The organism is Flavobacterium silvisoli (genome assembly GCF_004329815.1).
GTDB lineage: Bacteria > Bacteroidota > Bacteroidia > Flavobacteriales > Flavobacteriaceae > Flavobacterium > Flavobacterium silvisoli.
The window spans coordinates 1-57,671 of the sequence record NZ_SJPE01000014.1; the positions used below are offsets into that span (position 1 = coordinate 1).

42 protein-coding genes (1 of these 42 running past the window's edge) are annotated in these 57,671 nt (G+C 38.4%); 38 read left to right on the plus strand and 4 right to left on the minus strand.

All coding sequences use genetic code 11. From position 1 onward, the window contains the following. The first annotated feature begins 38 nt into the window (after positions 1–38). The 4 genes from EZL74_RS10800 (at position 39) to pafA (ending at position 10,380) form a co-directional block, all read left to right on the plus strand. Positions 39–5,780 (plus strand): gliding motility-associated C-terminal domain-containing protein, encoded by a 5,742-nt coding sequence (locus tag EZL74_RS10800; RefSeq protein ID WP_204745136.1) that lies wholly within the window; start codon positions 39–41, stop codon positions 5,778–5,780. 11 nt (positions 5,781–5,791) lie between these two features. Next, positions 5,792–6,751 carry a PorP/SprF family type IX secretion system membrane protein gene (locus tag EZL74_RS10805; protein ID WP_131476628.1) on the plus strand — a complete coding sequence of 320 codons (960 nt, stop codon included), beginning with the start codon at positions 5,792–5,794 and terminating at the stop codon, positions 6,749–6,751. 11 nt (positions 6,752–6,762) lie between these two features. Further along, positions 6,763–8,643 (plus strand): OmpA family protein, encoded by a 1,881-nt coding sequence (locus EZL74_RS10810; RefSeq protein ID WP_161971730.1) that lies wholly within the window; start codon positions 6,763–6,765, stop codon positions 8,641–8,643. Between the two features lie 123 nt (positions 8,644–8,766). Continuing rightward, on the plus strand, positions 8,767–10,380 hold the full coding sequence (gene pafA, locus EZL74_RS10815) for an alkaline phosphatase PafA (protein WP_131476630.1): 1,614 nt from the start codon (positions 8,767–8,769) through the stop codon (positions 10,378–10,380). Between the two features lie 53 nt (positions 10,381–10,433). On the opposite strand, the gene lysA is transcribed toward pafA, so the two are convergent. Together lysA and EZL74_RS10825 are read right to left on the minus strand one after the other, a co-directional pair. Further along, the gene (gene lysA / locus EZL74_RS10820; RefSeq protein ID WP_131476631.1) at positions 10,434–11,639 is read right to left on the minus strand and encodes a diaminopimelate decarboxylase; all 1,206 of its coding nucleotides are present in this window, start codon (positions 11,637–11,639) and stop codon (positions 10,434–10,436) included. Positions 11,640–11,707: 68 nt separating this feature from the next. After that, positions 11,708–12,118 carry a hypothetical protein gene (locus EZL74_RS10825; RefSeq protein ID WP_131476632.1) on the minus strand — a complete coding sequence of 137 codons (411 nt, stop codon included), beginning with the start codon at positions 12,116–12,118 and terminating at the stop codon, positions 11,708–11,710. A gap of 185 nt (positions 12,119–12,303) precedes the next feature. Between EZL74_RS10825 and sucC the strand changes: the two genes are divergently transcribed. From sucC to ctlX, 7 genes are all read left to right on the plus strand, one after another. Further along, entirely contained in the window at positions 12,304–13,497 is a 1,194-nt protein-coding gene (sucC, locus tag EZL74_RS10830; protein WP_131476633.1) for an ADP-forming succinate--CoA ligase subunit beta, read from the plus strand. A 153-nt stretch (positions 13,498–13,650) separates the two neighbouring features. Then, a complete protein-coding gene (locus EZL74_RS10835; protein ID WP_131476634.1) occupies positions 13,651–15,633 on the plus strand; it encodes a tetratricopeptide repeat-containing sensor histidine kinase in 1,983 nt (660 codons plus the stop codon). 37 nt (positions 15,634–15,670) lie between these two features. Further along, positions 15,671–16,438, plus strand: coding sequence for a LytR/AlgR family response regulator transcription factor (locus tag EZL74_RS10840; protein WP_131476635.1), 768 nt, complete (start codon positions 15,671–15,673; stop codon positions 16,436–16,438). A gap of 105 nt (positions 16,439–16,543) precedes the next feature. After that, positions 16,544–18,931, plus strand: a complete 2,388-nt coding sequence (locus tag EZL74_RS10845; RefSeq protein WP_131476636.1) for a DUF7619 domain-containing protein — start codon at positions 16,544–16,546, stop codon at positions 18,929–18,931. A 179-nt stretch (positions 18,932–19,110) separates the two neighbouring features. Beyond that, the gene (locus EZL74_RS10850; protein WP_131476637.1) at positions 19,111–20,394 is read left to right on the plus strand and encodes a citrate synthase; all 1,284 of its coding nucleotides are present in this window, start codon (positions 19,111–19,113) and stop codon (positions 20,392–20,394) included. Between the two features lie 114 nt (positions 20,395–20,508). After that, complete coding sequence (locus tag EZL74_RS10855; RefSeq protein ID WP_131476638.1) at positions 20,509–21,462, plus strand: arginase; 954 nt, start codon at positions 20,509–20,511, stop codon at positions 21,460–21,462. Between the two features lie 2 nt (positions 21,463–21,464). Continuing rightward, on the plus strand, positions 21,465–22,400 hold the full coding sequence (ctlX, locus tag EZL74_RS10860) for a citrulline utilization hydrolase CtlX (RefSeq protein WP_131476639.1): 936 nt from the start codon (positions 21,465–21,467) through the stop codon (positions 22,398–22,400). 72 nt (positions 22,401–22,472) lie between these two features. Here the strand turns inward: ctlX and EZL74_RS10865 are convergent, their stop codons facing one another. Next, positions 22,473–23,096: a MarC family NAAT transporter gene (locus tag EZL74_RS10865; protein ID WP_131476640.1), complete on the minus strand. Its 624-nt coding sequence runs from the start codon at positions 23,094–23,096 to the stop codon at positions 22,473–22,475. Between the two features lie 113 nt (positions 23,097–23,209). On the opposite strand from EZL74_RS10865, the gene EZL74_RS10870 reads away from it, so the two are divergent. Continuing rightward, complete coding sequence (locus EZL74_RS10870) at positions 23,210–23,575, plus strand: CoA-binding protein (protein WP_131476641.1); 366 nt, start codon at positions 23,210–23,212, stop codon at positions 23,573–23,575. On the opposite strand, the gene EZL74_RS10875 is transcribed toward EZL74_RS10870, so the two are convergent. Next, the gene (locus tag EZL74_RS10875) at positions 23,572–25,068 is read right to left on the minus strand and encodes a sodium:solute symporter (RefSeq protein ID WP_131476642.1); all 1,497 of its coding nucleotides are present in this window, start codon (positions 25,066–25,068) and stop codon (positions 23,572–23,574) included. The two genes, EZL74_RS10870 and EZL74_RS10875, sit on opposite strands and share 4 nt — an antisense overlap. 142 nt (positions 25,069–25,210) lie before the next feature. Between EZL74_RS10875 and recR the strand changes: the two genes are divergently transcribed. The 26 genes from recR to EZL74_RS11005 form a co-directional block, all read left to right on the plus strand. Then, entirely contained in the window at positions 25,211–25,831 is a 621-nt protein-coding gene (gene recR, locus EZL74_RS10880) for a recombination mediator RecR (protein ID WP_131476643.1), read from the plus strand. Positions 25,832–25,907: 76 nt separating this feature from the next. After that, positions 25,908–26,696 (plus strand): polysaccharide biosynthesis/export family protein, encoded by a 789-nt coding sequence (locus EZL74_RS10885; protein WP_131476644.1) that lies wholly within the window; start codon positions 25,908–25,910, stop codon positions 26,694–26,696. 12 nt (positions 26,697–26,708) lie between these two features. Then, positions 26,709–29,177: an exopolysaccharide transport family protein gene (locus EZL74_RS10890; protein WP_131476645.1), complete on the plus strand. Its 2,469-nt coding sequence runs from the start codon at positions 26,709–26,711 to the stop codon at positions 29,175–29,177. Further along, positions 29,177–30,157 carry an SDR family oxidoreductase gene (locus tag EZL74_RS10895; protein WP_131476646.1) on the plus strand — a complete coding sequence of 327 codons (981 nt, stop codon included), beginning with the start codon at positions 29,177–29,179 and terminating at the stop codon, positions 30,155–30,157. Before EZL74_RS10890 ends, EZL74_RS10895 begins: the two co-directional genes overlap by 1 nt. A 10-nt stretch (positions 30,158–30,167) precedes the next feature. Continuing rightward, positions 30,168–31,562 (plus strand): UDP-glucose 6-dehydrogenase, encoded by a 1,395-nt coding sequence (locus EZL74_RS10900; protein ID WP_131476647.1) that lies wholly within the window; start codon positions 30,168–30,170, stop codon positions 31,560–31,562. Positions 31,563–31,601: 39 nt separating this feature from the next. Beyond that, positions 31,602–32,879: a nucleotide sugar dehydrogenase gene (locus EZL74_RS10905; RefSeq protein ID WP_131476648.1), complete on the plus strand. Its 1,278-nt coding sequence runs from the start codon at positions 31,602–31,604 to the stop codon at positions 32,877–32,879. A 59-nt stretch (positions 32,880–32,938) separates the two neighbouring features. Beyond that, positions 32,939–33,997, plus strand: a complete 1,059-nt coding sequence (rfbB, locus tag EZL74_RS10910) for a dTDP-glucose 4,6-dehydratase (protein ID WP_131476649.1) — start codon at positions 32,939–32,941, stop codon at positions 33,995–33,997. Positions 33,998–34,019: 22 nt separating this feature from the next. Then, a complete protein-coding gene (locus tag EZL74_RS10915; protein WP_131476650.1) occupies positions 34,020–35,027 on the plus strand; it encodes an NAD-dependent epimerase/dehydratase family protein in 1,008 nt (335 codons plus the stop codon). Positions 35,028–35,089: 62 nt separating this feature from the next. Continuing rightward, a complete protein-coding gene (gene pseB, locus EZL74_RS10920) occupies positions 35,090–36,097 on the plus strand; it encodes a UDP-N-acetylglucosamine 4,6-dehydratase (inverting) (protein WP_131476651.1) in 1,008 nt (335 codons plus the stop codon). Positions 36,098–36,104: 7 nt separating this feature from the next. Further along, entirely contained in the window at positions 36,105–36,998 is an 894-nt protein-coding gene (locus tag EZL74_RS10925) for an SDR family oxidoreductase (protein WP_131476652.1), read from the plus strand. 5 nt (positions 36,999–37,003) lie between these two features. Further along, on the plus strand, positions 37,004–38,071 hold the full coding sequence (locus EZL74_RS10930; protein ID WP_131476653.1) for an N-acetylneuraminate synthase family protein: 1,068 nt from the start codon (positions 37,004–37,006) through the stop codon (positions 38,069–38,071). A 4-nt stretch (positions 38,072–38,075) separates the two neighbouring features. Then, a complete protein-coding gene (locus tag EZL74_RS10935; protein WP_131476654.1) occupies positions 38,076–38,609 on the plus strand; it encodes a GNAT family N-acetyltransferase in 534 nt (177 codons plus the stop codon). 9 nt (positions 38,610–38,618) lie between these two features. Next, complete coding sequence (gene pseF, locus EZL74_RS10940) at positions 38,619–39,314, plus strand: pseudaminic acid cytidylyltransferase (RefSeq protein ID WP_131476655.1); 696 nt, start codon at positions 38,619–38,621, stop codon at positions 39,312–39,314. Positions 39,315–39,337: 23 nt separating this feature from the next. Then, complete coding sequence (locus tag EZL74_RS10945; RefSeq protein WP_131476656.1) at positions 39,338–40,792, plus strand: lipopolysaccharide biosynthesis protein; 1,455 nt, start codon at positions 39,338–39,340, stop codon at positions 40,790–40,792. Between the two features lie 96 nt (positions 40,793–40,888). Continuing rightward, positions 40,889–42,256, plus strand: coding sequence for a surface carbohydrate biosynthesis protein (locus EZL74_RS10950; RefSeq protein WP_131476657.1), 1,368 nt, complete (start codon positions 40,889–40,891; stop codon positions 42,254–42,256). Continuing rightward, the gene (locus EZL74_RS10955) at positions 42,253–43,164 is read left to right on the plus strand and encodes a glycosyltransferase family 2 protein (RefSeq protein ID WP_131476658.1); all 912 of its coding nucleotides are present in this window, start codon (positions 42,253–42,255) and stop codon (positions 43,162–43,164) included. Before EZL74_RS10950 ends, EZL74_RS10955 begins: the two co-directional genes overlap by 4 nt. Further along, positions 43,154–44,305: a glycosyltransferase family 4 protein gene (locus EZL74_RS10960; protein ID WP_131476659.1), complete on the plus strand. Its 1,152-nt coding sequence runs from the start codon at positions 43,154–43,156 to the stop codon at positions 44,303–44,305. The genes EZL74_RS10955 and EZL74_RS10960 overlap by 11 nt, the downstream gene beginning before the upstream one ends. Before the next feature lie 70 nt (positions 44,306–44,375). Beyond that, positions 44,376–45,068: a class I SAM-dependent methyltransferase gene (locus tag EZL74_RS10965; protein WP_131476660.1), complete on the plus strand. Its 693-nt coding sequence runs from the start codon at positions 44,376–44,378 to the stop codon at positions 45,066–45,068. A 28-nt stretch (positions 45,069–45,096) separates the two neighbouring features. Then, positions 45,097–46,854, plus strand: a complete 1,758-nt coding sequence (locus EZL74_RS10970; RefSeq protein WP_131476661.1) for a hypothetical protein — start codon at positions 45,097–45,099, stop codon at positions 46,852–46,854. Next, positions 46,851–47,945 carry a glycosyltransferase gene (locus EZL74_RS10975; protein WP_131476662.1) on the plus strand — a complete coding sequence of 365 codons (1,095 nt, stop codon included), beginning with the start codon at positions 46,851–46,853 and terminating at the stop codon, positions 47,943–47,945. Before EZL74_RS10970 ends, EZL74_RS10975 begins: the two co-directional genes overlap by 4 nt. Positions 47,946–47,994: 49 nt before the next feature. After that, the gene (locus EZL74_RS10980; RefSeq protein ID WP_131476663.1) at positions 47,995–49,044 is read left to right on the plus strand and encodes a glycosyltransferase family 4 protein; all 1,050 of its coding nucleotides are present in this window, start codon (positions 47,995–47,997) and stop codon (positions 49,042–49,044) included. Next, positions 49,041–50,090: an acyltransferase family protein gene (locus EZL74_RS10985; protein WP_131476664.1), complete on the plus strand. Its 1,050-nt coding sequence runs from the start codon at positions 49,041–49,043 to the stop codon at positions 50,088–50,090. The genes EZL74_RS10980 and EZL74_RS10985 overlap by 4 nt, the downstream gene beginning before the upstream one ends. A gap of 4 nt (positions 50,091–50,094) precedes the next feature. Continuing rightward, a complete protein-coding gene (locus EZL74_RS10990) occupies positions 50,095–51,258 on the plus strand; it encodes a hypothetical protein (RefSeq protein WP_131476665.1) in 1,164 nt (387 codons plus the stop codon). 2 nt (positions 51,259–51,260) lie between these two features. After that, positions 51,261–52,331, plus strand: a complete 1,071-nt coding sequence (locus tag EZL74_RS10995) for a hypothetical protein (protein WP_131476666.1) — start codon at positions 51,261–51,263, stop codon at positions 52,329–52,331. Further along, positions 52,332–53,495 carry a glycosyltransferase family 4 protein gene (locus EZL74_RS11000; RefSeq protein ID WP_131476667.1) on the plus strand — a complete coding sequence of 388 codons (1,164 nt, stop codon included), beginning with the start codon at positions 52,332–52,334 and terminating at the stop codon, positions 53,493–53,495. 363 nt (positions 53,496–53,858) lie between these two features. Beyond that, on the plus strand, positions 53,859–57,671 hold the 5' portion of the coding sequence (locus EZL74_RS11005; RefSeq protein WP_131476668.1) for an MBG domain-containing protein. 1,719 nt of this gene lie beyond the right edge of the window; 3,813 of the gene's 5,532 nt are visible here — the first part of the coding sequence; it begins with the start codon at positions 53,859–53,861; the stop codon falls past the right edge of the window.

Here is a 57,671-nt window from a genome sequence, read left to right on the forward strand (position 1 = left end):
TATCGGGRACTTACACGGTCAACACAACAGTAGTATTGGTGAGTGTGACCACCTCGGGTTCACCAAGCTGTACCAAACCACTCAGCCAAACGGTAACTTTAACGGTAATTGACCCGACTGCCTCGGCAAGTTTTGCACCAACAACTATTTGTGCCAATACCAGTTCGACTCTGACTTTCACCGGAACACCGAATGCTACGGTAACMTATACCATCAACGGAGGAGCCAACCAAACCATCGTTTTAGATGCTTCTGGAACCGCCACTTTATCGGGAACTTACACGGTCAACACAACAGTAGTATTGGTGAGTGTGACCACCTCGGGTTCACCAAGCTGTRCCAAACCACTCAGCCAAACGATAACTTTAACGGTAATTGACCCGACTGCTTCGGCAAGTTTTTCGCCAACAACTATTTGTGCCAATAGCAGTTCGACTCTGACTTTCACCGGAACACCGAATGCTACGGTAACATATACCATCAACGGAGGAGCCAACCAAACCATCGTCTTAGATGCTTCTGGAACCGCCACTTTATCGGGGACTTATGCAGCTAATACGACCGTAGTATTGGTGAGTGTGACGACCTCGGGTTCACCAAGCTGTACCAAACCACTCAATCAAACTATAACCTTAACGGTAATTGACCCAACTGCCTCGGCAAGTTTTTCGCCAACAACTATTTGTGCCAATAGCAGTTCGACTCTGACTTTCACCGGAACACCGAATGCTACGGTAACATATACCATCAACGGAGGAGCCAACCAAACCATCGTTTTAGATACTTCTGGAACCGCCACTTTATCGGGGACTTATGCAGCTAATACGACCGTAGTATTGGTTAGTGTGACCACCTCGGGTTCACCAAGCTGTACCAAACCACTCAATCAAACGATAACCTTAACGGTAATTGACCCGACTGCTTCGGCAAGTTTTGCGCCAACAACTATTTGTGCCAATAGCAGTTCGACCCTGACTTTCACCGGAACACCGAATGCTACGGTAACATATACCATCAACGGAGGAGCCAACCAAACCATTGTTTTAGATGCTTCTGGAACCGCTACTTTATCGGGGACTTACACGGTCAACACAACAGTAGTATTGGTTAGTGTGACCACCTCGGGTTCACCAAGCTGTACCAAACCACTCAGCCAAACGATAACCTTAACAGTAATTGACCCGACTGCCTCGGCAAGTTTTGCGCCAACAACTATTTGTGCCAATAGCAGTTCGACTCTGACTTTCACCGGAACACCGAATGCTACGGTAACATATACCATCAACGGAGGAGCCAACCAAACCATCGTTTTAGATGCTTCTGGAACCGCCACTTTATCGGGGACTTACACGGTCAACACAACAGTAGTATTGGTTAGTGTGACGACCTCGGGTTCACCAAGCTGTACCAAACCACTGAATCAAACTATAACCTTAACGGTAATTGACCCGACTGCCTCGGCAAGTTTTGCACCAACAACTATTTGTGCCAATAGCAGTTCGACTCTGACTTTCACCGGAACACCGAATGCTACGGTAACATATACCATTAACGGAGGAGCCAACCAAACCATCGTTTTAGATGCTTCTGGAACCGCCACTTTATCGGGGACTTATGCAGCTAATACGACCGTAGTATTGGTTAGTGTGACCACCTCGGGTTCACCAAGCTGTACCAAACCACTCAATCAAACGATAACCTTAACGGTAATTGACCCGACTGCCTCGGCAAGTTTTTCGCCAACAACTATTTGTGCCAATACCAGTTCGACCCTGACTTTCACCGGAACACCGAATGCTACGGTAACATATACCATCAACGGAGGAGCCAACCAAACCATCGTCTTAGATGCTTCTGGAACCGCCACTTTATCGGGGACTTATGCAGCTAATACGACCGTAGTATTGGTTAGTGTGACCACCTCGGGTTCACCAAGCTGTACCAAACCACTCAGCCAAACAGTAACCTTAACAGTAAACCCGCAACCCAATGCTGGGGTTAGTCCTGCTCCGGTTTCAGTTTGTAAATCGGGAGCAGCCTTTGATTTGTTCACGCTATTAGGAGCAACAGCTCAAACTGGGGGAGTTTGGACTCCAGCTTTAGCAAGCGGTACCGGATTGTTTAATCCGGCAGTGGATTTATCTAATACCTATACTTATACAGTAACCGGAGTTGCACCGTGTACTTCTGATTCAAAATCAGTCCAGGTAACAGTTGTTTTGCCGCCTGAGGCTGGAAATGATGGAAATTTACCACTTTGTTCAAATCAAAATCCTGTTGACTTATTCACTGCTCTGAATGGAACTCCGCAGACAGGAGGTGTTTGGAGAGATCCTTCTAATGCTGTCATCTCTAATATTTTGAATCCGGCTACAGCTGTCTCCGGAAATTATACATATACAGTAGCGGGTACAGCGCCGTGTCCTGATGATGTAGCGGTTGTTGCGGTTACGGTTACGCCGGGACCCGAAGCCGGAAACAGTGGGCCTTTTTCAATTTGTTCTAATAGCGCCCCCTATAATTTATTTAGCCAGTTAGGGGTTAATGCTCAACTTGGTGGTGTTTGGACAAACCCTTCCAATATGGTGGTTACGGGTATTTTTGACCCATCAACTGATCCGGTTGGAGATTATACTTATACGTTGTCGGGGATAAATCCGTGTGATAATGATGTGGCGGTAATAACCGTATCTATTTCACCTGTGCCTGATGCGGGTATAGGAACGGTAAAAACACTTTGTTCCAACGGAGCACCGGTTGATTTGCTGACACTTTTAGACGGAACTCCTCAACCAAATGGTGTTTGGACCGATTCATCCAATACAGTGGTTTCAAATATGTTTGATCCTGCTACCGGACTTTCGGGAGATTATACTTATACAGTAGTTGGCGGAGTAGGGTGTGACCCGGCTTCAGCCACAGTTTCGATAACTATATTACAAGCGCCAAACGCCGGTAGCGATGGTGGTACCAGTGTTTGTATTGACAGCACCGGATTGGATTTGATAAATTATTTAGGAAGTTCATACGATGCAGGAACGTTTAGTGATGACGATAGCACTGGGGCGTTGAGCGGAACGATTTTTAATCCATCATTGACTGCACCGGGAGTATATCATTTTACTTATACCGTTACGGGTGGACCGGCACCATGTACTACAGATACAGCTTTGGTCACTATTACGGTAGTTGATTTGCCAAATGCCGGTACGGCGGTTTCAATAGCTCCAGTTTGTAATTCGGTCGGAACGATTGATTTGACCACTTTGATTCAAAATGCGGATGGAAATGGATTGTGGTATGACATGAGTGATAACGAAATTACTAATCCGATTGATATTTCCTCGTTTACTGTCGGTAGCTATTCATATTATTACATGGTAAGCAATGATTGTGGTAGTAGTGATCCAACTGTCGTTACTTTTGAGATTTTAGACAATCCTGCATTAGATAATGCAAATATTACTATACCAACAGTGTGCGTAACCAATGATGTGACAGTAAATTTATCGGGAATGGTTGACGGAACTTATACCCTGAATTATGATTTGAGCGGTAGCAATGTTGTAGCCAACCAAACCGTAACCGTTACGGTAACCGGAGGAACCGCCAGTTTTGTTATACCTACAACTACTGTCCCGGCAATAGGCACAACAACCATAAGTTTTACATCTATTCAAAATACCGCAACAACTTGCCAATCTTCATTGACCAATGTAACCGGTAGTATCATTATCAATCCGGTAGTCCAATTGGAAAATGCTAATCTTTCAGTGGCCGCTGTATGTGTCGGAAGTGATGCAACGTTAAGCATAGCTAATGCTACAAATCTTCCGGATGGAAATTATCAATTTGATTATACCATACCTACAGGAAATCCGACGACAGGAAGTTCAGGAAATGTGACAATAACAGGAGGAAACGGTTTGTTTACAATACCGGCCGCCATGATAGGAACAGCAGGCAACTATTCCATTACCATTAATGCCATAACAACAGCAACTGGTTGTTCCAACAATAATGAAGATGCAGCCACTACATTTACCGTAGTCAATCAAAACAATGCCGGAACTTTCACACCGTTGCCTTCCGTTTGTTCTTCTGTGGGTGTTTTTGATTTGAATACCTTATTAACCGGTCAGGATTCGGGTGGTGTGTGGACAGACAGCAGCAATGCGGTGGTTACTTCGCCTGTAAATATTGTAACCTTTGTGTCGGGAAGCTATTCGTATACTTACACAGCTAACAATGGTGTTTGTTTACCCGATTCAGAAACAGTTCAATTCACTGTTTTAGCCAGTCCAAAGTTGACAACTCTGAATGTTACCGCAGCCTCAATCTGTATAGGGGCAAACGGTATTGTTAATTTTAACGGAATGACCGATGGTGTTTATACACTTGACTATGATATTACAGGAGCTAATACTTTGACGGCTCAGCAAACCATAGTGACAATTTCGAGTGGTACGGGTAGTTTTTTAATACCAAGTTCAGTATTGCCGAATGCAGGATTGACCTTGATTACTTTTACCAAAATAACAGACAATACATCATCCTGTTTTAGTTTGGTTAATGTGCCGGTTTCTCTCACTGTTAAGCCTTTGGCTGATATTGATCCGGCAAACTTAACCATCCCGAGTGTGTGTTTAGGAAGTTCAGTGGTGGTTAATATTGCCAATGCAACAGGGTTGCCTGATGCGGTTTATCAATTCAATTATACTATCCAGGGACCAAATCCTGCTACCGGAACTACCGGTAATGTAACTGTTATCGGAGGTGTGGGTCAATTCAGTTTCCCGGCTTCTATGTTTACAACTACCGGTAATTATACCTTAACTATTATTGGGATTGTATCGCTTACCGGTTGTACCAATCCGGCAGAAACAGCCTCGGCTACTTTTGCTATTAATGCTATTCCTGATGCAACCGGAGCTCTCATAACAGTTCAGGATACTTGTGTTGCCTCTGACAGTACAGCAACGGTTACAGGAGCTACCAATTTACCGAATGGGAATTACACTGTAGTTTATGACCTCTCAGGAGCCAATACAGCTACTGCGGTCAGTACGACTGTAGCCTTTGTAAACGGAACGACTTCGATTATTATACCGGGAACTTCTTTGGCTAATTCAGGGACTACAACAATTACCGTTACTTCTATAGTTTATGCCACTTCCGGATGTGGAGGTCCGTTGACTTTTACCTTGGCGACCAATTTCTCAGTGGCTACCTTAGCTGAGCCAACCTTAATTCCGGATGGGTTTATTTTCTGTGACGACGATAGTCCTAAGGTGTTGAATTTGACGGCCAATATTGTTCCGGTTCTTGGACAAACAGTTATCTGGTATAATGCTCCAACCGGAGGTACTGTTTACGATGAAAGTGATTTGTTGGTAGACGGTATCACATATTACGCCGCTGCAGTAGCTGCCAGTGGATGTGAAAGCGCAACTCGATTACCGGTTGAAGTTGATTTGTCAGGTTGTGCAGACATCAGAATACCGGATGGGTTCTCTCCGAATAATGACGGCATCAACGATACTTTTGTGATTGATAACTTGGCGCAATTGTACCCGAAATTTACTTTGGAAATCTACAACCGCTACGGAAACAAAGTGTATCAAGGAGATATTAACACCCCTAATTGGGATGGAACTACTACCGAAAAAGGATTGAAATTAGGAAATAATTTATTGCCTACCGGAGTTTATTTCTTCATCATCAACTTCAATGACGGAGCCAGAAAACCATATCAAGATAGAGTATACTTAAGCAGATAATGAGAAATACTATGAAACATAAAACGATACAATATCTCTCGGTGCTATTCGTTGCCTTTTACTCCACTTGGGTACAGGCACAGCAAGATCCCGAGTTTACTCATTATATGTACAACATGAGTGTCATCAATCCGGCTTATGCTACAGATAATCCGGGAGTGATTAATTTAGGGGGAATATACCGGGCTCAATGGGTAGGCATCAAAGGTGCACCCACCACTCAGTCTTTCTTTGCGCACAAACCTTTGTCTAAGAAAGTTGAAATGGGAGTGTCAGTAGTACATGATGAAATTGGTGAAGTGGTGAAAGAAAGCAACATTTTTGCTGACTTCGCTTATGTTTTAGATTTAGGAGAAACTACAAAATTATCTTTCGGGTTGAAAGGAGGAGTTACGCTTTTCAGTACTGATTTTACCGGATTCGAATATACGGATTCCGCTTTAGATCCGGCGTTTAAGGAGAATATCAGCAAAACATTTCCCAATGTTGGTGCCGGAACCTATTTATTTGGATCTAACTATTATGTTGGATTTTCTGCCCCCAATTTACTGACTACAAAACACCTCGAAAAGCAATCGGGAATTACCACTACGGGTGTTGAAGCCATACATTATTTCTTGACCGGTGGTTATGTTTTTACCTTTAACGGCAATGACAACCTCAAAGTAAAACCGGCTTTCATGGCCAAGGGAGTTGAAGGAGCTCCGGTTTCAATTGATTTGACCACCAATGTTTTGATTAATAACAAATTCGAAGCAGGTGTAGGCTACAGACTGGATGATTCTGTCAGCGGATTGGCCAGTTTTTATGTAACGCCATCTCTCAGAATCGGTTATTCGTATGATTATACCCTGACGAATTTGAGAAAGTTCAACTCGGGTTCGCACGAGGTTTTTGTCCTTTTTGATTTAGGAAAAAGCAAAGATAAAGATTCCGGAAAAGGGTATGACAAATCACCAAGATTCTTTTAAAAATGAAAAGGATGAGAAAAATTTACTACATAGTTTTTGTTTTTTGCAGTATTACGACTCTTTTTGCCCAAAAGAAAGCCACTGTTAAAGATGGCAACAGTTTGTTTCAGACAAAATCCTACGTCAAGGCGGCGGCTATTTATGAACAGGTAGCGCCGTCAAAAGAAGTGTTGCAGAATTTAGGCGATTGTTACTATTACAATTTTCAAATGAGCAATGCCGTTCGCGCCTACAAGCAATTGTTTACCACGTTTAAAGACAGTATAGAAAAAGAAGTTTACTTCCGATTTGCCAATGCTTTAAAAGGGACCAAAGACTTTGAGAAAGGGGACAGTGTCATGAAACTGTACCTGGGTTATGAACAAAATACCCAACGTTTCATGAAAAGCGCTTCCCGAAATTCGGTTATGAGCTATAAATTGGAAATAATGTCAAAAGACAAAAATAAAGGTGATTTCGGTATTTCATTTTACGGCGATAAAGTAGCATTTTCCTCAACCCGCAATGCCATGGGAAAATCATATGGCTGGAATGAAAAACCGTATTTGGATTTGTTTTCGGCAACCGTCGATGACAAAGGGCAGTTGACCAATATAGAGCCATTCCCGGACCCTATCAATACCAAATTTCACGAAAGTAATGCGACATTTACACCCGATGGTAGAATCATGTACTTCAACCGAAGTGGAGATAAACAAGTAAAAGTTGGTGAAGAAATGGTTGCGACCATAAAGATTTTTAAAGCTGAATTCAAAGACGGAAAATGGATTTATGCCACAAAACTGCCGCTTTCCAATGATGAGTATTCGGTAGAACACCCTTGTCTGACCAAAGACGGAAAACAAATGTATTTCGCCAGCGATATGCCCGGAGGTCAGGGTTCTATGGATTTATATGTAGTCGATATTGATGCAAACGGAATCTTTGGTCAACCACGAAATTTAGGACCTACAATAAATACATTACACCGCGAGCAATTTCCTTTCATATCTACTGACGGAACATTGTATTTTGCTTCTGATGGTCATCAGGGATGTGGAAATCTAGATATTTTCATGGCCAAAAAAATCAGCGATACTGAGTTTGACAAACCTGTAAATCTGGGGTCTACCATCAATAGTGAAATGGATGATTTCAACTACATCATTGATGAAGAAAAAAATCAAGGCTATTTTGCTTCAAACCGCGAGGGAGACGATAACCTCTATACTTTTGTACGCGAGCCTAATAAGTTACAGTATTTGGTAGAAGGAGAAGTGCGCGACAAGAAAACATTGGCGCTTTTACCGGGTTCAACCGTAAAATTATATGACGATAAAGGAGTGTTGTTGGATGAAGTGTTGGTAGGTAAAGACGGTGATTTTATGTTCAATACCGAGCCGAATAAGAAATACAAAATCATGGCTTTCAAAGATTTCTACATTCCGGCAGAATCAGAGTTTGAAACCAGCAAGAATGGTAAAGTGTATTTAGATCTTCAGATGAAAGTAGAATCGTATTACGATGCCGAAGACATCATCAACAAAAAAGCTGACGGAACAGTTTTAATCGATTTGGAGAACATTTATTTCGATTTAGACAAATGGAATATCAAGCCTCAGGCAGCGCAGGTATTGGACGTTTTGGTCAATTTATTGAAAAAATACCCTTATATGGAAATTCAAATTGGCTCTCATACCGATTCAAGAGCATCGGCCATGTATAATTTGAGGTTATCCAACAAAAGAGCGGCATCGGCTTTAGAATATCTGGTGCAAAACGGTATTGAAAGAAGACGATTGTCATCGGTAGGATATGGCGAAACCAAACCGCTTATCATTTGTCCGAAAAACGATTGTACCGAAGAAGAGCATGCGGCCAACCGCAGATGTACGTTTATGATTTTAAAATAAGTTGTTAGTTATAATAGTTGTTTAAAAATTGGGAATTTTTCAAAGGCGTTCGGGTTCGGAGGCCTTTGTTTTTTTATGCGCATTCATCCTGATTCAGTACTTTTGTAATTCAAATGTATTCTTATGAAAAAGTTTCTGTTGCTTCTTGTTTGTTGTATTGCCGGAGCAGTATCCGCACAAAATCGACCTAAATTGGTTGTCGGTATCGTTGTTGACCAAATGAAAATGGAATACCTTTATCGTTTTCAAAGCGATTTTTCTGATAATGGTTTCAGGCGATTGATGAACAATGGCTACACCTTCCACAACATGCATTACAATTATATGCCCACTTATACTGCGCCGGGACATGCTTCTATTTATACCGGGACCACGCCTGTCAATCACGGCATCGTCGGGAATGAGTGGTTTAGCCGTGCGTTAGGTAAAGAAACCTATTGTACCGATGATGCTTCAGTGCAAACTGTTGGTGAAGGAACACCAGAAGAGGGAGCCATGTCACCCAAAAATTTACTGGCTACTACAATTACCGATGAATTGCGGTTGTCTACCAATTTCAAAGGAAAAGTTATCGGAATCAGTATCAAAGATCGCGGAGCTATTCTTCCGGCCGGACATTTTGCCAATTGGGCATTTTGGTACAGCAAGATCGGAAACTTCATATCCAGTACTTTTTACGGAGAAAAACTACCGGAATGGGTAAATGAATTCAATGCTCAAAAAGGATATTTGAACTATCTTAACAAAGGCTGGAATTTGTTAAAACCTATAGCAGCTTATGACGAAAGTTTGGCCGATAATAATCCGTATGAAGGTAAATTATACAAAGCTGAACAGCCGGTTTTTCCGTATGATTTGAAAGCCATGTATGAAAAAAATGATGCGGGAGTGTTGCGCAGTACTCCTTTCGGGAATGATTATGTGGCTGATTTTGCCAAAGTAGCTATTGAAAAAGAAGCGCTGGGAAAAGACAGTATTACCGATTTTCTGGCGGTGAGTTTTTCTTCAACCGATTATGTGGGACACTTACTCGGGCCACGTTCTATGGAGTTGCAGGATACCTATTTGCGTTTGGATTTGACTATTGCTGATTTTTTGAATTATTTAGATAAAACGGTTGGGAAAGACAACTATTTGGTATTCCTCACAGCAGATCATGCCGGTGCTGAAAACGCCCGATTCCTGAACGATCATAAATACAACGTGACTAATGTGGAAACAAAAGAAATCAGAGCCGCTTTGAAAAAGTTTTCATCAAACGCATTCGGAGAAGATTTAGTGTTGAATTACAGTAATTTCAATCTGTTCTTTAATAAAGAAATTATCAAAAATAAAGGACTAGAATTGCCAAAAGTAAAACAAGCGTTCAAGGACTTTTTAATGACTCAACCTCAGGTGAAGAGAGTGTATACGGAAGAAGAAATTCTGGCCAATTCAGGCGGTGATTATTACCTCAATTTCATTGCCAAAGGATACGATGTTACCCAGAACGGGGATTTAATCATACTCGACAAACCCGGTTATATCGAATACGGTCCCACCGGAACTTCTCACGGAACAACTTACAGTTATGATACTCATGTGCCGTGTATTTTTTACGGCTGGAACATCAAAAAAGGGGAGACACACGACAAAAAAGAAATAACAGAAATTGCTCCGACTTTGGCACAAAAAATAAAAATAACCATGCCAAACAGTACTGAAAGCAAAGTACTCTCGGAAGTGCTGGATAAGTAATGGCAAACGTTCAAAAGTTGATAAAATACCGATACGTCGGTATTTTTTTTTGTTTACACTTCAATCATAATCTGATTTTGCAATAAGTCTTCAAAAGATTCTCGTTCCCTAATCAAATGACCTTTGCCATTTTTCCACAGCACTTCGGCCGGCTTGAAACGCGAGTTGTAGTTGGAAGCCATTGAAAAACAATAGGCTCCGGCGTTCCGGAAACACAAAATATCTCCTTCGTGAATTTCGGCAATTCTGCGATTATTGGCAAATGTGTCGGTTTCGCAAATATAACCTACGACGGTGTAGAACCGCTCTTTTCCTTTAGGATTCGAAATGTTTTCAATGGCATGTTGCGAACCGTAAAACATCGGACGAATCAGATGGTTAAAACCACTGTCAATTCCGGCAAAAACCGTAGAAGTTGTTTGTTTGACTACATTTACTTTGGCCAAAAAATAACCGGCCTCACTAACCAAAAATTTGCCCGGTTCAAATGCTAAAGCCAACTTGCGACCGTATTCTTTTTCAAAAGCTAAAAAACGTTTGGTTAGTTTTTTGCCTAATTCTTCGATGTTGGTTTCGATGTCGTCTTTTTTATAAGGGACTTTGAAACCCGAGCCGAAATCGAGAAAATCCAAATCCTTGAACTGTTTGGCGGTATCAAACAAAATTTCGGCAGCATACAAAAAGACTTCAATGTCTAAAATATCCGAACCTGTATGCATGTGAATGCCGTTGATGTGCATTTTGGTGTTTTCCACTATGCGCAACACATGCGGAATCTGGTAAATCGAAATGCCGAATTTGCTATCAATATGTCCTACAGAAATGTTTTCATTTCCGCCCGCCATCACGTGTGGATTGATGCGGATGCAAACAGGAATGTTAGGGTGTTTGGTGCCGAAATGTTCTAAAACCGAAAGATTATCAATGTTGATTTGAACACCCAATTGAGCAGCTTCCTCTATTTCTTCAAAAGAAACGCCATTGGGTGTAAAGATGATTTTATCGGGGGTAAATCCGGCATGCAATCCTAATTGTACTTCCTGTATGGAAACGGTGTCAAGACCGGAACCCATATTTTTGAGTAACTTCAGAATAGAAACATTCGACAAAGCTTTCATCGCATAATTGATGCGAAGTTTTTCTACTTTGGAAAAGGCATTAGTCAATCGGTGGAATTGTGATTCAATTTTTTCGGCATCGTATACATACAAAGGATTGCCAAATTCATGTGCTAAGGCTTCTAATTCTGATGGTTGCATAACTTTGATTTTTTACAAAGCTAAGTATTCCGTCTTTTGGTTTCCAAAGAAAATAACAATAATTGCCGTTACTGTTTTAGGGTGATGAAAAATCCGTCCGCTACCGATTGATCTATAATCAAACTGTTATTTGATATTGAAAAGCAACCGTAGGAACTGCCGTTTATTTCCAGACTTTCGTTGCAAGGCATTTCCGGATTGTTGACCAATTGGTAATTGTACACTCCTGTTTCGAGTACGTCCCATTTATTAGGGTCAGGGTTGTTGTTGACTACTGTTACGGTTTGGGTGATTGGATTGAAATCCCAAACAATGGTTCCGGGAGTAAAATTGTTATTGATTCCGGCAAAAGTGCCACTCACATTAACCAGTTTCCATCTTCCCTGAATTGAGTTGATTGCGGCTGCATTTGAATCTTTGCTGCAACCTGTAGCGAGGAAGAGCGCTAAAAGAGCAAAAGGGGTGATTAGTTTTTTCATAGTTTTTTGATTTTAATAAAAGATACTTTTGCTCAAAAAAGGTTGCGTTTGCCCTGAAAAATATCCCGGTACCAAGAAATATACTAAATTGGTATACATTTCTTTTTGGTTTGGTTCTAATTAATTACTTTTGTGGCACATTTGGCTGAATTAGGTTTCAGCAGTTCACAAACTAACTATTTATTATGAACATACACGAATATCAAGGAAAAGAAATATTAGCCAGTTATGGCGTTCGCATTCAGCGAGGTATTGTGGCCAACAATCCGGTAGAAGCAGTAGCTGCAGCCAAACAATTGACGGCTGAAACAGGTACAGGATGGCATGTGATCAAAGCTCAAATTCACGCTGGTGGAAGAGGAAAAGGCGGAGGTGTAAAATTGGCCAAAAACCTGCAACAGGTTGAAGAACTGGCTGAGCAAATCATCGGGATGCAATTAATCACTCCGCAAACTTCTGCCGAAGGTAAAAAAGTACACAAAGTATTGATTGCTGAAGATGTATACTATCCGGGTGAAAGTGAAACGTCTGAGTTTTACATGTCAGTGCTTTTAAACCGTGCCACAGGAAGAAACATGATCATGTATTCTACCGAAGGAGGAATGGATATTGAAGAAGTTGCCGAGCATACTCCACATTTAATTTTTACTGAAGAAATTGACCCAACAGTTGGTTTACAAGCCTTCCAAGCACGCAGAATTGCTTTCAATTTAGGGCTTTCAGGAAATGCTTTCAAAGAAATGGTGAAGTTTGTTGACTGTTTGTACAATGCATACATCGGTTCGGATGCTTCAATGTTTGAAATCAATCCGGTGTTAAAAACATCAGACAATAAAATTATGGCTGTTGATGCGAAAGTAAACATTGATGACAATGCACTTTACCGTCAACCGAAAATTGCCGACATGCGCGACATCCGTGAGGAAAATCCAATTGAAGTGGAAGCCAAAGAGGTTGGTTTGAACTACGTTGATCTTGACGGAACTGTGGGTTGTATGGTAAACGGTGCCGGATTAGCTATGGCTACTATGGATTTGATTAAATACGCAGGTTTTGAGCCGGCGAATTTCTTAGACGTAGGTGGTACTGCTGATGCTAAACGTGTTGAAACAGCTTTCCGTATCATCCTGAAAGATCCGAATGTAAAAGCCATTTTGATTAATATTTTTGGTGGAATTGTGCGTTGTGACCGTGTGGCTCAAGGTGTAGTTGACGCTTATAAAAATATGGGCGATGCCATTAAAGTGCCAATTATCGTTCGTTTACAAGGAACCAATGCTGAGATTGCTAAAGAACTAATTGATAATTCAGGTATGCCAATCTTATCAGCGGTACAATTCCAAGAAGCTGCTGACCAAGTAAAAGTGGCCCTTTCTTAAGCTTAAGAATACAAATTATAAAGTAAGAATCCCGAGTGAAAGCTCGGGATTTTTTTTGGTCAAATTCTCGATGAAACTGCTCAAATTCTAATTTTGAACCGGGTAAGCCAAATGGAAATGCTATTTTTGTTTAAGACATTTGAAAATGGATAAATGAAAAAAGTAAGACCTCTTCTTTTGTATGCGCTGCTCGTTTTTTCGACGGTTGGCTGGACACAAAATCAAAAAATCGACAGTCTGATACTGGTTTTGCAAAAAACCAAAAATGATATCGACAAAGTTCAGTTGCTCAATACTATTGCTGACGAATACAAAGCAGGTGATCCCAAACAGATGCAGAAATATGCCAATGAAGCACTGCAGTTGGCAACCAAAATTAATTACTCTATTGCCAAAGGTAATGCACTACTCAATTTAGGAAATTCAAATATTCTTTTGGGCAACTATCCTCAAGCGTTGCAGTTTTTTTCTGAGGCACAGGCTGTGTTTGAAAAAGCGATCGACAATGCTTCCAACGAAAACAACAAAGAAATTAATAACGGACTTGCCCGGGCTTACGGTAGTTTGGGAGTTGTTTTTTCGGAACAAAATAATTATGCCAAAGCTCTGCAATACCACCTGAAAGCCGTTAAAATTTATGAAGCCGATAAAGATATGGCCAAATGTTCCCGGGTGTATAACAACATAGGAGTAGTTTATAAATCGCAGGGAGATGACTTCAAAGCCTTAAATTATTTCATCAAATGCCTGAAGATTCAGGAAAAGATGGGAGATAACACGGTTGGGATTACCACAACGAATGTGGGAAACATTTACTTAAAACAAAAGAATTACGATAAAGCTTTTGAGTATTACAACAAGGCGAAACAACTGTTTACAAAATTTCCGAATCAGCGTGGGCTGGGAGAGTTGTATAACAATTTGGGGTTGTATTACAAGGAAACCAAAAATCCTGCTGAAGCATTGATTCAGTATACTAAAGCAATTGAAACTTTTACCGGAATTGATGACAAATTCGGGCTCTCGGATACGTACTATTTCATAGGCGATATTTATTATGAACAACGTAACTGGAATGAAGCTCTCAAGTACACTTATCTTTCGTTGACGTTAGCCAAAAAAATCAACGTGTTGGAGCAGGTGCAACTTGCTGAAAAACGGCTGAGTGAAATCTATGAAAAACTAAACAAGCCCGATGAAGCTTTGCGGCATTTCAAGTTGTACAATATGGCCAAAGACAGTCTGAGTAACAACGAAAATGTACGCAACAGTGTGCGTGCCGAGATGAATTTTGAGTTCGAAAAGAAAGAAGCATTACAAAAGAAAGAGCAGGAAAAGCGCGAAGTCATTTACAACGAAGAAGCTAAACGCCACCAACAGCAAATCTTTTTTGTGATACTGTTTATTTTATTGGCTTTCGGGATAGTATTTTTGATTTACAACCGATTGCAGTTGAAAAAAACGCTGACACTGCAAAAAGAATTGGCAGAATACGAACAGAAAGCTCTGCATTTACAAATGAATCCGCATTTTGTTTTCAATTGCTTGGGCTCGATATCGAGTTTTATTGTGCAAAACGGTACCGATTCGGCTATCAAATACTTGTCTAAGTTTTCCAAACTTATGCGATTAACGTTGGAATATTCGAAAGAATCGTTGATTCCGATTGATAAAGAAATAGAAAGTCTGCAGAATTATCTGGAGTTGGAACAATTGCGTTTCAATAATAAATTCAATTTTTCGATTATAAAAAGCATTGAAATTGAAGATGATATGGGGTTGCCACCGCTATTGTTGCAGCCTTTTGTAGAAAATGCCATCATACACGGTGTGATTCCGAAAAAAGAAATGGGAAGTATTGCGATTCGATTTGAAATTGAAAAAGAAAGTTTGCTTTGTACTGTTGAAGACAGCGGTATTGGTTTTCAACAGTCTAAAGCACAAAAAGAACATTCGGTAGCGGCTCACAAATCGATGGCGCTTGATATTACCCAAAAACGATTGGAAATGATTGAATCGGTTACCCACAAAAAAGCCAGCGTAACAATGGATGAAGTTAAAAACAGTCACGGAGAAGTATTGGGAACCAAAGTTACATTGCATTTACCGATTCAATATGTCAATGACAAACATTAAATCTCAATCAAAAACACAGCATAAAGCAATAAACAAAATGATAACAGCAGTATTAATAGACGACGATAACAATTTGCGCAACGGAATGAAATCTTTACTGACTCGCTATGCTCCCGATATTAAAATTATTGGAGAAGCAGACAGCGTGGAGAGTGGAACGGAATTGCTGTTGAGCAGTCCGCCTCAGGTGGTCTTTTTGGATATTCATTTGGGCGATGGTTCGGGTTTTGATTTGTTGGAAGCTGTAAATCAGAAAGGGAAACTGAATTCGCAACTGGTTTTTATCACGGCGCATGAACAATACGCTATTAAAGCTTTTCGTTTCAGTGCATTGGATTTTTTGCTGAAGCCGGTTGACCCAGAAGAGTTGGAAAAAGTAATCGGGAAACTGAAAAACGTACTCGATAAAAATGACAGTGTGGCGCATATTGATTTGCTGTTGGAAAACATCCGCAAAAAAGTTGATAATTTCAAACGCATTGCCTTATCCAATTCTGACGGTATTCATTTGTTTGAGGTAAGCGATATTATCCGTTGTGAAAGCGAAGACAATTACACCAAGTTTTACATTAAAAATAACAAGCCGGTGCTCATATCCAAAACGCTGAAAGAGTATGAAGATTTATTGACCGAACACGGGTTTGAGCGCATTCATCAGTCGCATTTGATTAATCTTTCATACCTGAAATCTTATATCAAAAAAGATGGAGGTTATGTGATAATGGCAGACAACAGTAATCTTCCCATTTCACAACGAAAGAAGGAACGGTTACAGGAAATTTTAATCAAACAGTTGAGCAGTTGATGCAAATTCTAATTCAAAACCAGTCTTTACTCAATTGTCAATACAACACCTTAGAAACCAATTTATCTTTATAAGAAAAATACAATCAAAACGAAACTAACGATTATGAAAAAACTATATTTTTTACTGTTGCTGTTTTCGGGAACCGTAAGTGCCCAGATTGTGAATATACCAGATGTGAATTTTAAGGCGAAGTTACTAAGCGCAAGTCCAACTCTTCATATTGCATCGAACGTGAATCCAAATAGTACAGCTTCACCTAATGTTTATACGGCAGTTGATACAAACGGCAATGGTGAGATAGAAGTAAGTGAGGCAGAAGCTATTGTTTATTTAACTGTAAGTGGAAGTCCAATGAGCAGCAATACTATCTCAAGTTTGGAGGGAATACAGTATTTTACAAATCTAAAATGGCTATATTGTAGTAATAATACTTTAGAAACGCTCGATATTAGTAATAATTTTGCGTTACTTAGTTTGAGTTGTACAAACAATCTATTAACATCAATTATTTTTGATAATCCTAATCTTGCTTCTTTATCTTGTGGTTCAAATTTACTAAGTACGTTAAATCTTCAAGGATGTCCTGGGCTTTTAACTCTTGGCTGTGGGGCAAATAATCTTACAACTATAGATTTTGCGAGCAATCCGTTGTTGAAAAGTGTAGGAATAGCTAACAATCCTTTGACTTCGATAGATGTAAATAATTTACAGAATTTAGAAGGATTAGCTATTAATTATACTAATATAACCTCTATAAACGTTAGTAATAAACCTAATTTGCTTTCGGTTAATCTTGGATATAATGCATTCCTAACTAATGTTGAGTTAGTAAACTTACCGCATTGTTATAAAGTAAACATTCAAAACTGTAATATTTCATCAATTGATTTGTCTACGGTTGCTTACATGCCGTATATCAATTCAGGAAATGTTTTGGAACCATCTGTTTATAAAATAAGTTTAAACAATAATGCCAATTTGACACATGTAAATTTTAAGAATGGATTTAATAATCCGAATATCGACTTCTTTTCTAGTGCTTTGAATAATCAACAGCAATATTTGTGTTTGGATGAAGGCGATGTTTTTTCCTTTATTGATTTTAATTCAGGATCGCTTATGTCAACCTATTGTAATTTTAATCCAGGAGGATTATACAATACCATCACAGGTATTATGACTATTGATGATAATAATAACGGTTGTGATGCTTTGGATGATATTCAATCTAATATCAGAGTAAATATTAATGACGGGACGAATACCGGCGCAAGTTTCACTAACTCTATTGGTAACTACACTTTCTACACCCAAACAGGAAATTTTACTGTAACTCCCGCAGTTGAAAACCCAACTTGGTTTGCTTTTTCGCCGCCAACAACTACTGTTTCGTTTGCAAATGCTAATAACAATGTAGTGACACGAAATTTTTGCATCACAGCCAATGGTATTCATCCTGATGTTGAAGTAATTGTGGCGCCGGTTTTGCCGGCACGTCCCGGTTTTGATGCCGTTTATAAATTGGTTTACAAAAACAAAGGCAATCAAACATTGTCAGGTAATGTAACTTTTGCATATGATGACAATGTTTTAGATTATGTATCAACTACTGAGGTTCTCACAGCGCAAAGTGCTGGTTTGCTGACTTGGAGTTATGCTAACCTATTACCGTTTGAAAACAGAAGTTTCTATGTGACATTACATGTGAATGCACCAACGGATACCCCTGCAGTGAACATTGGTGATGTATTACACTTTACGACCGTTGTCAATCCTATTGCCGGAGATGAGTTTCCCGCAGATAATACTTTTCAATATAACCAAACAGTAGTAGGGTCGTTTGATCCTAATGATATTACATGTTTAGAAGGAGCTGTAATTCCACCTTCCGAAATAGGTAATTATTTGCACTATATCATCAACTTTGAAAATACCGGTACAGCTGAAGCTGAAAATATAGTAGTGAAAGAAGTAATTGATACAACTAAATACGATTTGAGTTCTTTGCAAGTTTTAAACAGTTCCCATCTGGTAAATGCGAAACTCACCAACAATATAGCTGAATTCATTTTCCAAAATATCAATTTAGACTCCGGCGGACATGGTAATATCTTACTCAAGATTAAATCAAAAAATACTTTGGTGCAGGGCAATATGGTTAGCAAAAAGGCGAATATTTATTTCGATTACAATTTTCCGGTTGCAACCAATAATGCTGATACGGTATTCCAATCTTTGAATACTCCTGATTTTCCTAAGGATGTTACCATTAGTGTTTATCCGAATCCGGTAAAAAATACGGTTACCATCACCAGTCAGTTTGCTGTGAAATCAATCGAGTTGTATGATGTACAAGGAAGATTACTGCAAAAGCAACTGACCAACGAAAGCAGAGCAGCACTTGACATGAGTGCACAAATCAAAGGAGTTTATTTCATCAAGATAATAACCGAAAAAGGAATGAAAGTAGAAAAAGTGGTTAAAGAATAAACTTGAAATAATTGTGGTAGAGGCGCACTTTTGTGCGCCTTTTTTTTGACCTATACCAACCTTGCAAAAATTATCACAAATTTAACGAAAACGTTGTCGTAATTCTTTTTTATTTCATTTCGAATTCCCTAATTTTGTTGAATTGTTAAACAATCAGATTTAATTCCCTAATTTATATTATGTCTAAAACAGCAATATTAGAATTTGATGGCAAAAAATACGAGTTTCCTATAATCACCGGAAGCGAAAATGAAACGGCTATTGATATCGACAAATTACGCGCTTTAACCGGCGCGATTACTATGGATCCGGGCTATAAGAACTCAGGGTCTTGTATGAGTGACATTACGTTCCTAGATGGTGAAGAAGGTATTCTTCGTTACCGTGGTTATGCCATCGAAGATTTAGCCGAAAAGGCCGGTTTTCTTGAGGTTTCCTACTTGGTTATTTTCGGAGAATTGCCAACTAAAGCGCAATTGGAACAATTTGAGAACGATATTCGCAAATATACTTTGGTTAACGAAGAAATGAAAAACATCATCGATGGTTTTCCGAAAACCGCTCACCCTATGGGCGTTTTGTCTTCGCTTACCAGCGCATTGACGGCTTTCAATCCTAAAGTAGTTAATGTTGAAAACGAAAAAGAAATGTACGATGCTGTGTGTAAAACCATGGGTAAATTCCTAGTGATTGCCACATGGACGTACCGAAAAATGATGGGCTATCCATTGAATTATTACGATAACACTAAAGGCTACGTAGAAAACTTTTTACACCTGATGTTTGAATTGCCAACCGGACCATATAAAACCAATCCGGTGGTAATTGATGCGTTAGATAAATTGTTCATCCTACATGCGGATCACGAGCAAAACTGTTCAACATCAACAGTGCGTATGGTAGGTTCTTCTCATGCCGGTTTGTTTGCTTCTATTTCTGCCGGAGTTTCTGCGCTATGGGGGCCATTGCACGGAGGTGCTAACCAAGCCGTATTGGAAATGTTGGAAGCCATTCAAAAAGATGGTGGCGATTCTGCAAAATATATGGCCAAAGCCAAAGATAAAGATGATCCGTTCCGTTTGATGGGATTCGGTCACCGTGTGTATAAAAACTTTGACCCAAGAGCAAGAATCATCAAAAAAGCAGCCGATGAAGTATTAAAAAACTTGGGTGTAGATGATCCTATCCTGAGAATTGCCAAAGAACTGGAAGAAGCCGCTTTAGTTGATGATTATTTCGTATCCAGAAAATTATATCCAAATGTTGATTTCTATTCCGGTATTATCTATCGCGCTTTAGGAATTCCTACAGATATGTTTACGGTTATGTTTGCTATCGGTCGTTTACCGGGTTGGATTGCCCAATGGAAAGAAATGCGTGTCAACAAGGAACCAATTGGTAGACCGAGACAGATTTACACCGGTCATCCTTTGAGAGATTTCAAACCAATGGATAAAAGATAATTTCTTCCAAAATATTATAAACAAAGCTTCTCCTAACCGGGAAGCTTTTTTATATTTGTTCACAACGAAACAGACCGGAATGTTGCCATGCAATGTTGGTCAAACCTATTTTTTATGAACAAAGAGATTGTTTTTTTACTCAATAAATCTGAAATTACGGCCGGTTCACGGGGAGCTTCATTAGGCCCCGAAGCCATTATGACCGCTGCCAGGAAAAAGGGAAGTCCTGTTTTTGGAGAACATACGGTCAAAAAAATCAAATGTGTAAATGAACTGTTAGATAAACCAACCTCTTTTGAATTTGCCAAGCGCATCGATGGATTACTACAGGTATATAATGAACTCAATGCTGAAGTTGCAATATTGTTAAAAAACAATCAGTTTCCACTGGTTTTGGCAGCAGACCACGGTTCGGCAGGAGGAACCATAGCCGGAATCAAATCGGCATTCCCCGATAAAAGATTAGGCGTAGTTTGGATTGACGCTCACGCCGATATACACACTCCTTATACGACCCCTACCGGAAATATTCATGGCATGCCCTTAGCTACTGCACTGAATATTGATAATTTGGAATGCCAAAAAAATGAGGTCAATACACCCACGAAAGAATTTTGGAATCAGCTGAAAAGCGTGGGAGGGATAGCGCCTAAAATTGCACCGGAAAATTTAGTATATATAGCGGTTCGCGATACCGAAGAACAAGAAGATGCATTACTCGAGCGTTTCAATATCAGGAATTATAAAGTGGATGAGGTTCGCCAAAAAGGGGTAGCGCAGATCATAAATGAAATCGATGAAAAGTTAAAACACTGCGATTTGTTGTATGTCTCTTTTGATGTGGATTCAATGGATCCCGAAATGACATCATACGGAACAGGAACTCCTGTAATTAATGGATTAACACCCGAGGAAGCCAAAGAAATTTTGACATCTTTGGCCCAAAAAACTAAAACAGTTTGTCTTGAAATAGTTGAAGTCAACCCGTGTTTAGACGATAAAGTAAACAAAATGGCCGAAGTTACCCTCGAACTTTTAGAAGCGGTAACCGGAGTCTTAAAACAGTAACTATGAAACAAACTACGAACTCCGTATTAATGATTCGCCCGGTGGCGTTTCGCATGAATGAACAAACGGCTGTAAACAATTACTATCAGAAAGTGCTTGACGGGCTCTTGCCGGAAACGGTTAATGCCAAAGCACAGGCCGAGTTTGATGCTTTGGTTAACAAATTGCGAAAAGTTGGAGTCAACGTAGTGGTGGTAGAAGATACTCCAGAGCCCAATACACCGGACAGTATTTTTCCGAACAACTGGATATCCTTTCACGAAAACGGCGATGTAGTGCTGTACCCCATGTTTGCCGAAAACCGTCGTGCCGAAAGAAGAGAAGATGTTTTGGATATTATCGAAGATCAAGGTTTTATCATTAATGAAATCATGGATTATACTTTGGCAGAAGAAGATAATGTTTTTCTGGAAGGAACCGGTAGCTTGCTCCTCGATCGCGAAAACGGTAAGGTCTATTGTGCATTGTCACCTAGGGCCGACGAAGAATTAGTGATAGAGTTTTGTGAAGATTTCGAGTTCACACCTGTCATTTTTGAAGCCTTTCAGACTGTAAATGGAGAGCGAAAACTAATCTATCACACCAATGTCATGATGTGTTTGGGCGATACGTTTGCCGTAATCTGTGCTGATTGTATTGATGACAAAAAAGAACGTAAGATGGTGTTAGACAGTCTTCGCGGCGATGACAAAGAGGTGATTTTGATAACCGAGGATCAAGTCAATAATTTTGCCGGCAATATGTTGGAAGTAAAAGGTAAAAATGACGAACGCTTTTTGGTCATGAGTGAAGCAGCATATAAAAGCCTGACCAAAAAACAAATTGCTCAATTAGAAGCTCATGTCGAAATCATTCATTCCAATTTAGATACGATTGAAGCATGCGGGGGAGGAAGTGCCCGTTGCATGATGGCGGAGATTTTTTTACCAAAAGAATAAATACGAAACCATTTAAAAATAGAAAATCCCAAAATCTGAATTGATATTGGGATTTTTTTATTGACGATTAATTTATATTCCTCTGATGATTGCCAAAACCGAGCTGATGATATACTGAATTCCGATAGAAATGGTTAAGAACCCAACAATGCGTGAAATGGCAACAATACCGGATGCTCCCAAGAATTTGGCCAAATAATGAGCACTGTGCAAAATAATGTAAATAAGAATGCTTACCACAACAATTGCCAGACAGGAATAAATAATTTCATTGGTAGTATTGTGTTCCTGATAAAAAGCAATCAGTAAAGAAATAGAACCCGGACCGGCCAACATGGGCATTGCTAACGGCGTTAAGGCAATCGCATTTCGACCCTGAATGTCCTCTGCTACTTTTTTGTTGATTCCCCTGTTTTTGCTGAACTTACCATTCAAAAGCGAAAAACCAGAACTGGCGATAATGATACCGCCTGCAATTCGGAGTGCTGTTATGGTAATTCCGAAAAATTCTAAGACATATTTCCCTACGAAAAAGGAGATGATTAAAATGATGAAAACATTAATAGATGTCCAAAGTGATACTTTTGATCGTTCTTTTTTGGAATAGTCTTGTGTTAACCCAACAAAAATGGGAACTGTACCAATAGGATTCAATACTGAAAATAGTGCGGCAAATAAAAAAATAAATAACTCCATAGTTTTTTTGGTAAAGATAAATCGGCACTTCTTGTTTAACTATTAAATAGACGTTAAATAAACCAACCGATTTATAAAGTTACCATTATCTTTGATACATAGAAATGAAAATCATGAAAAATAAGAAAACACTCGTCTTGGGAGCTACAACAAAGCCCGAACGCTACGCTAATATAGCCATCAACAAATTGGTTGAAAAAGGACATACAGTACTGGCCATAGGACAAAACACGGGCGAAGTAGCCGGAGTTACCATTCACACCAAATCCATTCCGCTTAAAAATATTGATACGGTAACGTTGTATCTAAATCCGACACGTCAGCGCGAGTATTACAACTACATTATTGAAACCAAGCCGAAACGCGTTATATTCAATCCCGGTACAGAGAATCCGGAATTTTACCAGTTGTTGAAAGCCAATGGGATACAAGTAGAAGTCGCTTGTACACTGGTTTTATTGGCTACAAATCAATACTAATACCGGGTGTTCCCGGTGGCAGGTTTGCTGATCAGCCATAAACCGATAAACGTGATTAATCCGTTTACAATGATTAGTTCGTTGTCAAAAACATAATCGCCGAAAAGTTCTGCGGAATATTTGCTTATAAAGAAGCAAATTGTTGGCGAAATCACGCAAATCAGAGGCACCAAGTTGTCTTTCACTGTTTTGGATTTCATGAACAAACCAAAAGTGTACAATCCTAAAAGCGGTCCGTAAGTATAGGAAGCGATTTTGAAAATCATCTTTACCACCGAAGCATCGTTTACCGCATTGAATATCACAATCACCAAAAACATCAAAAACGAAAACCCAATGTGTACCATGTGGCGGGTTTTCACGATGTTGGGTTTATTTTGATTTTCGGTCTTATCCATGCCTAAAAAATCCACGCAAAATGAAGTCGTTAAAGCCGTCAACGCTGAGTCGGTGGTAGCAAAAGTCGCTGCAGTCAATCCCAATAAAAATACCACTGCCGGGACAATTCCCAACGATTTCAGTGCAATTTCGGGAAACAGAAAATCGGTGCGGGCCACCCCATCGACCATAGGAACCTGAATGCCGTTTTTCTCGGCAAACATGTACAGTAAAGAGCCGACACTCAGGAAAAAGATGTTGATGATGACAAAGATTCCGGTGAAGGTAAACATGTTTTTTTGCGCTTCGCCTATGTTGGCACAACTCAGATTTTTTTGCATCAAATCCTGATCAAGACCTACCATGGCAATGGTTACAAAGATGCCGCCCAGAATTTGTTTCCAAAAATAATTGCCTTTTAAATAATCTTCAAAAAAGAAAACCTTAGAATAGTTGCTTTGTTTCACCGCTTCAAAAGCCTGAAAAGCGCCAAAATCTAAACTGTTGCAAATGAAAATGATGGTCAGAAATACCGAAGCAACCAAAAAGAAAGTTTGTAGAGTATCGGTGATAATGATGGTTTTCAAACCGCCGCGGTAGGTATAGGCAAAGATTAAGCCGAGGGAAATTAAAACGGTTAATGCAAAAGGAACCTGAAAAGCGTCAAATACATATCGTTGCAAAACAATCACCACCAAATACAATCGAAAGGCAGAGCCAATGGTTCGGCTGATGAGAAAGATTGAGGCGGCTGTTTTATAACTGATGACGCCCAAACGCTGTTCGATGTAACTGTAAATCGAAGTCAGATTCATGCGGTAGTATAGCGGTAACAATACTTTGGCTATAATTAAAAATCCGATGGCATTTCCCAGAACAAACTGGAAATATTTGAACTGTAAATCGGGATTGCCCACCTCGCCCGGTACCGAGATAAAGGTGACGCCAGACAGCGCCGTTCCTATCATTCCGAAGGCTACCAGATACCACTTTGAGTTTTTATTGGCTTTGAAAAAAGTGTCATTGTCGGAGCTTTTTTTGCTGACCATATTGGAAATAAGCAACAGTAATCCAAAATAAACAACGATGATGATAAGAATGGTGGTTGGTGACATAGACAATGTTTTTATCGGAAGCCAAAATACAAAAATTAACGAGTTAATCGGAAGAATTGATGATTTGAAAATGATTTTATCCGGAGCCTAACATTTTCAAATTTTCAAATCGATTCTTTTTCAAATTGCCTATTTTTGTCGCATGGAATTTTCATCAAAATTGCTTGAAAAAGCAGTAAACGAAATGGCTCAGTTGCCCGGAATCGGAAAGCGAACCGCTCTTCGATTGGTGTTGCATTTGTTGAAACAACCCAAAGACCAGACTCGGTTTTTGACGCAGGCGCTTATGGCTATGCGTGAAGAGATTAAGCTTTGCAAAAGTTGTCATAACATATCGGATGCTGAGGTTTGTGACATCTGTCAAAATCCTAAGAGAAATCACCATATTATTTGCATAGTTGAAGATGTACGCGATGTAATGGCTATTGAAAATACCAACCAATTCAAAGGAGTTTACCATGTTTTGGGCGGTAAGATTTCACCCATTGACGGAGTTGGACCGAGTCAGTTAACAATAAATTCGCTGGTTGACAAAGTAAAACAGGGAGACGTGGAAGAATTGATTTTTGCACTCAGCCCAACAATGGAAGGTGATACCACCAATTTTTACATTTTCAAACAAATCAAAGATTACCCAATTAAAACATCAACCATTGCCCGCGGTATTGCAGTGGGAGATGAGTTGGAATATGCTGACGAAGTTACTCTTGGGCGAAGTATTCTGAACCGTGTCCCGTTTGAGAATTCGTTAAAAAACACATAACAAAATAATCATTCGTTACATTTTTGTAATTACAATTGAAAAACTATCTTTGTTTGCTAATTTTTTTTAAAAAATAATGAACAAACCCAAATTATTTTTATTTGTTTTTCTGAGTATTTTAATGGTTTCCTGTGTGCCTACTAAGGATTTGATTTATTTACAAAACAATAAAGATGCTTCAACTGTTTCGGTGACTCCCTCTAATAATAAGCCTTATCGTCTGCAAACCAATGATATTTTGAGTATTACGATAAAAGCTATCGACCCTAAATTAGTAGAGATTTTCAATTCAACCAATAGCATGAATGCCAGCAGTGTTACCGAACAAAGCAGCTATTTCAGCGGATATACAGTTGATGATCACGGCAATATCAGGCTTCCTATAATCGGAGAATTGAATGTTCTGGGTTTTACGGTAGAGGAGGTTCGAACAAAATTAGAGTCGGTATTAGCAGAAAAGTATTTCAAACCGGAAGCGGGTATATTTGTGATTGTAAAACTGGCGGGTTTCCGTTACACCATCAACGGAGAAGTGTCGGGTACAGGTACCAAAGTGCTTTACCAAGATAGAGTAAACATCATGGAGGCTATAGCGAATGCCGGCGATATTACTGTTACCGGTGATCGTAAAGATGTTAAAGTCATTAGAAGATATCCGCAAGGAAGCGAAACATTCAGTATTGATTTAACCAGTAGCGATGCAGTTAATTCGCCTTGTTTTTATTTGCAGCCCAACGATTACATATATGTCAAGCCATTAAAACAGAAAACCTGGGGTACCGGTAAAACCGGTATAGAGTCGTTGTCAACCATCATTACGATTTTGTCTTTGGCAACCACCACCTTTTTATTACTTAAAAATTAACACTCATTTGTCATGCTCGACATAAAGGATTTTTCTTTTTTTGATACCAAAAACAGTTTTGATTTTAAAGGATTCCTGATCAAAACGACCAGTTATTGGAAATGGTTTGTGATAGGGTTAATTATTGCCTTCTCGATAGCGCATCAGTTGAACGTAAGAAAACAAAAAATTTATGGTATTGAAACTACCATAGCCATTAAAGAAGAGAACAATCCGTTTTTTACCACTAATACCAGCCTGGTTTTTAATTGGGGAGGAACTTCTGATAAAGTTCAGATGATTTCAACTACTTTAAAATCAAGATCTCACAACGAGTTAGTGGTTGACAAATTACAGTTTTATGTAGATTATTTCAAACAAACCAAGTACTTTTTACAAGACGTTTACGGTGACGCTCCTTTTAAAATCACGTTAGACAAGAATCAGGATCAACTGCTCTCTCAGTTCATCACGGTTAAAATGATTTCGAGTGATACATACCAGATTGCCATACCTTTTCAGAACAGCAATCAGAGTGTGGTAAGATATTCCGATAATTCGGTGAAACCCATCACTGTGCCTGTCAAGCAATTCATACGAAGATTTAAAGTCGGACAAACTGTAAACTTACCGTTTCTCCACTGGCGCCTCGATTTGAATGAAAAAGCTGATTTAGCGTTGAATGAGGAAGTGTTAGTTCGTTTCAATCCATTTGATGAAACGGTAGGAAGATATCAGGGCATCAAAGTAATCATAGATGAAAAAGCGGGTTCTATCCTGAAATTGGGAATGGAAGGAACCAACAAAAACAGAATGGTGGATTACCTCAATGCAACGGTAAATGTTTTGATTGACCGACAACTCGAAAACAAAAATAAATTTGCCGAAAATACCATCAACTTTATCGATGAACGATTGGTTGAAATGGAGAAGCAATTGAAAAACTCGGGTGATGATTTAAAAGATTTCAGTCGAAACAACAGCATACTGGATGTAGAAGACAAAGGAGCTAATTTTAAGAGTCAGTTATTTGAACTCGATACCCGAAAAGATGAGGTAGAACGAAAAATTGCTTACCTGAACCAGCTCAAAGATTATTTGAGAAACAGTGTTGATTATTCAAAATTACCGGCGCCAACTGTAGCGGGGATTTCGGAGCCTAACATAGGCACAAATGTAGCCAAATTAATTGAACTCTCCATTCAAAGATCAGAACTGGTGTATTCTGCTAAAGGACAAATTTTTTATGAGCGTATTGACAATGAAATCGGTTCGGTAAAAAAGGTTTTGTTGGAAAATGCCAATTCGTTGAAAACGCTTTTACAATACGATTTGAATTCGGTTAATACCAAACTTAACGGATTGGAAGCCGAAATCAAAAAAATGCCCGAAACCAATCAGGCGTATTTGAATATTTCCAGAAAATATGATTTGAGCAACAATATTTACAACACTTTTTTACAAAAAAGAAGTGAAGCTTCTATTGTTAAGGCAGCAAATCTTTCGGACATACAGTTTATTGATCCGGCTAAAGATGTTGGGGGTGGTTTATTGGGGCCCAAAACAAGCGTTAATTATGTATTGGCTTTTTTTATGGGTCTTTTGGTTCCGCTCGTAATAGTGTTCCTGATTTTCTTCATCAACAATACTATTCAAAACATCGGCGATATTTCAACGCTGACACAACTCCCGCTATTGGGAATCATAGGAGTAAAACATTCCGACTCTAATTTGTCAGTATTTGAAAGACCTAAATCAGCCTTGTCTGAATCGTTCAGAGCGATTCGTTCCTCCCTACAGTTTTTGTACAAAAAGCAGAGCGTTGAAGGAGCAAAGACACTGATGCTTACTTCTTCTGTCAGCGGAGAAGGAAAAACGTTTTGTTCGATTAACATCGCAACTGTTTTTGCCTTGAGTGAAAAGAAAACAATTATAGTAGGCCTCGACTTAAGAAAACCGAAAATTTTCGACGATTTCAATATCAAAAACGATATTGGAGCGGTCAATTATCTGATTGGACAAAAAAAATTAGAAGAAGTTATTCAGCATACCCATGTCCCTTATCTTGATGTAATCACATCCGGACCTATACCGCCAAATCCATCCGAATTAATTCTTGGTGATAGCATGAAAGAAATGATGGCTCAGCTTAAGAAAAATTACGACTACATCATATTGGATACGCCCCCGGTTGGTTTGGTTTCCGATGCCTTGGAGTTAGCTCAGTTTTGCGATGTTACGTTGTACATTGTGCGACAAAATTTCACCAAAAAAGAAATGCTTACTTTGTTGAACAACAGAGCTAAAAGAGGAGAGTTGAACAATATCAGCATCATTTTTAACGGTTATGAAAATAAAGCTAAATACGGAGTAGGGTATGGTTACGGATATGGTTATGGTTATAGCTATGGCTACGGATACGGAAGCGGATACCATGAAGATGAGGAACCAAACGGATTCTTTGCAAAAATGTATTACCGCCTTTTCAAAAGAAAGAAATAATGACAAACATTAACACAACTGTACTTATTACGGGCGGAGCCGGATTTATAGGGTCTAATTTATGCGAATATTTTTTAGCGAAAGGCTATAAAGTAACTTGTCTTGACAATTTTGCCACCGGACATCATCATAATATCAAACCTTTTTTATCCAATCCTCATTTTACTTTTATTGAAGGCGATATTCGAAACCCTGAGACTTGTGCCCGAGCAGTGAAAGGTATAGATTATGTGTTGCATCAGGCAGCCTTGGGTTCAGTGCCCAGATCTATTCAGGATCCGTTTACATCCAATGAAGTGAACGTTACCGGTTTTATGAATATGTTGCTTGCCGCGAGAGATGCCGGTGTAAAACGGTTTATTTATGCAGCCAGTTCTTCCACTTATGGGGATTCAGAAAAATTGCCCAAAGTAGAAGATGTAATCGGTAAACCGCTTTCTCCCTATGCTATCACTAAATACGTTAATGAGCTGTATGCTGATGTGTTCAGCAAAACCTACGGGATAGAAACTATAGGTCTTCGTTACTTCAATGTTTTCGGTAGACGTCAAGATCCTAAAGGTGCTTATGCCGCCGTAATTCCTAAATTTGTGATGCAGTTAATGCAACATCAAAGCCCAGTCATCAATGGTGACGGAAATTATTCAAGAGACTTCACTTATATTGACAATGTGATTCAAATGAATGAATTGGCTATGACTACGACAAATCCTGAGGCGGTCAACACGGTTTACAATACCGCGGTTGGCGACAGAACGACACTGAATGAAATGGTAATGTATTTGAAAAAGTACTTGTCTGATTTTGACTCAGCGATAGCCAAAATACCCGTAATTTATGGTCCCAATAGAGCAGGAGATATTCCGCACTCGTTGGCCAGTATAGAAAAAGCAAAACAATTACTTAATTATAATCCCAAATTTCCCTTTCAAGACGGTTTGAAAGAAGCGGTGAAATGGTATTGGGAAAATCTGAAATAATAAAAATAGAATGAATATTACTAACATTTGTTGTATTGGTGCCGGTTATGTAGGAGGTCCGACTATGGCAGTTATCGCCGAAAAATGCCCACATATTAAAGTGACTGTGGTTGATTTAAACGAGAAAAGAATAGCAGCTTGGAATGATAAAGACATTAACAACATCCCTATTTATGAACCGGGACTGAATGAGATTGTAGCTCATGCCCGTGGGAGAAATTTATTTTTTTCTACCGATGTTGATAAAGCCATTGATGAGGCTCAATTGATATTCATATCGGTAAACACCCCAACCAAAACGTATGGAACCGGAAAAGGAATGGCGGCCGATTTGAAGCACATAGAATTGTGTGCCCGTCAGATAGCCAAAGTAGCCAAAAATGATAAAATCATAGTAGAAAAATCAACTTTGCCCGTCAGAACAGCCGAGGCTATTAAGAGTATTTTGGACAATACCGGTAACGGAGTTCAATTCCAAATTCTATCCAACCCCGAATTTTTAGCCGAAGGAACTGCTGTTGTCGATTTGTTGAATCCGGATAGAGTATTGATTGGAGGCGAGACCACTGTTGAAGGGCAAAAAGCCATCGATGCTTTAGTAGAAGTTTACGCTAACTGGGTGCCGAAAGACCGCATTTTAAAAACTAATGTTTGGTCATCAGAATTGTCAAAATTGACTGCCAATGCTTTTCTGGCGCAAAGAGTATCATCCATCAATGCAATTTCAGAGCTGTGTGAAAAGACAGAAGCCAATGTGAATGAAGTGGCCAAAGCCATTGGAATGGATAGTCGTATCGGGTCTAAGTTTCTAAAAGCGTCTGTAGGTTTCGGAGGTTCCTGTTTCCAAAAAGACATACTGAATTTGGTTTATATTTCCAAAGCTTTCGGACTGCATGAAGTGGCTGATTACTGGGAGCAGGTGATTATTATGAATGACCATCAAAAAAGACGTTTTTCAAAAAATATAGTACAAACACTTTATAATACCGTATCGGGTAAGAAGATTGCCTTTTTAGGTTGGGCTTTCAAAAAAGATACTAATGATACGCGTGAATCTGCTGCTATTTATGTGGCTGATGATTTGATTAATGAACAAGCTTCTGTGGCCTTGTATGATCCTAAAGTGTCTTATCAACAGGCATTGTCTGATCTAGATTACTTGGACACAAGAACTCCGGCAGAAAACGAAAAGTACCTGATGGCCTCCGGCGATGCTTATGAAGCTTGCCAAAATGCTCACGCTATTGCTATTTTAACCGAATGGGATGAATTTAAAGCATACGATTGGCAGAAGATTTACGATAATATGCTTAAGCCGGCTTTTGTTTTTGATGGCCGGAATTTATTAGACGCCGATAAAATGAGAGCCATAGGATTCGTTTATCAATCCATAGGAAGCAGATAGGCCTCAGGGAATGGCATCAATTTTAATTTTTTAAAAAATATGAGTGTAAAAATTGCAATAATCGGACTCGGATACGTTGGTTTGCCCTTGGCAAGATTGTTTGCTACCCAATATGCAGTTGTTGGGTTTGATATCAATCAAGACAGGATAGCAGCCTTGAATTCGGGTTGCGATGCTACACTTGAAGTAGACGAAGCCACTTTGAAAGCGGTATTGGTCGATTCGCCATCAGCGGAAAAAGGGCTTTTTTGCAGTAGCAATTTAGACGATATTAAGCAGTGTAATTATTATATAGTAACTGTTCCTACTCCGGTAGACAAAAACAATCGTCCCGATTTGACTCCGCTCTACAAGGCCAGTGAAACGGTTGGAAAAGTTTTGAAAAAAGGAGATATAGTCATCTATGAGTCTACGGTATACCCCGGTGTTACTGAGGAGGAATGCATTCCGGTTTTGGAAAAGATAAGCGGTTTGCAATTCAATGTTGATTTTTTTGCAGGCTATTCTCCGGAGCGCATTAACCCCGGAGATAAAGAACATACCGTAGAGAAAATACTCAAAGTAACCTCTGGTTCCACTCCCGAAATCGGTCAGAAAGTAAACGATTTATACCGATCAGTCATCACCGCCGGGACGCATTTGGCTCCTTCCATTAAAGTGGCTGAAGCTGCTAAAGTGATTGAAAATTCACAGCGCGATATCAACATTGCTTTTGTAAATGAACTGGCTAAAATTTTTAATTTATTAGAAATCGATACCCACGCTGTTTTAGAAGCTGCCGGAACGAAATGGAATTTTCTCCCGTTCAAACCCGGGCTGGTGGGCGGACACTGCATAGGTGTGGATCCTTACTATTTAGCCCAAAAAGCTCAGGAGAAGGGATATCACCCCGAAATTATTTTGGCCGGAAGACGCCTCAACGACAGTATGGGCGAATATGTGGCGGCACAAGTAGTAAAGTTGATGATTAAAAAAGGCGTAACTATTAACGGAGCAAAATTGTTGATGTTGGGTTTCACGTTTAAAGAAAATTGTCCGGATGTACGCAATACTAAAATTGTAGATGTGGTGATGGCTTTGGCTGATTACGGTATAGAAGTGACTATCTTTGACCCATGGGCCAATCCGGAAGAAGTGATGCACGAGTATCACTTAAAAATGACCAACCAGTTGCCAAGTGCCACCTACGATGCTTTGGTGCTTGGTGTAGCTCATAAAGAATTTGAAGCTCTCGATTTTGCTCAACTCAAAAAACCGAACGGTGTTTTATTTGATGTAAAAGGAATTTTAAAAGATAAGGCAGACGGTAAATTGTAAGGAGTGGTTGTTGGTTTTGAGTTTTTTAAATAAGGAATATTTTAGTTAAATTTTTATAGATGAAAAAGATATTGATTACTGGTGGAGCAGGATTTATAGGTTCTCATGTGGTGAGACGATTTGTGAATAGGTACCCAAATTATCAAATATATAATTTGGATGCTTTGACTTATGCCGGAAATTTAGAAAACATAACTGACATCGAAAATGCACCCCATTATACTTTTGTAAAAGGAGATATAACCGATGCGGATTTTATCCATGCTTTATTCGAAAAACACCGGTTTGACGGCGTGTTGCATTTGGCAGCGGAGTCCCACGTTGACCGTTCCATTACCGATCCGTTGGCTTTTGTAAAAACCAATGTTATCGGGACGATGAATTTGTTGAATGCTGCTAAAGCCATTTGGAAAGACAATTTCGAAGGAAAGCGTTTTTATCATATTTCTACTGACGAGGTGTATGGAAGTTTAGGAGCCACAGGCTTGTTTACTGAAACCACTCCTTACGACCCGAATTCTCCTTACTCGGCTTCAAAAGCCAGTTCTGATCATTTTGTTCGGGCTTATGGTGAGACTTACGGATTGCCTTATGTGATTACCAATTGTTCTAATAATTACGGGCCTAATCACTTTCCGGAGAAATTGATTCCCCTTTTTATCAATAACATCATCAACAATAAACCGTTGCCGGTTTATGGCGATGGCAAATATACCCGTGACTGGCTTTTTGTAGAAGACCATGCGGTTGCTATTGATTTGGTTTTCCACGAAGGTAAAAATCATGAAACGTACAACATTGGTGGTTTCAACGAATGGCAAAACATTGATTTGGTTAAATTGCTTTGTCAGCAGATGGATAAAAAACTGGGTCGTGCCGATGGGGAATCAGCTAAATTAATTACCTATGTAAAAGACCGTCCGGGGCATGATTTGCGTTATGCTATTGATGCTTCCAAAATTAATAAAGAGTTGGGATGGGAACCATCGGTAACCTTTGAGCAAGGGCTGGAAAAAACCATCGATTGGTATTTGGCCAATGAGGCCTGGCTGAAAAATGTGACCTCGGGAGATTATCAGAAGTACTATGAACAACAGTATGACAAACAGCAATCCTGATTGCAATTATAATTGATTTAAAATGATACTATTAGTAACCGGTGCCGCCGGATTTATAGGATTTCATCTGAGCAAAAAATTGATTGCCCTAGGACATCAGGTTGTTGGTTTGGATAATATCAACGGTTACTATGATATCAATTTAAAGATGAGTCGTTTAGAGCAGTTGGGAGTGACTGATGTTTTTGAACACAAGATTTCGAAGAGCAAAACACATCCGGATCAATTACATTTTATAAAAATGGATTTGGAAGATCAGTTGAATCTGCCCATACTTTTTAAAGAATATTCATTTGATGCGGTATGTAATTTAGCCGCTCAGGCCGGAGTCCGATACAGCATAGAAGATCCTATGGTGTATGTTCAGAGTAACATTGTTGGGTTCATCAATCTGTTAGAGTGTATGCGGCATAATAATGTTAAAAAGCTGGTGTATGCCAGTAGTTCCAGTGTTTACGGAAACAGTAAATCTGTTCCTTTTTCAACCGCTGACCCGGTAGACGAACCGATAAGTATTTATGCCGCGACCAAGAAATCAAATGAATTGATGGCGTACACCTATACTCATTTGTTTGATTTTCAAAGTATTGGTCTTAGGTTTTTTACCGTTTATGGTCCTTGGGGCAGACCGGATATGGCCATGTTTTTGTTTACCAATGCAATTTTAAACGATAAACCTATTGATGTTTTCAATAATGGTGAACTTTACAGAGATTTTACCTATGTTGATGATATTGTTGAAGGAGTTGTAGCTACCCTAACCCATACCCAATATGCAAAAAAATATGCCTTATATAATATTGGCAACAACAAACCGGTTAAACTGTTGGATTTTATTGAAGCCATAGAAAAATGTATCGGTAAAAAAGCAATCAAGACCATGAAACCGATGCAGCCCGGTGATGTGGAGCGGACTTGGGCAGATGTGAGTGATTTACAAAAAGATTTTAACTACTGCCCCAACACCTCTATTGATAAAGGTATACGCGAATTTGTAGATTGGTATAAAAAGTATGCAGATTTACGATAAGCAATTTTTTTAATTGGTAATAAATAAAGTAAAATAATATATAATCTTGCAATAATAGAAAAATGCTAAATAATAAAACGATTCTTATAACGGGAGGAACCGGGTCACTGGGAAAGGCTTTAACCAAACACATTCTGACTCATTTCCCACAAGTGAAGAAATTAATCATCTTTTCCAGAGATGAGCAGAAACAGTTTCAAATGGCCCAGGAATATCCTGCGGGTCAATTTCCGCAAGTTCGTTTCCTGCTTGGTGATGTCAGGGATAAAGAGCGTTTGGTAAGGGCATTCCGCGATGTGGATTATGTAATTCATGCGGCTGCTATGAAACATGTACATTTGGCAGAGTACAATCCCGATGAGTGTATTAAAACTAACATTGGCGGTGCTGAAAATGTGATTCACGCTTCTTTGGAAACCGGAGTACAACATGTGGTAGCACTATCTACAGATAAGGCTTGTGCACCTATTAATTTATATGGAGCCACCAAACTGACTTCAGATAAATTGTTCGTAGCCGCCAACAACATCAAAGGCGCAAATCCGATTAAATTTTCTGTGGTTCGTTACGGAAATGTAATGGGTTCCAACGGCTCTGTAATTCCGTTCTTTATTAAGAAAAGAGCAGAAGGAAAACTACCCATTACCGATCCGACGATGACCCGTTTCAATATTTCACTACAGGGCGGAGTAGACATGGTGATGCATGCTATGGAACATGCCTGGGGAGGTGAGATTTTTATACCGAAAATACCATCATACCGCATTACAGATGTGGCCAAAGCTGTTGCGCCTGATTGTCCGATAGAAGTGGTTGGAATAAGACCGGGAGAAAAAATACACGAAGAAATGATTACTGCATCAGACTCTTTTTACACCTATGATTTGGGTAAATATTACACCATACTTCCGTCTGTGCCAAGATTTAATCTTAGTGAATACATACTTCATTTTAATGCAAAACCAGTCCCTGCCGGTTTTAACTACAACTCGGGAGACAATACCGAATGGGAAACTGTTGAAAGTATGCGAAAACTAATAAAGGAACACGTAGACCCAACATTTGAATAGCACTAACATGAAGAAGAAGGTGTTGATAACGGGAATTTCAGGCATGCTGGGTAAGGCGGTGTATGCTCATTTCAAACACAATGAACCGTATGTAATACACGGTGTTTCCCGTCAGCCCGGATATGAGTTGGAAGGTGTAGTAATGCATCATGGAGATTTGACTTCTGAAACTTTTATGGAATCATTGCAGTCACTCTCTTTTGATGCCGTCATTCATTGTTCTGCCGAAGTCAATGTTAATTTGTGTGAAACCGATAAGGCATTGGCCTTTCAATCCAATGTTAAATCAGCTGAAAATGTAGTAAAATTGCTGAATGCCAGATGTTATGTTTATGTTTCAACTGATGCTGTTTTTGATGGACAAGCCGGAGATTATACAGAAACTTCTGCTGTGAACCCTTTGAATTATTACGCTGAAACAAAGCTATTGGGAGAAGAAGCGGTTAAAACATTTACGGATAACTACTATATACTTCGTACTAATATTTATGGGTTTAATCAACCTATGAAAAAATCTCTGTTCGAATGGGCGTATACAGAGCTGCAAGCGGGAAATACCATTAATGGTTTTGACAATATGTTTTTCAACCCAATGTATGTAGGGCAATTGGCGGCCTTTATGGCTAAATTAATTGCCTCAGACATTCCTTATGGTACTTACAATGTCGCCGTTGATGAGAAACTCTCAAAATACGATTTCCTGATGAAAATTGCAGAAACGTTTGGTTTTCAGAATACTCAGGTGAACAAAGTTTACTTTGATCCCAAAGAATTTGTAGCTCCCAGAGCTTTAAATACTACTTTAAAAAATGATACTGTTAAATCCGTAATGAAAGACTTTGATTTTTCTTTTCATTCGGGTTTTTCTATGTTGGAAAAAGATTTAAGAGCATTAAAATAACACGTATGAAAAAAATAAAATTTGGAAACAGAGTTATAGGACCCGGTGAACCACTCTACTTTATTGCCGATATTGGTGCCAACCACGATGGTAGTCTTGATAAGGCTTACCGGTTGATTGAATTGGCCAAAGAGGCCGGAGCTGATGCTGCTAAATTTCAAAATTTTCAAGCGGCTAAAATTGTGAGCCGAGTGGGTTTTGAAAATTTGGGAACACAACTGTCCCACCAATCCAAATGGAAGAAGAGTGTTTATGAAGTTTATGAAGATGCCAGTATTTCACTCGATTGGACACCTTTATTGAAGAAGAAATGTGATGAAGTTGGGATTGATTTTTTTACCAGTCCGTACGATTTTCAATCGGTAGATGCGGTTGATACATATGTAGATTTATACAAAATCGGTTCGGGTGATATCACCTGGATTGAAATTATTGAGCACATAGCAAAAAAGAATAAACCTGTCCTTATAGCTACCGGAGCTTCTGAAATGGAAGATGTAGAAAGAGCCATGACTGCTCTTGAGGCTTTGACCGACGATATTGTATTAATGCAATGCAACACTAATTATACTTTGGATAAGGACAAGTATAAATATGTTAATTTGAATGTTTTAAAAGATTTTGCGCAACGCTATCCCAATGCGGTTTTAGGATTGTCTGATCATACCTTAGGACATGCCACTGTATTAGGAGCGGTTGCTCTGGGAGCTGTGGTCATCGAAAAACACTTTACCGACAGCAATGAGCACGAAGGTCCTGACCATAAGTTTGCTATGAATCCGAAGACATGGAGAGAAATGGTAGACAATGCTAACGAGGTTTATTATGCTTTAGGCGATGGTATCAAAAGAATTGAGGAGAATGAGAAAACATCTCTGATTGTACAAAGAAGATCATTACGTGCTACGGTTGATTTGCCGGTAGGAAAAATTATAGAAAAACAAGATTTAGAAGCATTGCGACCAATCCCTTCTGATGGATTTTCACCTTACCAAATTGATGAATTAATTGGTAAAAAATTGACACAACCTCTGGGAAAGGGAGAACACATTACTAAAAATCACATACAATAAAGTCATGTTAAAAGGGAAATACACCGGACTGAGAGCCATAGAAAAAGAGGATTTGATTCTTTTGAGAGATTGGAGAAATATTCCCCATTTCAGAAAAAATTTCAGAGAGCACAAAGAACTCAATCTGTTCAATCAAGAAGCTTGGTTTAACAGAACCTGCAGCAGTCCAAACGATTTTATGTTTGTTATTGTTGATTTGGAAACCAATAAACCTCTCGGCGCCTGTGGACTTTTATATACCAATTGGATTATCAGGTCGGCAGACTTTTCATTTTATATCGGACATGATGAATTGTATATGGATGACAAATATGCATCAGATGCCGCCAGCGTATTGATTGACTACGGATTTAAAGATTTGAATTTGAATAAAATTTGGATGGAATTGTATGAATACGACGAGAAGAAACTGAATTTTTTCAAAAACAAATTCCATTTTCATGTTGATGGCATGTTAAGACAAAATGCCTTCAGCGAAGGGCGATACTGGGATTCATATGTGATTTCCTTGTTGGCTTCAGAATACTTGAAAAAATAAACTACTGCAATGAAAAACTTAGCCATTATTCCGGCAAGAGGCGGAAGCAAAAGAATTCCGCGTAAGAACATCAAGAACTTTTTAGGGAAGCCCATCATTGCCTATTCGATAGAAGCCGCTTTACAGTCCGGGCTTTTTGATGAAGTGATGGTGTCTACCGATGATTCTGAAATTGCAGAAGTAGCCAAGCAATACGGCGCTAAAGTTCCTTTTATGCGCAGCGAAAAAAATGCGGATGATTATGCAACTACGCTAGACGTACTTAAAGAAGTGGAGTCAGTTTACAAGGAAAAGCTGAATCTGACTTTTGACTGCATTTGCTGTATTTATCCGACGGCACCCCTTATTAGTATTGCCAAACTCAAGGAAGGATATGACTTATTAATCAGTCAAAAACTGGATGTTGTATATCCTATTGTTCCTTTTTCTTATCCTTTGTTACGCGCGGTTGAGATTGATAATGGTATAACGCGTATGGTTTGGAACCAATACATGAACAGTCGATCCCAAGACCTGAAAAAATATTATCACGATGCCGGTCAATGGTATTGGTACACCCCGGCAACCATTAAGGATTCCCTGTTTACTGATAAAACGGCCTCAATTATTTTGGACGAAACCGAAATACAGGATATTGATTCTTTGATTGATTGGCAATTGGCAGAAATGAAGTATAAGCTTTTAAATAATTCAATAAAAGAATAACTTACGGTTATCTACAATTCGCTATGAGTATTAAAAAAGCCACAGTTTCCAATGTGAAATGGTCTTTTATAGAGTCCATTAGTCTGCAGGTTGTCAGTTTCATTCTGAGTTTGGTTCTTGCTCGATTGTTGGAGCCTTCAGCTTTTGGTGTTTTGGCTATAGTGAATGTGTTTTATTTGTTGACTACTCTTTTCATAGATTCAGGTTTGAAAGAAGCTTTGATTCAAAAAGCAGAAGTTACTGAAGTTGATTATTCTTCCGTCTTTTGGTTGAACATGGGTAAGTCTGTGTTTATTTATTCCTGTCTTTTTATTGTGGCTCCTTACATACAGGATAGTTATGGCTACGAAAACCTTTCTTTTTATATAAGATTGCAATCGTTGACCCTTATTATTGAAGCTTTTGGATTAGTTCAAATTGTTAAGGCGATAAAGGATTTGCAAATAAAAAAAATAACAAAGGCCCGAATACCTGCGTCTTTAATCAGTCTTTTGGTAGGAATAACGATGGCTTATCACGGCTTTGGAATCGTTTCATTAATTGTTCAGCAATTGGTGAATGTATTTATTTATTCTTTGCTGTTAGTTGTTAACATCCGGTTTCGTCCATCTTTTGTTTTTGATTTTAAATTGGTACTACCTCTTTATAAATTCGGAGTACGATTGTTGGGAGTAAGTTTAATCTCCAGATTTTATGCCCAATCGTTGAATTTAATTTATGCAAAAGCCTATTCGCCGACTACTTTAGGTTTGTATTCCAAGTCAACCAGTATGCAAAATACACCTATAGATATTATAAACGGACCTTTTTTAAAGGGACTTTATCCAACCCTAGTTAAGTTACAAAATAACACAAAGCCTTTAAAGAAAATTGTTCTTCAAAACATTAAAACCGTAACCTTTTTAATTTTGATTGTCAACGGAATTTTTTATTTTCAGGCTCATGAAATTATAAGGTTATTATTAGGGGTAAAGTGGTTTGGAATGGAACCTTATGTGAAAATTGCGGCAGTCGGGAGTACTTTTTTTCCAATAAACGGACAGTGTCAAAGTATTTTTAAAGTAAAGAATAAAGTCAATCTTTTTTTTAAAATTGAACTGATTTCTAAAATCGTCGTTTTAGTTACGATTTTCTCTTTAATATCTTTTTACGATTTGCCTCAAATATTATGGCTTATTGTTATAATAACCATATTAACCTCTGTAACTTATTTTTATTTTACCAGCCGTATTCTTAGTTTTTCGTTTAAAAAAGAATTGTATTCTCTGCTATTCCTAATGTTAATTCATGCCTTGGCTGGGTTTGGATTGAATTTTTGTATTAAGCTTTTGTTTGCTCATATACCGGCATTATTTTCTATTATGATTTTCGGATTCATCTATTTTGTTTTAACGGCATTTCTTTTTTATGTCTTTAACAAAAAAATCATCGGTAATCTCTTCAAGAATAATAAGTTTTTAAAGATAAAAATCAGTTAAATATAAGGGTTTTATTATGAGGTTTTTAGCTATTTTTAACGATATTTAAAATCAGCATCTAAATTCAAAGAGGAGACACCAAAAAAAAAATACTGTATGAACATTTTGTTACCAATTGAAACCATTAACAGAGAAATTGATTTTAAAATTGTTTTGGCAGGTTTTCTCTCCAATCAAGGGCATAAAGTATACATTGGTCAGCACGAATTTTTAATGAAATTAGTTCCGAAAATTCCACATGGTGGACTATACATCGGTAAAAATATTTTTAATAAACGTTCTGATCTTGAGAAGGGGGAGAAGTATCACCTGTTGAAAAAATACAATTTTGACGTGATATATTTACACGAAGAAGGGGCTGTTTTTCCGGGTAAGGAGGCAGATTGGATTCGAATTTTAAAATCACAATACAACACCGATTTTTTTGATGAGAATGATAAAATTTGTGTTTGGGGTGATTTCCAAAAAAGAATAGATGAAGCAAGAAGACCTAAATCATCAGTCATTACTACCGGACATCCACGATTTGATTTGTGCAAGGAAAAATGGCATTCCTTGTATTTTTCAAAAGTTGAAATATTGAAAAAAGCATACGGTAACTTTGTCCTGATTAACGGTAATTATGGCATGGCAAATCACGGATTAGGTTTAGAACATGTATTTTCAGAAAAAGGAGATTACAACGTTGCTGATGAAACACAACGATTAAAACGTGTCAATTTCTTTTGTCATTCTTCCAAAAAAATGATTGATTTGGTTTGTCTTACCCATGAATTAGCAGTAAAATTCCCAAAGTTGAATTTTGTATTCAGACCGCACCCTTCTGAAAATCATCAATATTATAAAACTGTTTTTGTGGGAGTTAATAATATTTTTGTAAGTCATGATGGGCCGATTCTTCCTTGGATAATAGCTTCAAAAGCTATAATTCACGATGGGTGTACAACGGCTATAGAAGCGACATTAGCCAACAAATTAGTGATTAATTTTGAAACTCATGTCAATCAGGATTATGATGTTTGGTTGCCTAATCAAATGGGGGTTAAGGCAAATGGAATTAACGAGGTAGTGTCATATTTAAACAATATGGAGGCAAATGAGAATGCGCCTGTAAGACAACTTGAAAGTCAGCTGGCAAATCAGTTGCTTTATAATTTCAATGAGGACAGTTTCGAATCGCTGTTAAAAGTCATTAATGAATTAATAACAGAAAAAGAACAACACACACAAAACAAGAATATATCGTCAGCATTCATCCAAAAAGTATACTTTACGGAAATGTTAAAAACAAAATTATATTTAATGTTAAAGCCTCATAAAAGGAAAAATATAGAATATCACAAAACAAAATTTTATGGTTTTAATGAAGGGGAATTGGCAGAAAAAATAAAAATGGTTTCTGCAATCCTCGGCAAGAAAATAAACCATAAATTTCACAATTCTAAATTAATTGAAATAGAATGATAACGAATCCACTGGTATCAGTAATTATTCCAACATACAAGCGCTCTGATTATTTGATGCGGGCTATAGATTCTGTTTTAAATCAAACCTACAAGAATATTGAGATTATAGTTGTTGATGATAATGACAATAATAGTGAAAGTCGGAAATTAACACACCAAAAACTGGAAGGATTAATTAACGATAAAAAAATAATTTATCTAAAGCATGAATCTAATAAGGGTTTGTCTGCTGCTAGAAATACAGGGTTATTAAACGCAAAAGGAGACTACATTTCCTTTTTGGATGACGATGATGAATTTCATCCGCAAAAAACAGAAGTTCAATTAAAGATTTTCAAAAACTCAGATAGTAATGTAGGGCTTGTTTATAGTGCTTTTTTAAGAATAGATGTTGAAACTCGTACAGAAACTATTGTTTATCCAAAATACAAAGGGAATGTTCGCTCGATTTTAGGGTTGAATCATATCGGCCCGCCCTCTATGGTAATGTGTTCCAGAGAAGCTGTAGATAAGATAGGTGGATTTGATGTAGCTTTCCGCTCAAGAGAGGATATTGAGTTTTATTACAGATTGTCGGAATTTTTTACTGTTGATTACACAGATGAAGTTCTGATGAGTTATTATGTTCATTCTAACGCAATGAGTAGGATTCAATCCGATAAGTTATTTTTTTTAGAAAAATTCATAGAAAAATACTTTGAAAATTTAAAAAATCCCACCAAAAGGTGGAGTGAGATTCAGGAACGCTTAGGTGAATTACATGCAATAAACGGAAATGCCATAAAGGCATGGAAGGCTTTCCTTTTGTCTTATAAATACAATCCCTCCCGATTAGCAATTTTGGGTAAATTAGTGTTGAGTTTTCTAGGTAAAAAATATTATATGAAATATAGAAATGTCCGATAAAAAAAAGAAAATAGCTTTTTTTGGGTTACCCTTATCAGGCGGTAATTATACCCATTATTGTTATTTAAAGCATGGATTAAAAGATTTTGAATTTTCTTTAATTGGTGTAGGAAAAATTGATATTTCACTGATATGTGACTCTAGCTTTATTCACTTGGGTAATGATTTAGATAAAAATAAAGATCAAACACACTTGGCTAAAATAGTGTTTGATTATATTGAAAATGCGCATTTTGATATCATTATTCCAATGAATTCGCCCATTGTTGTCTCTTTAATTCCTTTTCTGAATGAAAAAACCAGAATTGTACAAATTGTAAACAGTGATACACCCAGAGTATACAAATATGTTACTTCTCATATAGAATATGTTGACCAAATCATATGCATTTCTTCAAAGCAAATGCAAGAAATAGAAAAAAGGATTCCTTTTGATTTTTTCAATTCAAATGTTTCCTTGATACCTCATGGAGTTACTTTGGATGACAATGACATAAAATACAATGACAACGGTATTCTTTGTTTAGGTTATTTGGGCAGAATGCATCAAGGTCATAAAAATATTTTTTTGCTTCCTGAAATTTTAAAAAAGTTGTCTATTCCATATGAATTTGAACTTGTTGGAGGAGGAGAAGATAAAGCACTTCTACTTGAAAAGTTGAATAACGAAAATATTATTTATAAAGACCACGGAAATTTAGATAAGGAAGACATAAATAAGGCTGTGAAAGATTGGGATATTCAGTTATTTCCGTCTACAGTTGAGGGATTTGGATTAACCATTATTGAATGTATGAATCAAGGAGTAGTACCTGTGGCCAACCGGTTAAAAGGAGTGACGGATTACATTATTACGAATCAGATTGACGGGTACCTAATTGATAATAATGATGTTACTTTGTATGTTGACAGAATAATGTTATTACATTCTGATAGAAATCTCTTGAAAGCATTGAAGCATGGTGCTAAAAATACCGTTAAAAACAGATTTGATTTGGCAACTGTTTTAAATCAGTACAACACTGTTTTCACCGGCGTACTCCAAAAAACGAACGATAAATTGCCTTTGGATTTTTCAGCTTGGAAACCTTATGTAGAGTATAAACCAAGTCTGCTCAAACGAATTTTAAATAAATTTTAGTAGTATAACCAAATGCTGACTCGTTTAACGGAAATTTACTACGAGTCTTGTGTTTTAAACCAAAAATGAAATGAAAAACCAGTTAAAAAAAATTATCCCTTCATGGTTCATAAATTGGAGAAGAAAAAAACTCTCTAAATTCAGAGACATGAGTCCGCAAGAAACGTTCCGACATATTTATGAAACTAATCATTGGAACAGCAAAGAAAGTATTTCCGGTGGCGGTTCTGAAATCAATCAAACTATAACATTGATAAAAGATTTGGAAGAAATAATATCTGACAAAAAAATCACTAGTTTATTAGATGTTCCTTGCGGTGACTTTAATTGGATGAAAGAAGTTAATATGCCTTCAACCCAGTACATCGGTGGAGACATAGTAGAAGATTTGATTAAAAGAAATAGTGAGAATTTTAAAGATAGAACCAATGTAACGTTTAAAGTTGTTGATTTAATTAAAGATCCATTACCTCAGAGTGATCTTATTTTCGTGAGAGATTGTTTAGTGCATCTGTCATACGATAATATTTTTTCAGCTATACAAAATATTAAATCTTCAGGCTGTAAATACTTAATGACTACTACTTTTACAGAGTGTGATAAAAATACAGATATAGTCACTGGAAATTGGCGGAAAATAAATTTGGAAAAAAAACCATTCAACTTTCCAAAACCGCTTTTAATCATTAATGAAAATTGTACCGAAGGAAATGGACTGAACAAAGATAAATCGATGGGAATTTGGGAGATAAGTGCCCTTTAACTATTTGAAAAATTAAATTGGAGCAAGGATGCACATTTGGATATTAAAATATGGGGCGAGTAGCTTTTCGGATGATTTTTTAAGCGAAGCCAACAATATCACCCAACAAATAAGTCAGTTACATTTAAAAGAAATTTATCAAAAAAAGTTTGGTAATTTCCATTTGGTCTCTTTTTGTACCAAGTTTGAAAAATCACAAAAACGATACCTTCAGTCTGATGATGAAAACCTTAAGGGCTATTCAGGCTTATTGATTGGTAAGAATACTACCGATGTAGATTACCGGGATATAAAAAACATTGATTGCAATACCCCGGAGGAGTACAATGGGCAGTATGCATTATTTCAGTTAAACAAAGATCAATTTGTTTGCAGCGGAGATAATTTCGGCTTTCACAAGGTTTTTTACTTTCAAAAAGGGAATGAAATTTACGTCACCAATTACCTTAAGTTACTTCAGGCGACCAAAGCAATAACAGCCAATCCTGAACAGGTTTTAAGCGATTTTTTAACCAGCAGATTTGGTGTTTTTCCGGGGTATAATACACTCTTTAAAGAGGTATTCACACTGCCGGAATACGGTATGTTAACCATTCAGGAAGGCGTTATGAAAGTAGCCTCTTATAAAGATGTTAACGAACTTCTGGTGCCGGCAAATAATTTTGAGCATAACATTCAGAAAACTGCTTTCGAGTACAAAAATGCCGCACTCTATTTAAGAAATTTTCACAAAACAGCTATAGGAGTATCAGGAGGATTTGACGGGAGGCTCATGTTGAGTTTTTTCTACAATACCCAAGGAAAAAGTCTGGAAACGTATACCTATAATCGGGCAGGAAAACTTGATTTATGGATTGCTTCCTATTTAAGCCGAAAATTTAGGGTGCCTCATAAAAAATTTGAATTAGAAATTAAACTAAACGATTTTACCCCGGTTTTGAATGAATTCAAAGATTCCAAAGGAGATGCTTTTACAAATGCTTTGGATCAATCCGTTGGGCGTTTTTTTGAAACGGATGATTCTTTTAAAGTGAGTTTAGGGGGTAATGGTGCCGACACAGATTGGGAATTTGGTGAAAAGAAACTGAAATATTTGAAAACAGAAAATTTTAAAAGCTTTATTTCATCCTATGCTTTGATGTTGGTCACACACCCGCTGGTTTCTGAGAAAGTAACCCAGCAATTGGCCGACAGGATTGAGTATTACTTGTACAATAAATACAAGGTTTTTGAAAGCAAAGAAAACTATATACAATTATTAGCTTCGGCTTTTTTTCATTTAGAACGTTTCAGAGGAGAACAAGGTTTTGTTTATTCTCAACGCGGGAATGTCAACAAAGATATTTTTGCCCCGTTTGCTATAGAGTCGTTTAATCAGTGTGTTTTTAGCGCTACGAAGAACCAGTTGCAACGCACGCTCAAAGAAGGTATTCATTTCAGACTCTATTATGAGTTGACAGAGGGCAAGGTTCCGTATGCTCCAATTCTTACGGCTCGTAATGAATTCGGAAAAAATTTGTTTCAAAAAGCCTTGAATTATATAGCTCCAACGCTGCCAAAACTCATCTGGAAATTATTCGGGGGCGATACCAATCAACGAATTCGCAAAAAATATGCGAAGAATACTAATGATCTCTCAAAAGATTATCTGATGAAAAATCACGAGAGTGCATTGTGGCAGTATTTGGATTATGCGACCCTGCAAAAAGGGCTCAATGACGGCTACAATGGTCAATACAATACTATAGCAACTATGGTTAAATTTATAGAAAACAATACCCAATGATAGTGTTTTTTCTTCCGGATCTCAGAGCAGGCGGTGCTGAGCGGGTAATGCTTAATTTGTTGGTGCGTTACCACAGCCTACATCCTGATGAAGCATTGGCTATGTTGTTATTTAGAAAAGAAGGACCGTTGTTACAGGAGATTCCGGATACCATTCCTGTTTTTGAACTCCACACCAAAGGCGCCACTAAATCGGTTGTTTCTTTCATCCGTTTCTGTCGTGAAAAACAACCTAAAATTGTATTTGGCAGTTTAGGAGCGAGTTTGACGACTAGTTTGGCAAAGCCTTTTTTGCCTAAAAGAACAGTTATAATCAATAGAATAGGAAATACCATTGGGGCTGAGAAACTTTTGTTTACTAATGCCCTCAAACGCAGTTTGTACATTTGGGCCAATAAAATAATAGCCAAAAAATCTGATCATGTCATTTTTCAGTGTCATTATATGGCTGAAGATTATATCAGAGAGACCGGTGTGCAACCGGTTTCTTCATCGGTTATTTACAACCCTGTTAAGATAGCTCACATACAAAAATTAGCACTGCAACCGGTCGATAAACAGTATGCTTTTGTAGCCGTTGGGCGACTAAATACTCAAAAAGATTACCCGACACTCATAAGGGCTTGTGAACTGCTCATGAAGCGCGGTTGTGTTTTTACTCTTGCGATTTTGGGACAAGGCAATCTTAAAAAAGAGCTTGAGCACCAGATACAAGAATGTGGTCTGGAAAATCATGTTTTCCTCTTGGGGCATCAATCCAATCCTTATCACTATATACAACAGTCGTCTTATTTGGTTTCTTCGTCGCTGTATGAAGGTTTCTCGAATGTAATCATAGAAGCATTTTGTTTGGGAAAACCGGTTATTGCCACAGATTGTCCGGGAGGCAACGCTGAGGTTATTCAACACGGCCATAACGGCTGGCTTTGCCAATTCCAAAATCCGGAAGCTTTAGCGGAGACTTTGTATAATGGATTGCAACAAAATGTTCAGATGACCGCAGCGCAAATAGCCCAATATGGAGCCGAACGGTTTTCGGATGATATTATCTTTGGTAGCTATGAAGTCATAATCCGACGTTATTTGTCCTAGAAAATGACTAAGTTTACTGCCAAACTCTGATGACGCCCAACAAATAAGCATGAAAGTATTATACCTAACCAAATACAGTCGGAACGGAGCCAGCAGCCGTTTGAGGAGTTATCAGTTTTTTCCGTTTTTGCAATCGGAAGGGATTGAGGTTGCGGTAAGCCCGTTGTTTTCCGAAAAGTATCTGATTGATTTGTATTCCGGTAAAAAGACATCGGCAGTAACGGTATTAAAATGTTATTGGAATCGGTTTTTAGTGCTTTTTACGGTTTTTCGTTATGACAAAATTGTAATCGAAAAGGAGTTGTTTCCCTACTTTTTCAGTTGGTTTGAAAGAATCTTACTTTTTTTGAATGTGAAATACATAGTAGATTATGATGATGCGATATTTCACAATTATGATTTGAGCCGCAGCAGGTTACTTTCTTTTTTTCTGAAAAACAAGATTGATAATGTTATGCGGTACAGCGGTTGTGTTGTTGCCGGAAATAATTATTTGGCCAAAAGAGCCAACGATGCAGGAGCAAAAAATATTGTTCTTCAGCCTACTGTAATTGATATTGAAAAATATTTTGTACAAAAAGATGTAAACGACAAGGTTGTTATAGGATGGATTGGTTCGCCTACTACTTTTAAATATATTAAAAATATCAGAGCGGTATTTGTTGAATTGTTTGATAAATATGATGTTGAACTCCATATCATTGGCGCAAAAGAAGATATTGGATTGGGCTCAAAAGTAAAATATATACCATGGACAGAAGCCCATGAGGTTGATTTGATTTCAAAATTCGATATAGGTATTATGCCTTTGGAGAATACCCCTTGGGAATTAGGGAAGTGTTCCTATAAACTGATTCAATACATGGGGTGCGGAGTGCCTGTAATAGCTTCGGCAGTAGGGATGAATAAAGAAGTGGTAAAAGAGGGAGAGAATGGATTTTTAGTTACAACTCATGAGCAGTGGTTGGAAAAACTCATCGTATTGATTCAGAATCAAGAGCTCAGAAAGCAATTGGGGAAAAAGGGAAGAGCAATAGTGGAAGAACATTATAGTATTCAAAGTAAAATAACACCATTAATAACCATCCTTAATTCATGAGCACTGTTAATACAAAAAGTCAATATCTTGATGTTTTACAGATATTCAGAGGCATAGCTGCACTTATGGTTGTAGTTCACCATTCGGTAGGTTCGCTAAAATTTTATCATAAAATCGATTCTCCTTTATTGAGTTTTATAGGGGCTGTTGGCAAATATGGTGTTGATTTCTTCTTTGTATTGTCGGGCTTTATCATAGTTTATACAGCTCATTTTAAATACAATGACCCGAATGCCTTTAGAGATTATGTGAAAAACCGATTGATACGAATTTATGTTCCTTATCTTCCCATCGGAGTTTTCATGTTGTTGTTATACACAGTTATACCTTCATTTTCCAATGGTAGTCGAGATTTAAGTGTTTTAACTTCACTTACTCTAATCCCTCACGGAAATCCGGCTTTATCGGTTGCTTGGACACTTTCGTTTGAATTGTGTTTTTACCTCTTGTTCAGCGTTTCTTTTTTTTCCAGAAAGATTTGGAACTATTTGGTATTAGTTTGGGTTGTATCTGTTTTGCTCTTCAATTACACGTCTTTACATTCGCTTACTTTTTTAAATAATCCTTTTATACAAGTCTTACTGTCTCCGTACAATATTGAATTTGTCTTAGGATATTTATTAGCATTAATCATCATTAAAGGAATAAAGATTAATAAGTTACTGGGTTTGCTGTTTGTCTTTTTCGCTTTTGCTGTTTTTGGATATCTGAAGTTTTATAATTTACAGGTTTTTTCATTTTCGATAAACCTGGTATTTGCTGCAGCAGTTTTCGGAATGATTTATATTGCGATTGTTTACTTTAATAAAAAAATTAATAAAAAGGCTTTAATGATGATGATAGGAAATGCTACTTATTCTATTTATTTGATTCATAACCCTTTGCAAATGATTGTTCTTAGGTTTTATCCCAAAATCACTACTTCTGTGAGCTTGATATTAGCATTGTTTTTGGTATTGTTCTTATCCTCATTAATGGGGTATTGCTATTATTTGGTGTTTGAAAAGAGAGCTATTAACTTTGTGAAATCTAAACCGTTAAATTAGAATAATGGATATATTATTTTGCATACTATTTGTTGCTCTGGGATTCTTATTCATAAACCGGTTTAAGGATAAGCTATCTGCTGGAGATATAAAAACACTTAGAAAATTGTTTTTGTACCATTTAATTTTTGCAGTTTATTATTACTTCTTTGTCTTTGGGGATTCAATAGGGCATTGGAAACAGGCCAAATTGATGAATCATGAGGATTTTATTTATTCTTTGACAGAAGAGCAGGGGACCTATTTTATTCATGCCTTTAATTATCTTCCGGCTAATGTGTTGGGGCTTTCCTATTTTACCGGAACCCTAATGTACAGTTTGATTGGATTTATTGGATTGGTTTATTTTTATGTGATTGCTGAAACTTTTGTTCCGTATAACTCAAAGTTCAAAAATTACTATCTTTTTCCGGGACTTTTTTTTCTGCCTAACCTTCATTTTTGGAGTTGTGCCGTGGGTAAAGATACTTTGTTGTTCTTCTGTATAGCTGTATTTATGTATGGGGTCATTAAACCCATTCAGCGAATGCCTTTTTTGATTTTAGGGTTAGGACTTGCTTACTTTGTGAGACCTCATATGACGCTCTTTATGCTCTTGGCCTATGGAATGGCCTATTTTTTAACGTCAAAGGTGTCTGTTTTTCAGCGTGTTGTTTTTTTTGCCATGATGATTGGAGTCAGTGTGACTATTTTGCCTTCAGTAATGGAGTTTGCCAAAATAGAAGAGGCATCAGTAGAAAGTTTTGATGAATTCTCCGACTATAAATCGGGAGTGTTGAGCCGAGAACACGTTGGATCAGCTATCAACATCTCTTCTTATCCATTCCCGTTAAAGGTGTTTACATTTCTCTACCGTCCGTTGTTTTTTGATATTAACGGAATTCCGGCTGTTTTGGCTTCTTTTGAAAATTTATTATTACTGCTATTAACCATAAAGGTACTTCGGAATAATCCCGTTTTAGTATACCGAAAAGCACCTTTGGTCATTCAAGGGATGTTGTGGTTCCTGGTTATAGGTACTTTGGCATTTAGCCAGTCACTCGGAAATGTGGGTATTATGATTAGAATGCGGAACATGTTTTTGCCGGGATTAATCATCTTCCTGCTTTGGTCTTTTTCCTATCAAAAGCAAATAATGATGGAGCGTAAGGCTTCCTTAAATCAATGAAAATGAAAAAAAGTACCTTTACCATAGTGCTTTTTTTTTATCATTTAGTTTTTGTATTGATCTCGTATCAGTACTATGTAACTAAAGGAGGAGATGCACCGCTTTATTGGCATACCACCAACTATAGTCATCATAAATCGTGGGTTTATTTTCTCAATTACGGTACCGATTTTATCCTCTTCCTCAATTATCCTTTTATTAAACTTGGATTGCCTCTGTGGTTTGGTTTTTTATTGTATGGATGCATAGGTTTTTTCGGGATTTTAAAATGGATGCAATGGGCAGAACAGGTGTTAGGTTCTCCTGTATCCTATAAAGGAATCAATATCTTGTGGGTTGTTTTACTGTTTCCCAGTTTGCACTTCTGGACGGCTGCGCTAGGCAAGGAACCTCTTGTTTTTTGGGGAATTGCCAGTGTGTTTTATGCTCTGACTATCCAAAAATACAATACCTTCAGTTTTATTGCCGGCAGTTTGTTGCTGATTGTCATTCGCCCTCACGTAGCCCTTATGTTACTGTTGGCAGCTGTATTGATTTTCGTGTTTCAAAAAAAGTACTCTTTGCGCTTCAGGCTAATCTTGGCAACAGCAGCAGTTTCTGTTTTTGGGGCTTTGTGTTACATGGTTTTGCAAATAACAAAAATCAGGTATTTGGACTGGAACAGAATACGCTATTATAACGAGTATTCCATACTGTCGTTTAAAAATTCGGGGGGGTATGTTCCTATGCTGGATTATACGTACTTCTATCGCTTGTTTTCGTTCAATTTCAGACCGCTTTTTTTTGAAGTCCAATCGGTGTTCGGATTTTTTTCCGCTGCAGAGAATACTTTGCTGCTTTTGCTTTACGGTTTGGCTTTGCTCATTGTCATCCGATACTATCCCAAAATTGCATTTCCCGCATGGATGCAAATCACTTTTTTATTCGTTCTGATTGCCTCTTTATTATACATACAGCGCTATGCCAATTTTGGGATTTTTATGCGGACCAAAATAATGTACCAGCCTTTTGCCGTAATTGCTTTATTTTGCATCATCAAACAAGGGCTATCGCTTCGCAAGACCACCACCTAAATGGAAAAACAAAAACTTATCCGCATCACCACTGTTCCTCTTTCGTTGGACAAACTCCTCAACGGACAATTGCGTTTTATGAGCGCTTATTACGAAGTGATTGCCGTATCATCGGATAAAGCGGGTCTGGATAAGATAGGCGAAAAAGAAGGGGTAGCGACCTTTCACGTTGAAATGTCAAGAAAGATTACTCCTATAGCCGATTTGATGGCTGTTTTTCGTTTGTTTTGGTTTTTGAAAAAAGAAAAGCCACTGATGGTTCATTCGCATACCCCTAAAGCCGGTATCGTTGGGATGCTTGCTGCCCGATTGGCCGGTGTTCCGCACCGATTGCATACGGTAGCCGGTTTGCCGCTTCTGGAAACCACCGGTATGAAAAGAAAAATACTCGATTTTGTTGAAAAACTGACTTATGCTTCCGCTACCCAAGTTTATCCTAATTCTCATGGATTGCAAAGCATTATCATACAGAACAACTATTGTAAACCTTCTAAATTGAAGGTCATTGCCAACGGGAGTTCCAACGGCATAGATACTACCGTTTTCGATCCGGCACTTTTCTCTGAGGCAACTCAATCCGCTTTAAGAAAAGAACTCGCTATCGATGAGCACGATTTTGTATTTGTTTTTGTTGGCCGATTGGTAAAAGATAAAGGTATCAATGAGTTGGTTAGTGCCTTTGATGCCCTTCGACAAACTCAGGGTGACTCGGCTGTTTCTAATTGTAAACTGCTTTTGGTAGGGGATTATGAAACCGATTTAGACCCCTTGTTGCCCGAAACGTTAGCAAGGATTCATCACAATTCGGCTATACGGGCTGTTGGATTTCAAAACGATGTTCGTCCTTATTTGGCTATTGCCAATGCTTTGGTATTTCCCAGTTACCGCGAAGGATTTCCCAATGTAGTCATGCAGGCCGGTGCTATGGGGTTGCCTTGTATTGTTACCGATATAAACGGTTGCAACGAGATTATTGAAGAAGGCATCAACGGAACCCTTATTCCGGTAAAAAATGAAAAAGCTCTTCTGGAAAAAATGAGACTCTTCTTAGAAAATACCAACTATTACCTCCGACTGCAGCACCATTCAAGGGCCATGATTACTTCTCGCTATGACCAAAAAGTAGTTTGGGAGGCTATTTTGGCAGAATACCGTAAACTTTAAACAGACGGTAAATATTGTTTCTCAGACTCTGAATATGAAATGTGGTAGAGAACCCCATTTTACAATTTTGTTTGTAATTTAAACCATTTGTCGATATTAAGCTGAATTTGGTATTTAAATACGTGCATTTCAACTACAAAAAAGTGTGTTTTGTCGATAAAAAATTTGGTTTCCAAAAAAACAATAGTTTTCTTTGTTGCAGAAATGCGCAAATCACTACTTTGATATAGTGTTTTTTTTTGTAAAATACTGTTTTTGAACGACTATTTGTGCTAGTTGTCAAGAATGTTTGTTGTCTAACGACATCAGAATTAAGTTTATTCAAAATTTGAAACTCAAATCTAACATTTAAAATACCTGTGTATGAAAACATTTTTATCTATTCGATTAAAAGGGTTAATTGGCAGAAGTTTGTTTGTTGTACTTCTGCTACTAGGATATACTACTGTTCAAGGACAGGCAAATTTTACGTCAAATGCAACTGGTAACTGGGGGTCCAGTGGAACGTGGACTCTAGTTAGTGGTACAGATGCTGACGGTATTCCCGATTCAAATGATAATGTTACTATTGATAGTAATAATGATGTTACTGTTGCCGCAAATGCAGCATGTAATACGCTAACTATTAACGGAAACTCCAATAATCAAACAACACTATTGACTATTGATTCGGGTTTTACACTCAGTGTTGGTGGAGCTTTCAGTATTACAGCAGGTACAGGAAACAGAAAAGCAGGACTTACAGTTAATGGGACAATACAATTTGCAGGGACCACTACTTTTAATTCTAGTAATGTTGTTTATAGTCTGGGTTCATCATGTACATTTGAATTTAATGGTGTAACACAAACAGTACCGGCTATACCGGGTCCAACCCCTTATGTGAATTTAACGCTATCCAATAGTGGTGTGAAGACGACTGCAGGGATTACTGTTAACGGAGTGTTGTCTATGGAAGGAACAGCCACTGCATCAGCAGCACCAACTTATGGCTCTGCTGCAACACTGCAATACAATACAGCTACAGCCAGAACGATTAACACCACATCCAATAATGGTATTGAGTGGCCAACCACGTTTTCGGCTACGGGAGGAGTAGTCATCGCCAACACAGGGAAGATAACTATGGCGGGTTCAGGAAGAACTATAGCGTCAGGATCAAAAATTACGATCAACAGTGGTGCTACTTTTGATCCCGGAAGTTTAGTACATACAATATCAGGAGGCGCATCGCTATTAGTAAACGGAACTTTGGATTTTTCTAATGTCAGCGGTGAAATCAGAACCGGTACTTCGGGAACTTCTACTTTGACTATGGGATCAGCCGGTTTGATTAAAACAATTGATGCTGTTGGGGTAGGACCGGCTGCCAATGCTTCTCTGTCAACCCAATCAGGTGGGGTTTGGAGTGAAAACATTGCTTCGGCAGGAACAGTAGAATACTATAGAAGTACTGATAATACGGGTGTTATTACAGATCGTAATTATAATAATTTAATTATTTCAACTACAGGAACTAAAACTTGGACACTAAGTGCAACCAGAACTGTAGCGGGGACTATTACTATTAATGCGGATCTTACTTTGTCAGGCACACAAATTATCAATGTAGGAGGAGACTGGTCAAGAACAGCAATTTTTACGCCCGGTACCAGTACGATTAATTTTAATGGGACAACGCAAGCAATAACAGGTTCAACGTTTAATAATTTATCTTTAAGTAATAATGGAACTAAAACCTTCGGTTCACTAGTTACAATTAATGCAAATCTATCAATTGCATCGGGAGTAGTGGCCAATCTGGGAACAGGATTTACTCATTCAGTTGGTACATTAACGCTTGGGGGATTGGGTGTAAATTCAGGCACTTGGGGCTCCACATCATCATCAGCTACTTATAAAAATAACACTTACTTTACCGCTACTACGGGAGTCCTAAGTATCGGAACTGATACCAGAACTACTCCTACAGTCACTCCAACGGTTGGAACCTACACGTATACAGGTTTGGCTCAAGGACCTAATTCTGCTACCAACTCGGGAACCGGAACCAGTTATACTTTCAGCTATAACGGAACGGGTGGGACGGTTTATGGGCCTAGTGCCACACTGCCGACTAACGCGGGTACTTATACTGTAACCGTAACAGTTGCAGCCAGTACAGACGGGTTTTATAAATCAAATAGCTCTGCCGCTACTGCTTTTTCAATTTTAACCAGAGCTTTATCCATCACTGCCAATAATGGCAGCAAAACTTACGGTCAGACTTATGCCGTAGGTTCGGGCTCTACGGCCTTTACTTCGAGTGGTTTGCAAAATGGCGAAACCTTAGGTACGATTACTACAGCCAGTACAGGAGCTGTCAATACAGCAGCAGCAGGAAGTTACAGTCTAGTACCTTCATCGGCTACAGGAGGAACATTCAATGCTGCGAATTATAGCATTACTTATAACAACGGAACTTTAACCGTAAACGCTGCACCTTTATCCATCACCGCCAATAACGGTAGTAAAACCTATGGTCAGACTTATACAGTAGGTTCGGGCTCAACGGCCTTTACTTCGAGTGGTTTGCAAAACGGAGAAACTATAGGTTCGATTACTACAGCCAGTACAGGAGCGGTGAATACAGCAGCAGTAGGCAGTTACAGCATAGTCCCTTCGTCGGCTACAGCAGGAACATTTAATGCTGCGAATTATAATATTACCTACAATAACGGAACTTTGACTGTAAATACAGCAGCCTTATCCATTACAGCTAATAACGGCAGTAAAACCTACGGTCAAACGTATACGGTAGGTTCGGGTTCAACGGCCTTTACTTCGAGTGGTTTGCAAAATGGTGAAACCATAGGTTCGATTACTATTGCCAGCACAGGAGCGGTAAGTACCGCTGTAGTGGGAAGTTATTCAATAATTCCTACTGCGGCTACAGCAGGGACATTCAATGCAAGCAATTACAGTATTACTTATAACAACGGAACTTTAACCGTAAACGCGGCATCTTTATCCATCACTGCCAATAACGGCAGTAAAACCTATGGTCAGACGTATACTGTAGGTTCAGGCTCAACGGACTTTACTTCGAGTGGTTTGCAGAATGGCGAAACTGTTGGTTCTATCACTATTGCCAGCACAGGAGCGGTGAATACCGCAGCGGTAGGAAGTTACAGTATAGTATCTTCTTCAGCTGTAGGAGGGACATTTGACGCAGCCAATTACAATATCACTTATAATAACGGAACTTTAACCGTAAATGCAGCTGCTTTATCTATTACAGCAGATAATGCTTCAAAATGTGAGGGAACAACCTATACTTTTGGAACTACTGCCTTTACTTCTAGTGGATTGCAAAACAGCGAAACCATCGGAGGAGTAACCTTAACCAGCTCAGGAGCTGCTTCGGGTGCAGTAGCAGGGGGTTATGCTATTGTTCCATCAGCCGCAACCGGAGGGTCATTTAATGCTAGTAACTACAGCATTACTTATATCAATGGAACTTTAACAGTTATCGCTGCTCCAAATGCTCCAGTCGGAACAGATGGGGAACGTTGTAATTCAGGAACGGTTAACTTATCTGCAGCTGTTGGTGCAGGAGAGACTGTTGACTGGTACGATGCTTCTACAGGAGGAACTTTGTTGTTGAGCGGTTCTACATTGTTTACTACACCAAGTATTTCTTCAACAACTGTTTACTATGCCCAAACCAGAAATACTACTTCAGGCTGTATTTCATTAACAAGAACAGCCGTTACAGCTACTGTTTCTCCAACTTCAGTGGGAGGATCGGTAACCGGGGGAACCACCGTTTGTAGTGGTTCTACCAGCGGTTTGCTGACTTTGTCCGGACATACAGGAACGGTAGTGCGTTGGGAGTCATCGGTGAGTCCGTTTTCTACCTGGACTACAATTGCCAATACTTCCTCTACGTACACCTCGGGAGCTTTAACCCAAACTACCAAATTCAGAGCCGTGGTACAAAGTGGTTCTTGTTCTGAAGCTAACTCGGCCGATACTACGGTTACTGTTGATGCTGCTACGGTAGCTGGTTCAGTTACCGGAGGTACTCCTATTTGTGCCGGATCTACCAGTGGTCTTTTAATGTTGTCCGGTTATACCGGTACTATTGTTCGATGGGAGTCTTCGGTTAGTCCGTTCTCTTCCTGGAGTACTATC

Bases quoted from the DNA above. Each gene is read 5' to 3' on its own strand.
- lysA (WP_131476631.1), bottom strand. From the start codon at position 11,639: ATGCAACCATCAGAATTAGAAGCCTTAGCACATGAATTTGGCAATCCT.
- EZL74_RS10930 (WP_131476653.1), top strand. From the start codon at position 37,004: ATGAAAAAAATAAAATTTGGAAACAGAGTTATAGGACCCGGTGAACCA.
- EZL74_RS10895 (WP_131476646.1), top strand. From the start codon at position 29,177: ATGACAAACATTAACACAACTGTACTTATTACGGGCGGAGCCGGATTT.
- EZL74_RS10965 (WP_131476660.1), top strand. From the start codon at position 44,376: ATGAAAAACCAGTTAAAAAAAATTATCCCTTCATGGTTCATAAATTGG.
- EZL74_RS10950 (WP_131476657.1), top strand. From the start codon at position 40,889: ATGAACATTTTGTTACCAATTGAAACCATTAACAGAGAAATTGATTTT.
- EZL74_RS10805 (WP_131476628.1), top strand. From the start codon at position 5,792: ATGAAACATAAAACGATACAATATCTCTCGGTGCTATTCGTTGCCTTT.
- EZL74_RS10890 (WP_131476645.1), top strand. From the start codon at position 26,709: ATGCTCGACATAAAGGATTTTTCTTTTTTTGATACCAAAAACAGTTTT.
- EZL74_RS10945 (WP_131476656.1), top strand. From the start codon at position 39,338: ATGAGTATTAAAAAAGCCACAGTTTCCAATGTGAAATGGTCTTTTATA.
- EZL74_RS10845 (WP_131476636.1), top strand. From the start codon at position 16,544: ATGAAAAAACTATATTTTTTACTGTTGCTGTTTTCGGGAACCGTAAGT.
- EZL74_RS10975 (WP_131476662.1), top strand. From the start codon at position 46,851: ATGATAGTGTTTTTTCTTCCGGATCTCAGAGCAGGCGGTGCTGAGCGG.
- EZL74_RS10915 (WP_131476650.1), top strand. From the start codon at position 34,020: ATGATACTATTAGTAACCGGTGCCGCCGGATTTATAGGATTTCATCTG.
- EZL74_RS10825 (WP_131476632.1), bottom strand. From the start codon at position 12,118: ATGAAAAAACTAATCACCCCTTTTGCTCTTTTAGCGCTCTTCCTCGCT.
- recR (WP_131476643.1), top strand. From the start codon at position 25,211: ATGGAATTTTCATCAAAATTGCTTGAAAAAGCAGTAAACGAAATGGCT.
- sucC (WP_131476633.1), top strand. From the start codon at position 12,304: ATGAACATACACGAATATCAAGGAAAAGAAATATTAGCCAGTTATGGC.
- EZL74_RS10995 (WP_131476666.1), top strand. From the start codon at position 51,261: ATGAAAAAAAGTACCTTTACCATAGTGCTTTTTTTTTATCATTTAGTT.
- EZL74_RS10870 (WP_131476641.1), top strand. From the start codon at position 23,210: ATGAAAAATAAGAAAACACTCGTCTTGGGAGCTACAACAAAGCCCGAA.
- EZL74_RS10925 (WP_131476652.1), top strand. From the start codon at position 36,105: ATGAAGAAGAAGGTGTTGATAACGGGAATTTCAGGCATGCTGGGTAAG.
- EZL74_RS10875 (WP_131476642.1), bottom strand. From the start codon at position 25,068: ATGTCACCAACCACCATTCTTATCATCATCGTTGTTTATTTTGGATTA.
- pseF (WP_131476655.1), top strand. From the start codon at position 38,619: ATGAAAAACTTAGCCATTATTCCGGCAAGAGGCGGAAGCAAAAGAATT.
- EZL74_RS10935 (WP_131476654.1), top strand. From the start codon at position 38,076: ATGTTAAAAGGGAAATACACCGGACTGAGAGCCATAGAAAAAGAGGAT.
- EZL74_RS10850 (WP_131476637.1), top strand. From the start codon at position 19,111: ATGTCTAAAACAGCAATATTAGAATTTGATGGCAAAAAATACGAGTTT.
- rfbB (WP_131476649.1), top strand. From the start codon at position 32,939: ATGAAAAAGATATTGATTACTGGTGGAGCAGGATTTATAGGTTCTCAT.
- EZL74_RS10855 (WP_131476638.1), top strand. From the start codon at position 20,509: ATGAACAAAGAGATTGTTTTTTTACTCAATAAATCTGAAATTACGGCC.
- EZL74_RS10885 (WP_131476644.1), top strand. From the start codon at position 25,908: ATGAACAAACCCAAATTATTTTTATTTGTTTTTCTGAGTATTTTAATG.
- EZL74_RS10960 (WP_131476659.1), top strand. From the start codon at position 43,154: ATGTCCGATAAAAAAAAGAAAATAGCTTTTTTTGGGTTACCCTTATCA.
- EZL74_RS10835 (WP_131476634.1), top strand. From the start codon at position 13,651: ATGAAAAAAGTAAGACCTCTTCTTTTGTATGCGCTGCTCGTTTTTTCG.
- pafA (WP_131476630.1), top strand. From the start codon at position 8,767: ATGAAAAAGTTTCTGTTGCTTCTTGTTTGTTGTATTGCCGGAGCAGTA.
- EZL74_RS10905 (WP_131476648.1), top strand. From the start codon at position 31,602: ATGAGTGTAAAAATTGCAATAATCGGACTCGGATACGTTGGTTTGCCC.
- EZL74_RS10955 (WP_131476658.1), top strand. From the start codon at position 42,253: ATGATAACGAATCCACTGGTATCAGTAATTATTCCAACATACAAGCGC.
- EZL74_RS10810 (WP_161971730.1), top strand. From the start codon at position 6,763: ATGAGAAAAATTTACTACATAGTTTTTGTTTTTTGCAGTATTACGACT.
- EZL74_RS10900 (WP_131476647.1), top strand. From the start codon at position 30,168: ATGAATATTACTAACATTTGTTGTATTGGTGCCGGTTATGTAGGAGGT.
- EZL74_RS10990 (WP_131476665.1), top strand. From the start codon at position 50,095: ATGGATATATTATTTTGCATACTATTTGTTGCTCTGGGATTCTTATTC.
- EZL74_RS10985 (WP_131476664.1), top strand. From the start codon at position 49,041: ATGAGCACTGTTAATACAAAAAGTCAATATCTTGATGTTTTACAGATA.
- pseB (WP_131476651.1), top strand. From the start codon at position 35,090: ATGCTAAATAATAAAACGATTCTTATAACGGGAGGAACCGGGTCACTG.
- EZL74_RS10970 (WP_131476661.1), top strand. From the start codon at position 45,097: ATGCACATTTGGATATTAAAATATGGGGCGAGTAGCTTTTCGGATGAT.
- ctlX (WP_131476639.1), top strand. From the start codon at position 21,465: ATGAAACAAACTACGAACTCCGTATTAATGATTCGCCCGGTGGCGTTT.
- EZL74_RS10840 (WP_131476635.1), top strand. From the start codon at position 15,671: ATGATAACAGCAGTATTAATAGACGACGATAACAATTTGCGCAACGGA.
- EZL74_RS10865 (WP_131476640.1), bottom strand. From the start codon at position 23,096: ATGGAGTTATTTATTTTTTTATTTGCCGCACTATTTTCAGTATTGAAT.
- EZL74_RS11000 (WP_131476667.1), top strand. From the start codon at position 52,332: ATGGAAAAACAAAAACTTATCCGCATCACCACTGTTCCTCTTTCGTTG.
- EZL74_RS10980 (WP_131476663.1), top strand. From the start codon at position 47,995: ATGAAAGTATTATACCTAACCAAATACAGTCGGAACGGAGCCAGCAGC.